Raw genomic sequence first — 52953 nt, forward strand, 5'->3', positions numbered from 1 at the left:
CTGGGCGCGGAACTTCCTCGTCGAACACAACCTGGATAACGCCAGCCAGATCCAGCAAAAGCTGTCGGATGTGGCGCTGAAAGGCGGTCAATATCTGGCGGGCAGCGCCTTCTTAATCGGCAAAGGGACGTTTGGCTTTGCGATTAGCTTTGGTGTGATGATCTATCTGCTGTTTTTCCTGCTCAAAGACGGGCCTTATCTGGTGCGCCAGATCCTCGATTCGCTGCCGCTGTCCGATTTTGTTAAACAGCATCTGTTCGCCAAATTCGCCGCCGTCTCGCGCGCCACCGTCAAAGGCACCGCCGTGGTCGCCGTGGTTCAGGGGATTCTGGGCGGGATCGCCTTTTACATTGCCGGTATCGACGGCAGCGTCCTGTGGGGCGCGCTGATGGCCTTCCTCTCCCTCATCCCAGCCGTCGGCTCGGCCATTATCTGGGTGCCCGCCGCCATCTTCCTGTTCGCCACGCAGCAGCTGTGGCAGGGGTTCTTTATCGTCGGCTTCTTTGTGATCATCGTCGGGCTGGTGGATAACATCCTGCGTCCGCTGCTGGTGGGGAAAGACACCAAAATGCCGGACTATTTAATCCTGATCTCTACCCTGGGCGGGATGGAGATTTACGGCATCAACGGATTTGTCATCGGGCCGCTGGTCGCCGCGCTGTTTATCGCCTGCTGGAATTTGCTCTCCGGGCGCGACCACGCGGGGAACGTCGACGAAATCGACGAAGCGTTCATCGAAGAAGGGAAAAACCCTCCCGATTTGTGAAAGCGTGACGATAAATAACAGACTGGCGGCCACGGGCCGCCATTTTTTTGTCACGCCAAATCAGGCGTTTCCTATAATTTCAAGAACGCTATCCCACTAACGGCTGAAAAGGATCCAACAGGTGCGAATTGCCACCATAACCAACTGGGCCTACGGCGTCACGGTGTGTCTGACTCTCGCTTCCGGCGTGGTCATGCTGCTGGCCTCAAATGCCGATAACGCCGAGCGACAGGCCGTTGAACAGCGCCAGATATTTGATCAGTTGACCGAAGAGGTCGAAACGGATGCCTGGGCGCTGTCGGATTTGGCACGCCTGTATGTCATCAATAAAGATCCCGATGCCCTGAAGGACTATCAGCAAAAAGATCAGTCCCGTAAGCCCATTGAGCACCGGCTCTCCCGACTCAAAGATAACGGCGCGACCGGCGAAGAGCTGGCGCTGCTGCATGAAGGGTTACAGGTGGTCGATGAGCTACAGGATGAGCAGCAGGCGGCGCTCGCCAGCATGGCGCGCGGCGATGAGAGACAGGCCGTGATTCTGCTCTACAGTAAGCCCTACGAGCAGGAGCTGGAGCGGGTGCAGAATCAGATCGACCATTTCCGCCTGTTGCTGGATCGCCGCGCCCACAACGCCGTGGAAGAGGCAACAAAAAAGTCCCGCATTCTACGCACCCTGTCAGAAGTGATGGTCGGCCTGACCGCCCTGCTCTTTTTGTTTGTGATGGGCTTTATTTTAAAGCGCCGCGTGCTGCGCCCGGTGGTGCGTCTGAGCGATGTCGTGCATCGCCTCGCGTCGCAGGATTACGCGGTGGAGACGCCTAACTTTAGCCAGATCGATGAGATCGGCGATATGGCCCAGGCGATCCGCATTTTCCGCGAGAACGGCCTGGTGCGGCAGCAACTGGAAAAAGAGCGCGACGCGGACTGGGCCATTCGCGAACTGCTGGCGCGTATGACGCAGCGGCTGCAGGGCTGTGAGAATTTCACCGACGTGATTAACGTCGCCCAGCTGTTTGCGCCGAATATCGCGCCGGGCATTAGCGGGCAGCTGTATATCCTCGATCGCGATCCGTGGCAGATGCGCTGTGTCGCCCAGTGGCTGACGCCTGAGGAGAAACATCCCCCCTTCCATCCCGATGATTGCTGGGCCGTGCGTCGCGGCCAGAGCCATCCGCCGGTCAACGGTGAGCCGGATATCGCCTGCTATCACCTGCCGGAATCGGCGGCGGATCGGTCGCTCTGCGTGCCGCTGATCGCTCAGGGCGAGGCCATCGGTTTGCTCTCGTTCCAGAACATCACCGCGGAAACCGCCCCGTCACGCGCCTATCTTGAGCTGATGGCCGAAGCGCTCGGGCTGGCGCTCGCCAACCAGCGTCTGCGCGACGCCCTGCTGGAAAAAGCGCTCTACGATCCCTTAACTGGCCTGCGTAACCGCCATCACCTCGAAGATAAAATGCAGACGCTGATGAGCCAGGCAATGCGCAACAACGAGCCGTTGAGCTGCCTGATGATCGACATCGATCACTTCAAAAGTATTAACGATCGCTTTGGTCACGAGGCAGGCGATCAGGTGATTAAAAGCGTGGCGGCGATTGTGCAGCGTGCGGTGCATGACAACGGCATCGCCTTCCGCTACGGCGGCGAAGAGTTTCTGGCGCTGCTGACGGACACAGGCGAAGAAGGTGCTCACGCCTGCGCCACGGAGATTTACGAAGGCGTGCGCGCCCTGGCACTGCGCTACGGTCTGGCGGAGATTGGCCCGGTCGATGTGTCGATCGGCATCGCCAGCTATCCGCAGCACGCTCAGAGCGACAACCTGCTGCGTGCGGCAGACGTGGCGCTGTATCGCGCCAAAGAGTTGGGGAGATCGCGGATTGTGAGCTTTGGGATGCTGGAGGCGGGGTGAGTCTTACCGGGCCTGGCACAGCCAGACCGAGTGCCCGCCGCACGCCGGATCCTCAAACATCACCTCAATCACCGCAAAACCGTTATCCGCCAGCCGTTGCCGGTATTCGTCGGGCGACAGGCTGGCGTGATACAGCGGCTCCCCTTCAAATTCCCCCATGGCGATCCCGTTGTCCGTACCGCTGGTGAACATCAGCACGCTGCCAGGGCGGCTATGGCGGGCAAAAATGGGGAACATCTGACGCTGATCGTCAGGCGACAGATGGAAAAAACTGTCCCAGGCGAGCAGCCCGTCGAAGGTTTCATTGAGCGCCATCTGGCGCATATCCAGATGCAGCCAGCGCTGATCGGGAAACGCCTGTTGCGCCCGCGCCAGCATGCCGGGCGCGCCATCAACGCCCGTCAGTCGATACCCCTGGCGGATAAAATGTTCCGCTATCGGCACCCCGTTGCCGCAGCCGATATCCAGAATCGCCCCCTTGCCGCCGATCAGCCGGGTAAACTTATCGAGCCAGCCTTTTTCCATCAAATGACGCGAACGTAACCGCGCAAATGCATCGGCATGGGTGTCGTAGATAGTCAGGATATGTTTAGCAGCGGCATCAGACATCGTGAGTCTCGTGTGCAGAAGTTTCTGGAACGTTTATACCTTACCCGGCGGGCTGAAAACAAAAAAACCGGCGCAGATGCGCCGGTTTGTAGGGACTCAATTCATCGCTTATCAGGCGTTGGTCACCGGTTTTGACTCTGTTTTGGTCTGCGCGTTTTCCAGCATCCGACGCACCGGCACAATCAGCACCGCCAGTACCGCAGCACAAATCAGCAATGCGATGGAGCAGCGCGCGAAGAGATCCGGCAGCATATCCAGCTGATCGGCTTTCACGTGGCCACCGATCAGGCCCGCCGCGAGGTTACCCAGGGCGCTGGCGCAGAACCACAAGCCCATCATCTGCCCGCGCATTCTTTCCGGGGCCAGCAGGGTCATGGTCGCCAGACCAATCGGGCTAAGGCACAGTTCGCCGAGGGTCAGCATCAGGATACTGCCCACCAGCCACATCGGAGAGACACCCGCGCCGCCGTTGCTGAGGACGTTCTGCGCCGCCAGCATCATCAGGCCAAAGCCCGCCGCTGCGCACAGAATACCGATAACAAACTTGGTCATGCTGCTCGGACGCACACCTTTTTGCGCCATCATCGGCCAGGCCCAGCTAAAGACCGGTGCCAGCAGGATGATAAACAGGGCGTTGATCGACTGGAACCACACGGCAGGGATTTCAAAATCGCCGATCATGCGGTTGGTGTAGTCGTTCGCAAACAGGTTGAATGAGGTCGGTTTCTGCTCAAACGCCGACCAGAAGAAGGCCGCCGAAACCAGCAGGATGAAACACACCAGCAGGCGCGCACGCTCTTTGCGGTTCAGACCGGCAAAGACAAACAGCCAGATAAAGTAGAGCGCAACCGAGATAGCAATCACGTACACCAGCATGCTGGCAACCGCGACCGGGTTGATCACAATGATGCCCTGGGCAATCAGCGTGACGATCACCGCCACACCCACCGCCAGTGCCAGCAGCCAGGCGCCGACGCCGTTTTTCTTTGACACCGGGCTGTTCCAGGTGGAGTCCAGACCGACTTCGCTGTCGTAACGTTTCATCGAAGGAACGGCAAACAGACGGAAGATCACCAGCGCTACCAGCATCCCGATACCGCCAATGCCGAAGCCCCAGTGCCAGCCGTGGGTTTTAATCAGCCAGCCGGAGATCAGCGGCGCGATAAATGAACCCATGTTGATGCCCATGTAGAACAGCGAGAAACCGCCGTCACGACGCGCATCGCCTTTCTTGTAGAGCGTCCCGACCATCACTGAGATACAGGTTTTGAACAAACCGGAACCGAGGACGATAAACATCAGGCCGATAAAGAACAGGTTGTTGCCCATGAAAGCCGAGAGCGCGATGGAGAGATGGCCGAGCGCAATCAGAATCGAGCCGTACCAGACGGCGCGCTGCTGCCCGAGCCAGTTATCCGCAAGCCAGCCACCCGGCAGCGCGGCCAGATACATGCTGCCTGCGAAGATCCCGACAATCGCCGACGCATTTTCGCGCGCCAGCCCCATCCCACCGTCATAAACGGTCGCGGCCATAAACAGGATCAGTAACGGACGAATGCCGTAGAACGAGAAGCGCTCCCACATTTCCGTAAAGAAGAGCGAGCCAAGCGGGTAAGGATGGCCGAAGAAAGTTCGGCTTTCTTTTTGATTAACAGTGGATTGCATAGTTCTCCCGAAGAGGTGTGTCGTGTTGCACGTCAACGCTGGATTGTTTGCTGGCCTTTCAGGTCCAGGGCCACTTCTTTACATCCAGCGAAATATTATTTAACCATTTGATAACCGGACGATGGTTTTGTCTAGTGCCCGGAGGGGGACTTTAAGATGAAAATTCGACAGATGTCTAGTTTTGTAGACTTTTTGTTTGATGGAAAGGGGGAAATATTGACATCGTTGCAGAAGATGCGGCCTGATTTGTGCCCTGAAATAAGCCGGAAAAACAGTGCATTTCCCCACTGATTTAGCCCGTCAATTCCTTAAGGAAAACGATCTGCATGAGTGCATCGGGAAGAGGAAGCATCGAGCCTTCATTATTGAGGGCTCAATACAAACATCCGTTGTATAAATTGAACTGGCCTCAGCGGAAAACGGTTGAACGCGACTGGCCGCTTAGCGCGAGGAACGGTCGCGCGCAATGGGGATTATTCAGCCATGCGGGGCCTTTAACAGGGTAGAAGGATCGTTTGAGAATTCACCGTTTTTGATTTCCCCGGCGATAAACGGCAGAGGTTTGCTAAACAGATAGCCTTGTGCGAAATCGCAGCCCAGCGCCTGAAGACTTTCCAGCTGTTCCTGGGTTTCAACCCCCTCGGCAATCGTTTTCATACTGAGGGATTTCGCCATGCCGGTGATGAGTTTAATGATATTAAGGGCGTCTCCCTGTGTGGATATCGAATTCACAAAGGATTTGTCTATTTTGATTTTATCAAAGGCAAGTCGGCTCAGACGGGAAAGAGAGGAGTAGCCCGTACCAAAATCGTCGATGGAGATTTTCACGCCCAGGGCTCTGAGCTTATTAAGCGTATTCAGCGGCGTATTGTTGTCGGTAAAGAGGGAGGACTCCGTCACTTCCAGCTCAAGACGGTCAGCCGCAAGCCCTGTTTCTTTCAGGATAGACATCACTATTCCTGCAAAGGTTTTGCTGCTGAGCTGCACAGGAGAAACGTTTACTGAAATTTTAACCGGAACAGCCCAGGAAGCCGCTTCCCGACAGGCCATTTCAAGCACCGATTTGCCCATCTCGCTAATCATTCCGGTTTTTTCAGCAACAGGAATAAAGGTATCTGGCGATAAAAGACCTTTTAGCGGATGCATCCAGCGAATAAGGGCTTCATAACTGTAAATTTCCCGACTGTACGAATCCACAATCGGTTGATAATAAACCACGAATTCTTTATTCACTAACGCCAGCGCCATGTCATGCTCAAGCGTTCTGCTTTCCAGCAGCTTATCTAACATGCGCTGGCGGAAGACTTTAATTTTGCCAGCGCCTTCATTTTTGGCTTCATAAAGGGCCAGGTCAGCAAATTTATAGAGATAGTCGGAACGGCGCTCAGTATCTGAGTTAACAATGCCCACACAGGTGGTTATATTTATAACAGCGCTATAAATTGTGTAGGGCTGGTTAATACAATCACATATTTTTTGCGCCATCGAAACTGCCTGGCTTTCTGCCAGATCGCTTGTGAGAAAGGCAAACTCATCGCCCCCTAAGCGATACAGCATATCCGAAGGAAGCCCCATCGAAATAAGTCGCTGAGCGATCAGACGCAATAACATATCACCGGCATCATGACCATAGGTGTCATTGACCTCTTTGAATCGGTCTAAATCAAACAACATCACGGTCACAGAGCTTTTATTAGCGTCTGCCAACTTGATGGTTTTGTTTAAATTATCCCAGAAAAACAGTCTGTTACTCAGCTCTGTGAGCGGGTCATGGTAGACGTCATACTCCAGCTTGGTATTCTGGATTTGCAGTTTTTCTTTAGATTCCTGAAGCTCTCCAGCGAGACTCTTAACCTGAATATGCGCTTTGAGAATATTTCTGTTTTGATAAAAAATCAGCACACCCAGTATCGCACTCAGTATTATCAAAAGAACTGAAATCGCTGAATAAATAGAGTACAGCGTTTGAATTTTACTGTTGGCGTTGTTAATCAGATTCAGATCTTTGTTCAACGCACCGGATGAAAGGCGGCTTAATGGTCCATCAAGCGAATACATTACCCTTAGATATTTCTGGAGTTCTGGACGGGTCATTGTCTCAAGATGCGTATCCAGATAATTAAGGGTATTGTCGAGTTTTACAGCAAGTTCATGAAGTGATTCATTGCTATTTATATACTGCCCTAAATCTCCCTGCTTTAATAAATCACTCTGGCTGAGCATAATATCGAGGTGCAGGCGCACATCGTCGAGTGTCATCGACTCATCAATAGTGTAAAGACTGAGCCATGATTCGAACCGATAATACTCTGAGACCAGCTGTCCAGCAGACCATGAACTGGCGTAGTGCGTCAGTTTCTGCAATTCCTGCTGTCTTTCGTGCACAAGAAAAGAGATATATCCTGTAGATATAAAAAGAGAGAATATTATGGCAGCCAGTATTCTGTTCATGTTGTTCTTCTGAAATCCTACTCAATGCTCATTTTGCTGACCTGCCATGCTGACCTTGAATAAAACACCTGATTATTCAGCTCAGGTTCGCTGTCATAGGGATAGACGATGAAGAGCGGACCTTTGTCGCGAACACGCATGTATTCGCCATTAATTTTTAAGGCAAGGATCACATTGTATTTTTGGAAGTCACTGAGAGGGATAACGGTGGTGTAGTCATTAAGTGCAGTAACCTTAACGATAGAACCTTTGGCGCCTACGTAATCCATGAGTTTTTTCAGCGGAATACCCGTAAAGGTTGTGCGCCCATTGTACCAGGGAGAGGCGGTCTGGAAACTGACCATACCCAGCTTTTCAAGGCTGGCGACATCAAAAACGGCTTTGCCCTCTTCATTTGTATTTTCGATATTACCGGACATGGTTAAAAGGACTTTCCCGGTAGGTTTGGGAAGCTCCCCCGCCATAGCCTGCGACGCAATCACTAAGCTGAACAACATGACAATTAACTTCATTTTATCTACCCATCCGTCAAATATAAAAGAATTATAATTTAGTTATTATGCTATTTATACATGCTGTCTGGAGAATAACAATGCATTAAGAAAATTATAATTTAATGCATAAAATCAATGTGTTATGAAATTTTAGTTGTTTAGTGATGATTAATCAAGGTTGATACTGTTATTTTAAGTGCATTAAATCTAACCACGTCTGTACAAACAATAATCTATGTGTTTGGTTAGCGCAAATAAACCCACACAAATATTAATGCTTAGTGTTTGATGCAAGCCCAGTGCCGCGTTGTGGTAAAGAGAGAGGGCTTTGATGCAAGCCTGACGTTTGTCAGTTTGTTGGATAAAATTCCACAATATTGAGAAAAAAATGTCTGGCTGACTTCTGACTCACTCGCAACAAAGCCTTCATCAACGGCAGTTCCGGCTGAACGGCAGGTGCATTCAGTCACCGGTCCCCGCAGGGGGTAGCGGACACGCCCCCTCTCCTGGCACAACGAAGGCTACTCCCAGGCGGAAATCCTGCGACATTTTTCGGGCAGGAAAGCACGACAAGATTGCGCAACCGGGTCTGGTCTTCTGACATATTTCACCTTTATTTGCTCCGGTATAAGGAGGAACAACTGTGGCAAATGCGTTTGTTCTCTAAAGGCTTTAGGGCTCATAATCATCATTCATAGACGAAAAATCTTATGCTAACATCTTATTTATAAATGCGAATCAAAGGTTAAAAGATGAAAAATACAACGCCACATTATACGTCTGTTGATTTATCTCGTTGGGCAAGGAGGGAGCATTTTGAGATATTTCAGACGTTCGCTCAGTCGACATTTAATCAGACTGTTCAATTAGACATTACGGCGTTGCTAAAACATATTAAAAAGGCTGGCTGGAAATTTTATCCGACGATGATTTCCCTCATTTCCAAAATCGTAAATCGGCATCCGGAGTTCCGTATGGCGATGAAGGATAATGAGCTTATCGTATGGGATGAAGTTCATCCAAACTATACCATTTTCCATAATGAAACAGAGACCTTTTCATCATTATGGAGTCACTACGATGGCAATATTCATCACTTCCAGAAAGTATATTCAGAAGATATGGCTCGCTACAGTAATAATACTGCTTATTGGCCTAAGGAGGAGTCACGGGAAAATATATTTTTCATATCCGGTATTCCCTGGGTAACCTTTACCAGCTTCAACGTAAATGTGGCTAATATGAAGAACTTTTTTGCCCCTATGTTCACGCTTGGAAAATACTTCGAACAAGAAGGCAAAGTATTGTTGCCTTTCGCCGTTCAGGTGCATCACTCCGTATGCGACGGTTTCCATGTGGCAAGACTGGTCAATGAGTTACAAGAACTCTGTGACGATTTGCAGCACCACCCAGACAATTCAAGTGATTGATGGTAATGATATTTACGCATTCATCTTTATCCGAGATGGGCAGCAACTTTCAGGCCTGTGTAAAGCGAGGGGACAAATGTTCACAGGGTGTGAAGGCCCGTTAACGCTATGGCAGCAAATATAAGCGCACCACCCTCGCCTGCACCCGAACGGATACTTCGGGTTGCCCTGATAAGGAAAATGATTGCAGGACCGTGACAAATGAAAAATACGATCTAAGATTTTGGGGAAGAAAGCTGATTACATGGAGTTTCTGATGACTATTATTGTGGTGACAGTTCTGTTCTCCCTGCTCATTGTGCTGGGACTAAAATACATCCTGGTGCAGTTAATGAATGCCTGGTGTGATCCTGATGGTCATTAAGCAGTAGTAAACACACTGCCCCGGCGCGAACCCGTAATACCGTCTCATCCGTGGTTCGCGCTGGGAACGCATCCTGACTCACTTCCCCCCTGCTCATCTCCCCTCCCCAGCAAATCTGGCTTGACGCACTGCGCGAACACAATTTTATGGCGTAAATAGACAGCACTTTCCGGCTTGACCTGAAGCTAACTTGAGCTTTTAAGATGCTTATCTGGAACTCAGACAGAAGGACTCGGTTTATGAAACAGGTGGACGTTGGATTTACCCACGTGGCGTTTGTCGTCAGGGATTTGGATAAGAGTATTGATTTCTATCACCGTTATGCCGGAATGGAGGTTGTTCACAGACGCGAGCCTGATGTGCCAGAGGCACGCCAAATGGCATGGCTCAGCGATCGAACGCGTCCATTTGCACTGGTCCTCGTAAAGGCAGATGTCGTGACTGATACTCCTCTTGGGAATTTTGGTCATCTTGGCGTCGCTTGCTCAAGTATCGAAGCGATCGATGAAAAAGTGGCGATGGCGCGAGCAGAGGGTGTGCTGCGAAAAGAGCCGGTTCAGGCTGGTGATCCGGTGGGGTATTTTGTCTTTTTCGCTGACCCTGACGGCAATACGTTAGAACTTTCCTATGGGCAAAGAGTTGGGCTTGAAGCTTCTGGAACGCATACTGAACCCAAAAAGTAACCTGACAGGCCAGTAATTACAGCGCTAACATCCTGGCTCCTGCATCGTTTAAACGCAAGATGACCGCTTATGGCAGAGTGGAGATGGCTATCGATGCACCTCTCTTGCCGGATTAACGAGCAAGGCGCCAGGATGAATGATTGCCTTTAAAATGAAGGATAAACAGGGCGCTCATCAATTTTAGCGCACACGGACAGTTTCTCTTCGCCCGCATATTGAAACCCAAATGAGTCACTGGATATTGAGTGGTAAAGCGTATCGCCATTCGCAAAAGGGATGATTTCGGTATCACCAGCGCGTTTATGCCCGGCCCCCGTTTCGAAGTTTCCTTTCCACCTTTCCTGCGTGTGACCGTAGACGTGAAGAATGATCTCCACCAGACCACGTTGTGGGCAATTAAGGCGTAAAAAGGTAGAGGAGAAATTTAAGGCGTTTGCAAAGCAGGAGAATGACAGAAGGCAAAACAGTAAAGCTCTTAAAAACATAATACCAATATAGGCTCGTTCAAATTTGAATAACAATTTAGCTTAAGTTGCTAATGTTGACATTGCCCTGGATAAATATCACATAATTTTCAACAAGATAGATTATTTAGCGCGAGTGAATGTCTGTTTGTCCCAGGATTTTACTTATATGCCCTGGTTAATTTTTCCTTTGCTCCAGTAAACATGTTCGCATTAGGCTTTTCCAACCCAACCGCTTAAGGGAAAGGCCACACTTACTGTAATGTATTGAAATGCCCCTGCTGAGCTTTTGTTTGTTCAGATGACGGATGCCGAATAGCAACACCGCGGGAGATTTGTCGCCGATGGGAAGATCGGCCGCAGAAGCCTGCCAACCCTTCGGCAGACTTCCTTTGGTGCCGTTCTTTCCTATCGTTTACTCATCGCCAGTTTGGCGGCGAACAGCAAAAACACCACGCCGGTGGTTCTGTCCATCCACTTCACCACGGCCGGCTTTTTCAGCACGCGAGACGCATAGCCCGTGGCGATAATCAGGGTCAATGACCAGAGCGTGCCTATCAACACATGAATGGAAACCAGCAAAAAGGTCCAGGCAAAAGGCGAATGCCCTGCCGGAATAAACTGGGGAAGGAAGGAGACATAGAAAATGCCCATCTTCGGATTGAGCACGTTACCGAGCATTCCGCGCATAAAGCCGTTACCGCTGCCCGTATTCTCCCCGGCGGTGAGCGTAAATTGCTGACGCGGACGAAGCAGCAGCTGAACCCCCAGCCAGCAAAGATAGGCCGCGCCGCACCATTTCAGCAGCGAGTAGGCCACGTCAGAAACAGCCAGTAACGCTCCCAGCCCGAACGCCACCAGCGCGCCCCAGATAAAACAGCCCGTATCAATACCCAGCGCCACGTGCACGGCTTTTTTACTGCCATCTGCCGCGGCGGTTCGCAGGATCAAGGCGGTGTCGAGACCGGGGGTTAGCGTCAAAAGCGTGGCGGCAAGGGTATAGGCCAGAAGGGCATCGGTGACTGACATTGTGCTTCTCCGAAAACGAAGATCCTACTGAAGATTTAACAATGCTGCAACACCCCAAAGTTCGGTAGGGACTGTCAGGCCCTGTGTCATCCTGATATGAGCTGTCAGTCAGTAAGGGGGAATACGCATGAGCGGTTATGAGGTTAGAGTCCATCATCATTTCGGCGCTTTAGCGTTTATAAGACCTTTTATGAGAGAAAAATTTTGTCGCTACCTTTGATGGTCATAATGATTAACAATGAACTATTAAATACAGTGATTATATTACCGGTAATTGTATTTCCTGCTGTTACGCTCTTATAATCTTTTTGAAGGGAATTTGGCGGGCAAGAGAAATCGACCTGGTCATTTTGTTTCTTAGGTAATTATATTCTCTGCAAGGATATGCAATGCGCTATACACCCATTTTAATTGTTCCTTTTTTAACGGCCTGTAGTGTCGGTTTTATTAAATTTGATAATGACCCTCTGGTGCAAGCAACCTATGCGGCTGATGCGACAAAATCTTCAGTTATTGCGGCAGGTGGAAAACCAGACAGTGAGATAAATGTTCCAGAAATCAATGGAAGTTGCATTAACTACACGCTAAAGAAAGGTGAAGAGACGATGCCTTTTTATGTGGCGTTCGATAAGAATGGAAAGCGAAAACATTATGGCTATATCTCCTGCCAACGGGCAAGAGCGAAGGGAGTATTTAGTCAGTAAATTTGCTTAGAATACCATTCCTCTTCTGTTCAAAATACAAGAAGAGGAGTGTCTTAATCACCTTGATATCAGTAGCCTGCAGCCCTGTTGGCGTCTTTGATGCGCTGATTTCTTGAATCTTTTTCGTGTTGATCGTTAGCCTGCATTATCCCACTTGCAGCATCAATCCAATCATTTGCGGTACAACCTGACAATACCATACTCAACATTAATGCAAACGCATACTTCATTTTGGCTCCATCACTCATTATTTTATAATTAGCGCCGGTTTAACACTCAATGTATTTGACGCTAATGCGGATAATTTAACAAATTATCACCTCTCGGGCAAGGTGAGGGTTTCGAACCCGTTCATAAAAAATCTACAATGATTAGCTTAAAACTTAAGGTGCAAGATAGAAAATAGCGCGGTATGTAAAAAAATATTATATTAAAAAAAAGCGGATTATTTCCCTAAACACATCGAACCGATATCGCTGATCTCAATGAGTGCCGTTGCTCCTTGAGTATCAGTGATGTTGGTGGCCTGTTACTGGCACAAAGCGGACTACCCTCCCCTCCGATTAATGAATTCATCTAATAAACCCTAGCTAATTATCCCTCTAATAGAATAAATCACTTTGCGTTATGCTTTTTCTACACAACAGCTGAAGGATAACGTCATGCAAACAGTAAAACTCAATAACGGTACTGAAATGCCCCTGCTGGGCTTTGGTGTGTTTCAGATGACAGATGCCGCCGAGTGCGAAAGAGCCGTTATTGATGCCATCGACGCGGGATATCGCCTGATCGATACTGCCGCGTCTTACCAGAATGAAACCCAGGTTGGGAACGCGCTGAAACAGACCGGCATCGCACGTAACGCACTCTTTATCACAACCAAACTGTGGCTTCAGGATACCCATTACGAAGGCGCTAAAGCACAGTTCGAACGCTCCCTGAATCGACTACAACTTGATTACGTTGACCTGTACCTGATTCACCAGCCTTACGGTGATGTCCATGGAGCCTGGCGAGCCATGGAAGAGTTGCAGCAGGCCGGCAAAATTCGCGCCATTGGTGTCAGCAATTTCCATCCTGACCGACTGGCGACCTTATCGCCTTTAACAAAGTGCCCCCGGCGGTAAACCAGATTGAAGTTAACCCCTTCAACCAGCAGCTGCATGCCGTTCCATGGATGCAAAGCCGTGGCATTCAGCCGGAAGCCTGGGCACCGTTTGCGGAGGGTAAAAATGGCCTGTTCCAGCATCCTGTGTTAACGGCAATTGGCCAGAAGTACGGTAAAAGCGTGGGCCAGGTTGTACTGCGCTGGATCTTCCAGCGGGGCATCGTTTCACTGGCGAAATCGGTGCGCAAAGAACGCATGGCAGAGAACATCAATATTCTCGATTTTGAACTCAGCGCTGAAGATATGCTGCAAGTTGCTGCCCTCGACACCGCAACCAGCGCCTTCTTCTCTCACCGCGACCCGGCGATGGTGGAATGGCTGACTGGCCGCAAACTTGATGTTTAAACGCTTTTTATGTCAGCGGTATCATTTTGATATCGCTGATTTCTAGCTTGGGCTTAAAGCTCTAAACGCCAGTCTTTTACTACTTGGGTTACGGGTGTTGTTCGTGGGCGTTAGGAGGTGTGGGGCTGGGCAGATACTTTTTCACCTGCAAACACACATAGAGCCATTAATCCTGTTTTGTTCTACTTATCTGGGATAACGACTTACATACTAACAACGTAGATCTGAATGTAGGAAAAGCCTTTGTCTACAGATTTGAAGGATATTTTACTGACGAAGAAATGCCACGAGGTTCGTCCATCCGCCAAGAGAAGTAGTTACAGAATTAGATTGAGATTTTGGAGGATGCTTGAATGGTGCCGATAATAGGAACAAATCATGCATGATAACTTATTGTAATTAATCGAAAAATAAAGAATGTCATTGTTAGATACCCCCAGAAGTACCCCCATCAGTTCTTCTCTGAGACAAGGCGGCAAAATTACAGCAAGCCCAACCAGCCTCCCCCACAACTTCAGTCCTAAAAAACCCCACAAATGAATACTTAGGTTAAAAAAATGATATCTAAGTAACAGATGGAGAGAACTGAACCCTTCATACTAAGAAATCACAATGCAGCGAACCCAGTTGTTTATCTGATAGATTTACCATGTTCAACATGAACATACGGCAGTAGTAAGAGCTGTGTTAAAATTTTCATCATAATGAACTCATTGAAAACTCATGAAAGGAACTATGAAAAACGATACTTTGGCTAGGCCTTCATCAATTTATCTTGAACGAAACCTTTCTTATGGTGACAGAACGTTCACTGAAACTGAATTACTCCAAGCTTCAAGGTACATTGTGATTTTAGCTGAACCGGGTGGCGGTAAAACAGAGCTAATGAATAATCTTGCCCGAAGATTAGAGACAGAAACTGTTAATGCCAGCGTTTTTTTTGTTCGCAGGAATTAATGAAAAAAACGCTCCATTATTGATCGACGCGGTAGATGAAGTTGCAACTATCGATCAATCAAGCATTTATAGATTATTGAGCGAAGTCAAGAAAAACACCCCTTCATTAGTAATTATGTCAAGTCGTTCAAGTGAATGGGGGCAATCATCAACTATAGCATTTGAGCAATTTTTAGGGTTCCCCCCTCTAATAGTTAGATTGAACGAATTTGATCGACAACAACAATCTGAAATATTTGAATTTCATACATCTGGCGAAGATTTTAATAGTTTCGAAAGAGAAGTTTGTCGTTTTAACTTAGAGATGCTTTTGCCAAATCCGCAATTTTTAAAAATGTTTGCAGACGCTTATATTGAAAGTAATAGACATTTTATAAATAAACGTTCAATTTTTTCATTAGCAGTTGAACGTTTAGCGAAAGAGGCTAATGCTAAAACTCCCTTGAAGCCATCACATTTAACAGTAGAACAAAAGATCGAACTTGCTTCAGAAGCATTCGCAAAATTACTTCTATCAGCATCGGAAGGTATAACAACATCAGAGGCGAATGAAAGTATAATTTATCCGTTACTAAAAACACTTCTTCCTAAAAATCAAGCATCTAGTGACATCCTTTCAACAAGGTTGTTTAGACTAGGAGAATGTGAATATCAACATCGTCCAGTACATAAGATAGTAGTTGAATACTGCGCCGCTTATCACTTAATTAAAAGAATAAATAATAGTAGTGATCCACTTACTCTGTGGAAATGCCTTCCGATTATTGCACCAAACAATGTAGCTCGCGATGAATTGAGAGGCCTGATCGGATGGATGGCAGCATTAGGAAGCAAGTCAATACAAGAGAAATTGATTGAAATTGATGCTTATGCAGTATTGGCTAACGGTGATCCCTCACAATTAGAACCATCATCAAAAAAACTACTTTTAACAAAACTGAAAGAAATTCAAGAAAAAGATCCTTATTTCCGGAGAGGTGATTTTTGGCGTAGATTCAGCGTAGCTGGTTTTTTTACAAGAGATGTTTCTGAACAAATTAGATCATTAATAGTTGGAAGTAATGACAGTCATTTAAGAGGACTCATTTTTGAATTAATCTCTGGCTCAGAAGTAGTTGAATCGCTTGCTAACGATATTTATGAAATTGCAGGAGACATTGGAGAATCTAATAATATCAGAACTTCCGCAGTTGATTGTTTGTTGCATTTAAAAGGTTATAACCTTTTTCCAACACTTCAGATATTACTTTTTGAAGCTACCAATTTGTCATTAAATATGTCCGCTAAAATAATTGAAAAAATTGGTATTGAGAATTTCTCATTAAAATTCTTGTCAAACTACTTAAAACTATGTACGCATTTATATCCCGCTGAAAGACAACCTTTAGAAAGAGTAGTTGGCACTCGATATTTCATTAAGAAGTTTGTGAGGTCACTACCTACATATCATCTCGAACCGTTACTTAATTCATTAACTTATGAGATTACTTGTACTTGTGGAAAAGAAAGCTACGAGTGTTATTGTCGACTGGGTATTAGTAAAATAGTTGGATTAATTGTTGATCGTTACTTTGAATTTGTAGCACCTCCATACTCACCAGAAAAAGTATGGGCTTGGCTGCATAATCTTAATTTTGTTCATCCTATGCAGCAACAACATAGCAAATCAGTTGAAGTAATTCAGTCAAACAATAAATTAAGACAAGGAATTATTTCTTTTGTATTTGGCCCATTGAAAGATCGAGATGAAATATTTGACCTTAAGATACATACATTTCAAAATTCATTAAATGCTCACTCTGGCCTTCAAATGCGTAACGAAGATTATAAATTTATTATCACCTATGCTTTTGAAATCGATAACCATGAGCTTTGGGCTGGTTTCTTCAGTCCTCACAGACGATTTGGTGTTAATAATCTTCGTGGAAAAGATGAATTGCGTCATTTAATGCGCCAGCACGCATGTTCCAAACCTGAGTTTATGAAAGTATGGATGCGGTTAAATAAAGTTTTTAAAGATATGGAAAAGAATGATTCTGGTTTACATCGTAAACTTGATCGCAAGAGGAAAAGATATGAAAAAAAACGACAAGAAAAAAGATTTACTAATATAGCTTATATTAATGAAAATAGAAATCTGATCGAAAGTGGGAAGCACTGGAATTGTCTTCTCCATTTTGCGCATCTTACTCTCTCTAAACCAGACCAGATAGCAATAGAAGTTGGCGACAATTCATTAGTTAGAAATGCCTTAAAAAATTGTATCGGATTTATTTCCGCTCACGTGCCAAACCTCCGAGAACTCGCTAAATTACAGTGTGAATCCAAATATTCACATTATGAAATGGTATTGTATGCAGCCTGTTTAGAAATCTTCCGAGCGGAAAAAAGCCTGGAGCGTGTACCTTCATCAATGCTAGCTTCTTTACGCACTGGAATTAATATGGGGTTTAGTGCATTAACCTCCGATGAATCCGAGTTATTGAAAGCTGAGATAGATAGAATCCTCTTCGATAATGATAAAAATTTTGCTGAGGAGTTCTTAAGAGAATATGTTGAACCCCAGCTTCAACAACCATGCGCACACCCAGAAGTATGGCTACTTGAAAATGAAACAGTTTTTAACCATCTGCGTTCAAAACTAGCTCTTGAATGGCTTGAAAAATATCCAGATATAGATAGTGACACCCTGTATACACTTTTCGAGATTGCTGTTAAAAACAGTAACAGAGACTCTTTAAAAAAATTAATTTCTCACAAGTGTTTATTATTAGAAGACGTCGAATCTTTAAAAAACTCCCCTGTTAGTTTACAAAAAACATTTTGGTATCTTCGGGATTTTTATTTTAATGATGAAGTAAATCAAACTAGGTGGCGCTATTTGTCGCTCGACAGGGAAAACATCCTTTTATTTCAAGGTGTTTCTGATAGAATTTCCTATGACAATCAGTCTACTTGGCCAGAGCTTTCAGCAATTAAAATTGAATATATTCTTAAAGCTTTTTACAATCTTTGGCCTCAAACCAATCCTTCGTCTGATTTGATCAACGACAGTTCAAATGAAGAGAAAGCATATAGATTCATGAGTGATTTAGTTTGGAAAATTAATTCAGATGACTCATTAGATGCATTAACCGTAACTAAAAGATTATTATCCGATCCAAAATTTACATTATTGAAAAATGCACTGCAAAGCATTCATACACAGCAAGTTCGAAAACAAGCTCTTCATGATTTCGTCCCTCCTACTCCAAATGAAATTGTAAAGTATTTAGATAATGGAGAAATTGTTACGGTCGAATCTTTACGTCAACTTATAATTCAAGAACTAAATGATTTTCAAGGCGCATTATATGGTGGCGAGTTTAATTCTACCGATAGATTCTATCAGAATGGACAGCATCTCAGTGAGAATGATTCAACAGCAATTATTGCCGAACGTTTAAACTTACGTTTAGAACCCCAAGGAATTTCAATTACTCCAGAGCATCAGCTAAAAAACCATAATAGAAGTGATTTTACAGCCACAAAAATATTAAATGGCAAACGTTGCTTATTAGTTACAGAGGTTAAAGGGCAGTGGCATCGAGAATTATACAATGCTGCATCCGCACAACTGTATGAACGTTACTCCATTCATCCTGATGCTGAGCAACAAGGAATTTTTCTTGTACTTTGGTTTGGAAAAGAAGTTGCGGTTGCAGGAAAAAAAACGCATCAGTTTCAATCAGCTGAAGAGCTGAAAACCAAAATTGAAGGATTTTTACCCCACGAATTAAAAAATTTAATAGATGTTTTTGTACTTGACGTCAGCAGAACTTAATTCAATAAAGGGTGTTCTAAATCTACATTGATAGGCGTAATTGTTTATCTGAAGCAACTGTAACTTAGAGCGCGTTCTGCCAAAAATCCCCACTGGCGCTGCCGGTGGGTGGCAACTTTTGACAACTCAATCTGAACTCCAGCGTCCGGGCAAACCAGAACAGCGATCTGAAAGAGGCTCGAGGATGGTTGCAAAGGGGGAGGTGCTTAACACCTCCCCTTCAAGAGTTCGTGTACCTGAAGTTTTCTAAAGCGGTAGCGGTTGACACTTTCCCCCTAGTTTTCCCTAGTAAGGCATAACAAACCATAACAGGCTAACACCTGCCCTGCTTCGCATCAGGATTAACAAAAGTTAACAGCCAAGGCTCAACAAATCTCAACGCCAGCCCTATACGCGTTGGCTGTAGCTGCTGTTCGTAGGCGTCAGGATCCGTTAGGTTGGGTTGACACTTTTCCCAGTTTCTCGCGAAAAAGTGTCAAGTTTGAGGGGCTGGGGGGTTTACAGTTTTTCGCCGTCCAGCAGGCAGAGCGCCCTTAATCTTGTTTTGCTCCAGTCATCCGGCGTATCGGGGTGCATTGTGGCAACGTAGGCCAGCTCAGAACGAAGAAACCGTAAAGCGCCCGCGGCACGGTCTTTGCCATAGAAGCTGTGGGTTTCTTCATCCGGCCGGAAGAGAATCAGCAATTGTTCATCGGGCTCGTGCTTAACATCAAAACCCAGCTCAGCGGCTGCTGCCTCTATCCGCTGGCCAGCATCAATATAAGCCGGCAGCCCTTTCCCGCCGTCATGCTTCCATACCCATGCGGCAGCCTGTGCCCACGTCATTTCAGTTTGGTGTTCGCCAGCACCAGCAGAATTTTGTTTAGCCTGCGATGCTTCGACATCCACTTTATCGCCTGAAATAACAATTTCACCGCGGGCGATCCAGCCGTAAACAGTTTGCCGGCTGACGCCCATATGCCTGGCGTAGGCTGATTTACTTAATAGCATCGTGATGTTTCCCTCCGGGCAGAAAAAAGCCGCCCTCAGGCGGCCTGCTTCTCTTGTGAATTTGTCTGCCGCTGACTGCCTTTGAGCATCGCGCTGACATGTTCGCTTAACTGATCAAGACCGGTCATAAATGGCTGTACTTCTGTTGGATCGTCGCGAGCAACAAATACCCCATAAGTCCCCCCAAACAAACGTAGATTTCAGGGAAATATTTAAAGGGCCGGTAAAGCGGAGATCATAAGGGCGTTCAGCGAACTTGAGTAGACTTTGAGAGATGCTTGAGTGGTGCCGATAATAGGAGTCGAACCTACGACCTTCGCATTACGAATGCGCTGCTCTACCAACTGAGCTATATCGGCCCTGAGAGGCCGGTTACGAGTGTAACCACGGGGCAAGAGGTTAAAACTAACGGGGTGATGCGTCAATAGCCTTGCGAATCAAAAGCCTAATTTTGCATCACCCGCGTTTATTTACGCACGAATCGTATCATCGCCGAAGCCGATCCACTTGTAGGTAGTCAGCGCTTCCAGCCCCATCGGGCCACGGGCGTGCAGTTTTTGCGTGCTCACCGCCACCTCTGCGCCCAGTCCAAACTGGCCGCCGTCGGTGAAGCGCGTTGAGGCATTCACGTAGACCGCAGAAGAATCCACTTCATTGATGAACCGATCGGCGTTGCACAGGGTGCGGGTCAGAATCGCGTCAGAGTGCTGCGTGCCGTGGGTGCGAATGTGGGCGATAGCATCGTCCAAATCGGCGACCACTTTCACATTCAGATCCAGCGACAGATATTCGTCGTCATACTGCTGTGCTTTGACCACTTCTACTTTCGCTGGGCCATCTTTCAACAACGCCAGCGCATTCTCATCTGCATGCAGCGTCACGCCGCTCTCGGCCATCTGCTTGCTCAGCGCAGGTAAGAACGTCTGCGCGATACCCTGATGCACCAGCAGCGTTTCAACGGTATTGCAGGTACTCGGGCGCTGGGTTTTGGCGTTGACGATAATCTTCAGGGCAGGCGCGATCTCTGCGCTGTCATCCACCACGATATGACACACGCCAATCCCGCCGGTGATCACCGGAATGGTCGACTGTTCGCGGCACAGCTTGTGCAGGCCCGCGCCACCGCGTGGGATCAGCATGTCGATGTATTTATCCATGCGCAGCATTTCATTCACCAGCGCACGATCCGGGCTTTCGATAGCCTGTACCGCACCGGCTGGCAGGCCGCACTCTTCCAGCGCCTGCTGGATGACGTTAACGGTGGCCGCGTTGGTTCGCCACGTCTCTTTACCCCCACGCAGAATGGCGGCGTTACCGGTTTTCAGGCACAGGGAGGCGACGTCGACGGTCACGTTCGGGCGCGCTTCATAAATCACGCCGATCACACCGAGTGGGACGCGGCGACGCTCGATGCGCAGGCCGCTGTCGAGCAGCCCGCCGTCAATCACCTGCCCCACCGGATCGGCGAGGTTGCAAACCTGGCGCACGTCATCCGCGATGCTTTTAAGACGTGCGGGCGTCAGAGCCAGGCGGTCGAGCATCGCCTCGCTCAGGCCATTGTTACGCGCGTCGGCCAAATCCTGTTCGTTGGCGAGCAGGATCTGCTGAGACTGTGCTTCCAGATAATCAGCGATTTTTTCCAGAACGCGGTTTTTCTCGCGGCTAGAAAGGAGCGCCAGTTTGTAAGAGGCGGCTTTGGCAGCGGCGCCCATTTGTTCCAGCATGATTGGCTCCTTAGCGAATGATCATATCGTCACGATGCACTGCAACCGGGCCGTATTCATAGCCCAGGATGGCGTCGATTTGCTGTGAGTGATGCCCGGCAATGCGGCGCAGCGCGTCGCTGTTGTAGCGGCTGACGCCGTGAGCAATATCGCGACCTTCAAGATTACAGATACGAATCACTTCACCACGGGAGAAGTTACCTGTCACGCTTTTAATTCCTTTTGGAAGCAATGAGCTGCCTCTTTCCAGAATCGCGGCGGTAGCCCCTTCATCGACGGTGATTTCACCGGCTGGCGGTGCGCCAAAAATCCAGCGTTTGCGGTTTTCCAGCGGAGAAGCCTGCGCGTGGAAACGGGTGCCGACGGAGATTCCTTCCATCACGTCGCCAATCACGCCCGGACGGCTGCCCGCTGCGATGATGGTATCGATACCCGCGCGACAGGCCACGTCGGCGGCCTGCAGCTTGGTGCCCATTCCGCCGGTGCCCAGTCCGGAAACGCTGTCTCCGGCAATGGCGCGCAGTGCGTCATCAATACCGTAAACGTCCTTAATAAGCTGCGCCTGCGGGTTATTGCGCGGGTCGGCGGTAAACAGCCCCTGCTGATCCGTGAGCAACAGCAGCTTGTCTGCCCCGGCCAGAATCGCCGCCAGCGCAGAGAGATTATCGTTATCGCCGACTTTGATTTCAGCGGTTGCCACCGCGTCGTTCTCGTTAATCACCGGAACGATGTTGTTATCCAGCAGCGCACGCAGCGTGTCTCGCGCGTTCAGGAAGCGTTCACGATCTTCCATGTCCGCGCGGGTCAGCAGCATCTGCCCGACGTGAATACCATAGATAGAGAACAGCTGTTCCCACAGTTGAATCAGTCGGCTTTGCCCAACCGCGGCCAGCAGCTGCTTAGAGGCGATGGTGGCGGGGAGTTCGGGGTAGCCCAGATGTTCACGCCCGGCGGCAATCGCGCCTGACGTGACAATCACAATACGATGACCTGCGGCATGAAGCTGTGCGCACTGGCGGACAAGTTCAACAATGTGGGCGCGATTAAGGCGGCGCGATCCGCCTGTTAAAACACTGGTACCGAGTTTTACCACCAGCGTCTGGCTGTCACTCATGATTCTCTGCCATTCAACAATAAGGGAAAATGATGTCAATCAGACGTTTTAACAGGACTCAGCGCCGTTGCCAACTGCTGGCGCACAAAGCTCGCGACTTTGTTGCGCGGGATCAGGAAGCGTAGCGGCAGATTTTGACAGTTTTATGACTGAAAAATTAAAACTGACTTTTTTAAACATATTCTTACTTTGTCATAAAACGTTCACCCGCAGACGATAAAACCCTTCCTGTTTTTCACGGGGTAATAAGCTGAATCTTATTGCTCAGCGAATATTAGCGCGTTTTATAAAACATCAGGATTGAAAATGAAAAAGAGCACTCTGGCATTAGTGGTAATGGGCGTTGTGGCTTCCGCATCTGTACACGCAGCTGAAGTTTATAATAAGAACGGAAATAAACTGGACGTGTACGGCAAAGTAAAAGCAATGCACTACCTGAGTGATGATGATACCAAAGACGGCGACCAGACGTATGTCCGTTTCGGCTTTAAAGGCGAAACACAAATTAACGATCAGCTGACCGGCTACGGTCGCTGGGAAGCAGAATTCTCCGGCAACAAAGCTGAGAGTGATTCCACGCAGAAAACCCGTCTGGCCTTTGCCGGTCTGAAGCTGAAAGATATCGGCTCCTTCGACTACGGTCGTAACCTTGGCGCGCTGTATGACGTGGAAGCCTGGACCGATATGTTCCCGGAATTCGGCGGCGACTCGTCGGCACAGACCGATAACTTCATGACCAAACGTGCCACCGGCCTCGCCACCTACCGCAACACCGACTTCTTCGGCGTGATTGATGGCCTGGACATGACCCTGCAGTATCAGGGCAAAAACGAAGGCCGCGATGCGAAAAAACAGAACGGCGACGGCTTCGGCACCTCGTTAACCTATGATTTCGGTGGCAGCGATTTCGCCGTCAGCGGGGCGTACACCAACTCTGACCGTACCAACGCGCAGAACCTGCTGGCACGCGGTGAAGGCGAAAAAGCCGAAGCCTGGGCAACCGGTCTGAAATATGACGCCAATGATATTTACCTGGCAGCGATGTATTCTGAAACGCGTAATATGACACCAATTTCCGGTGGTTTCGCAAATAAAGCGCAGAACTTCGAAGTCGTCGCGCAATATCAGTTCGATTTCGGTCTTCGTCCGTCCCTGGGCTATGTCCAGTCGAAAGGCAAGGATATTGAAGGCATCGGCGATGAAGATCTGGTGAAATATATCGACGTCGGCGCGACCTATTATTTCAACAAAAACATGTCTGCGTTTGTTGATTATAAAATTAACCAGATTGATGACGATAATAAACTGGGCGTGAGCAGCGATGATATCGTCGCTCTGGGTATGACCTACCAGTTCTGATATCGATGAATGAAAAAAAACCCGGCGCGAGAGCAGCCGGGTTTTTATTGTCTGTCGCTTTTTTGCGGGAAAGGCGTTAAGCGGAGAGTTTGACCTGCTGGTTAGTAAAATTATCAGCCGGTTCGAGCTTTAAATCTAAGGTCGCCAGCAGATCGCGCGCTCGGTCGTGGAATCCACGCAGCGTTAGCTCCAGGCGGTCGATCACTTCCTGGTCCTTGATAGTTGTCGCTTCCCAGTGGCCATCTTTGTTAAACAGGCCAAAGTGATAGCTATACGTAAAACGCTTCTCTTCCGCGTTCATTTCCATCCACCAGCCCCAGAACTCCCGTTTTTCGGGTGCAGGCTTCACGTTGACGCAAACAGCCAGGCAGTCGAAAAAAAAGCGATTCTCTTCACACTGCTCTTCTCGAATATACGGGCCAAGAGCCATGAACTTCTTAATCAGTCTACTTTTCGGGTGTCCACTCGGTAACGTCATTGCGATCTCCTTTTGTGAAGCCACTGTTTTACCAAACCGTCAAAATTTAGCAATCTCTTAACACAATCTCTTGGTGATCCAGCGTGTAATCTCGTTCAATGCTTTGTCAAAATTCTGATACACCGGACTGAAGGGTATCTCGAGCAGCTTGCCATCGGAAGATGACGAGGTGATTAAACGCGACTCTTCTTCCGGGCTGAAAGGATCGTTTTTCCAGAAACCTGACAGCATTGGCGTCGGACAGCGGCGTCCGAGCAGGCCCTGGGTCTTTAATGAATAACGGTTCAGTTCCACACGCAGCGCTTCGTCTGATGCATCATGCATGCCAAGGCGGCTCGCCAGCACGTCTAAATACATCTCCGGCACGCTCCCCTGACGGGTGGGATCGCTGAGCAGCGCATGAACCACCGGCCCAAGACAGGCCACCGCTTTCAGGCGCGACGATTCCAGATAGGCCAGGCGTACCGCGACGTTGGCGCCAAACCGGAAGCCAAATGCCGCCACGCGGGTGTGGTCCACCCAGGGAATATTTTCGAGCGATTTTAACGCATGCTGGTGCAATAAGCTGGAGTCCTGCGTCAGCTTCCACTTCGAGGAAAACCCGATCGACGGCATATCGAGCGTCAGCATCGCGATCCCTTTTGGTGCAAAGTAGCGCTCAAACAGGCTGAAATAATCAATCTGCAGGGAGTCCAGCCCGCCGCACATCATTACCGTCGGGAACGGGCCGTCGCCAGGCGGCATGTGTAAAAAGCCGGTGACCGGCGCACCGCCAGGAATGGTGAACTCCAGTTCACGCACGTTGCACGGCAAACGCTGGGCCGCTTCTTCATACGCACGGTTTGCCAGCGCCTGCGCCTGTTCCGCCAGATCGTCGCCCTTCAGATGCGGATAGGCCGCGATACTGTAAAGATTGGCGGCGTGGAGCCAGTGCTTTCCGCTGAGGGTCTGGTCCTGCTCCTGGTTGGCCTTCTGCTGCCAGAGCATCGCCTGCGTCGCCCATTCGTAAATCCAGTTACCACCGCGATAGCCGACGACCGTATCGTAGAGATCGCTGTCGGTGCGGTCGGCCTCGCTCATGACGATGCGCGCCTGGACGTCGAGAATTTCACGGGCATCAATGCCGCGCCAGATCCACATCAGACGGTTAATCATGCGATACCAGTGCGGCACGTTTTTGCCGTCCAGAGCGGACTGCACAGCAGGCTGAGTGCCAGGGTTGAAGCGACGAACAAGAGTCGACGTTTCTGGGTGTTTGAAACGAGGTTTGAACAGGGTTTCGCTAAGATTCGCCTGGGTCATTGCGCGCTGCCTCCATGATTACGTCACATAGAGGCATTGTAACGCGCTGGAGGCTAAAAAAAACAACGCCCGGCATCACCGGGCGTTAAAAATAATTTCGTTCTGTAATTAACGGCCAGAAATCGGCGGTACGAAAACCACGCCCATATCCCACGGCTGTTCAATCCAGGTATCCTGCGGGATGTCGATAACATAGTCGTTGACCAGCGGACGACCAGCTGGTTTGGCGAAGATAGTGACGAAATGCGCTTTTGGATACATTTCACGGATCGCAACGGCAGTGCCGCCGGTATCGACCAGATCGTCGATGACGATAAAGCCTTCGCCGTCGCCTTCAGCGCGTTTCAGCACGGTCAGCTCGCGCTGGTTATCGTGGTCATAGCTGGAGATGCAGACGGTATCGACATGGCGAATACCCAGTTCACGAGCCAGCAATGCGCCCGGTACCAGACCGCCACGGCTCACGGCAATAATGCCTTTCCACTGTTCAGAAGGCATCAGGCGTGCAGCCAGTTTGCGCGCGTGAATCTGCAACATGTCCCAGGTGACGACGTATTTTTCGCTCATGTGAAGTGTCCCAGCCTGTTTATATACGGCTTAAAAAGTGTTCGAGGGGGAAATAGGTTGCGCGAGATTATAGAGATCTGACGCACTAAAAACCAGTGTTTAGCGGCTCGGGGCGGAGTTTTTACGTGCTTAATGCTAGCAGCGAACGGAGAAAGTGGTATTCTCAACCTCATCTCGCAAGCCCGACTTGTGCTGACTATCACTCTGCTAACCCTGTGACCTGCAAGCTTGTTTGCAGCGCCACGACAAGGAGACTTATCGTGTCTGAACTGTCTCAATTATCGCCACAGCCGCTGTGGGATATTTTTGCCAAAATCTGTTCCATTCCTCACCCTTCCTATCACGAAGAACAGCTTGCCGAACATATTATGGGCTGGGCGAAGGAAAAAGGCCTGCACGCAGAGCGTGACCAGGTTGGCAATATTCTGATTCGTAAAGCGGCCACCGCAGGTATGGAAAACCGCAAACCGGTTGTGCTGCAGGCGCACCTGGATATGGTACCGCAGAAAAACAACGATACCGATCACGACTTCACGAAAGATCCGATTCAGCCGTACATCGACGGCGAATGGGTTAAAGCACGCGGCACCACGCTGGGCGCCGATAACGGCATCGGTATGGCCTCCGCGCTGGCGGTGCTGGCTGACGATCGCGTTCAGCACGGCCCGCTGGAAGTGCTGCTGACCATGACCGAAGAAGCGGGTATGGACGGTGCTTTTGGTCTGCAGGCCAACTGGCTGCAGGCAGATATCCTGATCAACACCGACTCTGAAGAAGAGGGTGAGATCTACATGGGTTGCGCGGGGGGGATTGATTTCATCTCTACCCTGCCTCTGACCCGTGAAGCGGTTCCGGCTGGCTTCCAGACCTTCAAGCTGACGCTGAAGGGCCTGAAAGGCGGTCACTCAGGCGGCGATATCCATTTAGGTTTGGGCAATGCCAACAAACTGCTGGCGCGCTTCCTGGCCGGTCACGCGGCTGAGCTGGATCTGCGTCTGGTGGATTTCAACGGCGGTACCCTGCGTAACGCGATTCCTCGCGAAGCCTTTGCCACCGTTGCCGTTGCCGCTAACAAAGCCGACGAGCTGAAAAACCTGGCGAACGTCTACCTGGATATCCTGAAAAACGAACTGTCAGTGAAAGAGAAAAACCTGACCGTGGTTCTGGAAGCCGTATCCAGCGATAAAGCCGCGCTGACGACCGAGTCACGCGACCGCTTTGTGCAGCTGCTGAACGCCACACCAAACGGCGTGATCCGCAACTCTGACGTGGCGAAAGGCGTGGTTGAAACCTCCCTGAACGTCGGCGTTGTCACCATGAGCGACGACAGCGCGGAAATCATCTGCCTGATCCGTTCTCTTATCGACAGCGGTAAAGAGTATGTCGTGAGCATGCTGGAATCACTGGGCAAACTCTCTGGTGCGAAAACCTCCGCCAAGGGCAGCTACCCAGGCTGGCAGCCAGACGCGACCTCTCCGGTCATGGCGCTGGTGCGTGAAACCTATCAGCGTCTGTTCAACAGCACGCCGAACATTCAGGTGATCCACGCGGGTCTGGAGTGCGGTCTGTTCAAGAAACCGTATCCGGATATGGATATGGTCTCCATTGGGCCGACCATTACCGGGCCACACTCTCCGGACGAGCAGGTGCATATCGAAAGCGTGGGCCACTACTGGACGCTGCTGACAGAACTGCTGAAAGCGATTCCGGCTAAGTAAGACGCTGTACGTGCCCGGCGGCAGTGCGTTGTCGGGCCAGCAGAATCAGTGCCATAGCGATATGTAGAAGTAGGCCCGGTAAGCGAAGCGCTACCGGGCTTTTTTATACGTTTTATAACCCCAGCACCAGCTGTCGCTCCAGCTGCGGGTCCAGCAGCGTGACGTGTAAACCCACCAGCCTCACTCCCCTTCCCCCACGGCGTTCCTGCCAGGCTTTCTTCGCCGTTGCGATCAGGTCGTCTTTATTGAGTCGCGGCCAGACATGCTCCTGGGTTGTTTGCTGGAAGTCGTTAAACTTGAGTTTCACCCCCTGCCGGGCAATCAGCAGATCGGGTTTCACCTTTGCCAGACGCCGCTCCAGCTCGGGGTAGAGCTGCTCGTTAATAATGGTTTCGCAGTCACTCCACTCGTGGATATCTTCCGCCAGCGTGCGCTCGACCCCCACCGATTTACGCAGGCGCTCGCTGTTAATGCTGCGCTCATCAATCCCCTGACTGCGCTCCCACAGCATCCGGCCAAATTTGCCAAAGCGTTTAAGCAGCATCGCCAGATCGCTGTTCTGCACGTCTTCGCAGGTGCGCAGACCCAGCGTTTCCAGCTTTGCGGCCGAGACTTTGCCGACGCCGGGGATTTTACCCAGCGGCAGAGTTTTCAAAAAGGCAGGGACCTCATCAGGCGTGATGACATATTGCCCGTCCGGTTTATTCAGATCCGAGGCGATTTTGGCGAGGAATTTGACCGGCGCAATCCCGGCGGAGGCCGTTAAATTCAGCTCTTTAAAAATGGTCTGGCGGATCTCCTGCGCCATCAGCGTAGCGGAGCCGTGGCAGTGCAGACTGTCCGTGACGTCGAGATAAGCTTCGTCGAGAGAAAGGGGTTCGATGAGCGACGTGTAGCGGGAGAAGATTTCCCGGATATGGGCCGAGGCCTCTTTGTAAGCATCAAAGCGGCCGGGCAACAGAATGAGATGAGGACAGAGTTTAAGTGCCATCGCCGTGGGCATGGCGCTGCGCACGCCAAATTTGCGCGCCGGATAGTTGGCAGTGCTGATCACACCACGCTTAACGCGGCTGCCGCCAATGGCGATGGGGACATCCCGCAGCGCCGGATTATCACGCATCTCCACGGCGGCAAAAAAGCAGTCCATATCGACATGGATTATTTTGCGCATACTTAACCCTCACCCTTTCACTGGATAAGTATACAGTTAAAAATTCAGAATTGAAAAGTATCAGCGTCTTCACATCCTCCACAATTACGCAAAGTTCCTGGTTTCAAACGCGGCCTGATAAGCTATAAATGCCAACTAATTTGTAAACTCATTAGTTCACTCTTGCGAAAAAATGCAGCGATGCTAATGTGAGCGCTCCTAATCCAGAAAATTCTGATTTCGGGTCTCTTTTGCCGTCCTGGCAAGTTGGTTTGGCTTTATCAAGGAACTTGTAGTATGCGTAAAATCGCATTGTTCATTGCGATGCTTCTGATCCCGTGTGTCTCGTTCGCAGGGCTGCTTGGCAGCAACAGTTCAACCACACCGGTCAGCAAAGAATATAAACAACAATTAATGGGATCACCGGTTTATATTCAGATCTTCAAGGAAGAACGCACGCTCGATCTATTTGTCAAAATGGGCGAGACATATCAACTGCTTGATAGCTACAAAATCTGTAACTATTCCGGCGGATTAGGTCCGAAACAACGTCAGGGTGATTTCAAAAGTCCTGAAGGGTTTTATACCGTTCAGCGCAATCAGCTCAAACCTGACAGCCGCTTCTATAAAGCCATCAATATCGGCTTCCCGAACGCCTACGATCGTGCCCATGGTTACGAAGGTAAATACCTGATGATTCACGGTGCCTGCGTGTCTATCGGCTGCTACGCCATGACGGACAGCGGTATTGATGAGATTTTCCAGTTTGTGACCGGCGCGTTAGTCTTCGGCCAGGCGGGCGTGCAGGTGAGCATCTATCCGTTCCGCATGACCGATGCCAACATGCAGCGCCACAAGTATTCGACCTACGCGGATTTCTGGAAACAGTTAAAACCGGGTTACGACTACTTCCAGCAGACGCATAAGCCACCGACCGTCTCGGTCGCGGATGGTCGATACATTGTCAGCAAACCGCTGAGTCATGAAGTCGTCCACCCGCAGCTGGCGTCAAACTACACGGTTCCCGAGACAAAATAGTGCCCACTCGCCTGGCATAATCTTTTGCCAGGTTTCATTGCCCGTCAGGGGCTGAGTGGCGATTACCGTGACCACATCGTTGGGTGTGGTCTCGGTTTGAAAATCAATTTCCACATCCTGATCCAGCAGTTTTGCCACGCCAAAGGGCGCACGACGCGTGATCCAGAAAAGATTGGTCGAGCAGAACGCCATCACATAGCGCCCATCTGACAGCAGCATGTTAAACACACCCTTCTCACGCAGCTCACAGGCCAGCGTGCCGATGTATTTAAACACCGCTTCCATATTTCCCGGCGTGCGCGGATAGCGCTCTGTCAGCTTGTGCAGTAACCAGCAAAACGCTTTCTCACTGTCGGTTTCACCCACCGGACGGAAATTGCCCGTCTCCAGCGATTTATAGCCGGTCAGTTGCCCGTTATGGGCATAAGTCCAGTTGCGGCCCCACAGTTCACGGGTAAATGGATGGGTATTTTCCAGCGCCACTTCGCCCCGATTCGCCTGACGAATATGGGCAATGACCGAGCAGGATTTTATCGGGTAATCCTGGACCAGTCGGGCAATAGGAGAGTTGAAGCTGGGTTGCGGATCTTTGAACGTGCGACAGCCTTTGCCTTCGTAGAAGGTAATGCCCCAGCCGTCTTTATGCGGCCCGGTTCCTCCACCGCGCTGCACCAGCCCGGTGAAACTAAAGCAGATATCGGTTGGCACATTGGCGCTCATCCCGAGCAATTCGCACATACATCACCTCCACAACAGCGGGGGCAAGAGTGCCCCCAGCGAAGTCTTACTTAACCATCTCTTTTTCGATCAGCTGGATCAGGATATGAATCACTTTGATGTGAATTTCCTGAATACGGTCAGCATAACCAAAATGCGGCACGCGGATTTCGATATCCGACGAGCCTGCCATTTTACCGCCATCTTTGCCGGTCAGAGTGATGACTTTCATCCCCTTCTCACGCGCAGCGTCAATGGCTTTGATGACGTTGCCGGAATTACCCGACGTGGAGATCCCCAGCAGCACATCGCCTTCACGCCCTACCGCTTCAACGTAGCGCGAGAAAATATGATCGTAACCGAAGTCGTTACCCACGCAAGAGATGTGGCTAACGTCAGAAATCGCGATCGCCGGGTAACCCGGACGGTTTTCACGGTAGCGACCGGTCAGCTCTTCAGCGAAGTGCATCGCATCGCAATGTGAACCGCCGTTACCGCAGGAGAGCACTTTGCCGCCGGCTTTGAAACTGTCTGCCAGCAGAACCGCCGCGCGCTGAATCGCGTGAATATTGGCTTCATCTTTCAGAAAGTTGGCCAGCGTTTCCGCCGCTTCGTTCAGTTCGTTACGAATAAGATCCTGGTACATGAGGATAATCCTTCAGTATTGATGAAATAACACAGGGAGTGTACCGGATCGCGAGAAAAGCGAGAAGCTATACCCGTCATACTTGACGTGGTCTTTGCGCTGGCAGTGCCTGCTCTCACCCTCTCACTGACTTAAGTCTGCTCCTGGTCATGGCGATGCAGATCCCTCGGCGTTTTGATTATTCGTGCCTGTCAAAACCTGAACAATGTGAACCAGGTTGTAATTATTTTGTGAATGCATTGCTAAAAGAAATAACATCCACTACAACCATATCATCACAAGTGGTCAGACCTCCTACAAGCAAGGGAGCTTTTCTTTATGATGATTTTGAGCATTATCGCAACCGTTGTTCTGCTCGGTGTGTTGTTCTATCACCGCGTCAGTTTATTACTGAGTAGCCTGATTCTGTTGGCCTGGACGGCTGCGCTTGGCCTGTCTGGTCTGTGGAATATCTGGGTTGTGCTGCCGCTGGCAATTATCCTGCTGCCGCTCAACGTGCCTACGATGCGTAAGTCGATGATTTCCGCCCCGGTGTTCCGCGGCTTCCGTAAAGTGATGCCACCGATGTCACGCACGGAAAAAGAAGCCATCGACGCGGGCACCACCTGGTGGGAAGGCGATCTGTTCCAGGGCAACCCGGACTGGAAAAAGCTGCACAACTACCCGCAGCCACGGCTGACAGCTGAAGAACAAGCCTTTATTGATGGTCCGGTAGAAGAAGCGTGCCGCATGGCGAACGACTTCCAGATCACCCATGAAATGGCCGATCTGCCTCCGGAAATGTGGGCCTATCTGAAAGAGCATCGCTTCTTCGCGATGATCATTAAGAAAGAGTACGGCGGCCTGGAGTTCTCCGCTTACGCTCAGGCTCGCGTGCTGCAAAAACTGGCTGGTGTGTCAGGGATCCTGGCGATCACCGTTGGCGTACCAAACTCTTTAGGCCCAGGCGAACTGCTGCAGCATTACGGCACCGAAGAGCAAAAAGATCACTATCTGCCGCGTCTGGCGCGTGGTCAGGAAATCCCTTGCTTCGCGCTGACCAGCCCGGAAGCTGGCTCTGATGCGGGTGCTATCCCGGATACCGGCGTAGTCTGCATGGGCGAGTGGCAGGGCCAGCAGGTGCTGGGTATGCGCCTGACCTGGAACAAGCGTTACATTACGCTGGCACCGATTGCCACCGTACTGGGCCTGGCATTCAAACTCTCTGACCCGGACAGACTGCTGGGCGACGAGGAAGATCTGGGCATTACCTGTGCGCTGATCCCAACCTCTACGCCTGGCGTCGAAATTGGTCGTCGTCACTTCCCGCTGAACGTACCGTTCCAGAACGGTCCGACCCGTGGCGAAGATATCTTTGTACCGATTGATTACATCATCGGCGGTCCGAAAATGGCCGGACAGGGCTGGCGTATGCTGGTGGAATGTCTGTCGGTCGGTCGCGGTATCACCCTGCCGTCGAACTCTACCGGTGGCCTGAAATCCGTCGCGATGGGGATTGGTGCTTACGCCCACATCCGCCGTCAGTTCAAAATTTCTATCGGTAAGATGGAAGGTATCGAAGAGCCACTGGCGCGCATCGCGGGCAACGCTTACGTGATGGATGCGGCGGCGTCGCTGATCACCTACGGCATCATGCTGGGCGAAAAACCGGCTGTGCTGTCAGCTATCGTCAAGTATCACTGTACCCATCGTGCGCAGCAGTCAATTATTGATGCGATGGATATTGCTGGCGGTAAAGGCATTATGCTCGGCGAAGGCAACTTCCTGGCGCGTGGCTATCAGGGCGCACCGATTGCCATCACCGTGGAAGGCGCCAACATCCTCACCCGCAGCATGATGATCTTTGGTCAGGGCGCGATTCGCTGCCATCCGTATGTACTGGAAGAGATGGCTGCGGCGCAAAACAACGACGTGAATGCGTTCGACAAGCTGCTGTTCAAACACATCGGCCATGTCGGCAGCAACAAAATGCGCAGCTTCTGGCTGGGCCTGACGCGCGGTCTCACCAGTGCCACACCAACGGGTGATGCGACCAAACGTTACTACCAGCATCTCAACCGCCTGAGCGCGAACCTGGCGCTGCTGTCAGACGTGTCGATGGCAGTCCTCGGCGGCAGTCTGAAGCGTCGCGAGCGTATCTCTGCGCGTCTGGGCGATGTCCTGAGCCAGGTATTCCTTGCCTCTGCGGTTCTGAAACGTTACGACGATGAAGGCCGTCATGAAGCGGATCTGCCGTTAGTCCACTGGGGCGTGCAGGATGCGCTCTATCAGGCAGAGCAGGCGATTGACGATCTGCTGGCGAACTTCCCGAACCGCTTTGTGGCAGGCGCACTGCGCGTGGTGATCTTCCCAACCGGTCGTCATCATCTGGCACCGTCCGATATCCTGGATCACAAAGTGGCGAAGATCCTGCAGGTGCCAAGTGCAACCCGCTCCCGTATCGGTCGCGGTCAGTACCTGAAGCCTACCGAGCATAACCCGGTTGGTCTGCTGGAAGAGGCGCTGCTGGATGTGATGGCAGCCGATCCTGTTCACCAGAAAATCTGTAAACAGCTGGGCAAAAACCTGCCGTTTACTCGCCTGGATGAACTGGCCAAACAGGCGCTGGCGGGTGGGATCATCGATCAGAATGAAGCTGCGGTACTAGTGAAAGCGGAAGAGAGCCGTCTGCGCAGCATTAACGTGGATGATTTCGAGCACGACGAGCTGGCGACCCGGCCGGTAAAGCTGCCGGAGAAGGTCCGCAAACCTGAAGCGGCCTGACCCGCATCGCTTCCACAAACCCCGCCGCGTGCGGGGTTTTTTATTGCCACATTTTCTCTTTTTCCCGTGCTACAGTGTCAAAAAGCCGTCTTTCGAGGAGTCATGATTGTGCCTGGTTTGAAGATTACCCTTTTACAACAGCCCCTGGTGTGGATGGACGGTCCCGCCAACCTGCGCCATTTTGATCGTCAGCTCGAAGAGATCACCGGACGCGATGTGATTGTGCTGCCGGAGATGTTCACTACCGGGTTCGCCATGGAGGCAGCAAAGCAGTCTCTGGCGCAGGATGACGTCGTCGCGTGGATGCACAGCAAGGCCCGGCAGACGAACGCTCTCGTCGCGGGGAGCGCCGCGCTGCAGACCGAGCGTGGGCCGGTGAACCGCTTCCTGCTCGTCGAGCCAGACGGCACGCTGCATTTTTACGATAAACGCCACCTGTTCCGCATGGCCGATGAGCATCATCACTACGAGGCGGGTAACGAGCGGGTGGTGTTTGAGTGGCGCGGCTGGCGCATTCTGCCGCTGGTCTGTTACGACCTGCGCTTCCCGGTCTGGTCACGCAACCGTAATGATTACGATCTGGCGCTGTACGTCGCCAACTGGCCTGCGCCGCGCTCGCTGCACTGGCAAGCGCTGTTGGTGGCGCGCGCCATTGAGAATCAGGCGTATGTGGTGGGCTGTAACCGCGTAGGCACCGATGGCAATGGGCATCACTACCGCGGCGATAGCCGGGTGGTGAATCCGCAGGGGGAAATTATTGCCACCGCCGAACCGCATCAGGCGACGCGTATAGACGCCGAGCTTTCGCTAACGGCACTGAAAGAGTACCGGGAGAAGTTTCCGGCATGGCAGGACGCGGATCCGTTTAGTATTGGATGAAAAAAAGCCGGGTGCGGCAGCGCCTCACCCGGCTTAGATGCTGATAGCGGTTTGTTAACTCACTAACGCCTGCCCGTCTTTGCGGCTTTCGGTTGCGGCGACGTAGTGCCCTTCCGGCATGCGGTAAATCACCTGCGCGCCGCCAAAGTTATAATCCTGCAGCGGATCTTCCACCGTAATCTGATGCCCGCGTTCGCGCAGCGCCGCAATGGTATTGCGGTCGAAGCTCGATTCAACGATCACTTCCCGGCCCTTCACCACGCGCCAGCGCGGCGCATCGATCGCCGCCTGGGGGTTTTGCCCGTGCAGCATAATACGCAGCGCCATCTGCATGTGACCCTGCGCCTGCATTGGCCCGCCCATCACGCCAAACGACATCAGCGGTTTGCCCTGCCCGTCCATCGCGAAGCCCGGAATAATGGTATGGAACGGACGCTTACTGCCCGCCAGGGCGTTAGGATGTTTAGGATCCAGCACAAAGCCACAGCCGCGATTTTGCAGGCTAATGCCCGTGTCCGGCACCACGACGCCTGAGCCAAAGCCCATAAAGTTGGACTGGATAAAGGAGATCATCATCCCGCTGGAATCGGCGGCAGAGAGGTAAACCGTACCGCTTTGTGTCGGCGCGCCGTAGGTGAAATCAGACGCGTTATCCTGATCGATCAGCGCCGCGCGCGATTTCAGATAGTGGTCGCTTAACAGCTCTTTCGCGGCAAACTCCATGTGCTCTTCGTCGGCCACGTAGCGATCGAGATCCGCCAGCGCCAGCTTCATCGCCTCGATCGACAGATGCAGAGATTGCACAGAGTCCGGATGATGTTTTTCGATCCCGCACTGCTCCAGAATCCCCAGCGCAATAAGCGTGGCGATCCCCTGACCGTTTGGCGGCAGCTCCTGCACCGATCCACCGGCGAAATCGCGCGACAGCAGCTCCACCCAGTCGACGCGATGATTCGCCAGATCGTCTGCCGTCAGATGCGCGCCGTGCTCTTTGGCGAAAGCAGCGATTTTCTGCGCCAGCTCACCGCGATAGAAGGCTTCGCCGTTAGTTTTGGCGATCAGCTCCAGAGAGTTGGCCTGCGCCGGATTACGGAAAATCTCACCGATGCGCGGCGCGCGGCCCTCTGGCGCAAAGCAGGCGCTAAAGCCCGGCTGATCTTTCAGTTTGTTAAAGCCGCGCTGCCACAGGTGACCAATCAGCGGCGACACCGGGAAACCATTACGCGCGTACTCAATGGCCGGTTGCGCCAGGGTCGTCAGCGGCAGCGTGCCAAAACGCTCGGCCAGTGCTACCCAGCCGGAGACGGCGCCCGGCACCGTCACCGCGTCCCAGCCAAGCTCTGGCACGTCGGTTTTGCCCGCGTACAGATCCGCATGCCAGCTGGCAGGCGAACGGCCTGATGCGTTCAGACCGTGCAGCTTTTCGCCGTCCCAGACGATGGCAAAGGCGTCGCTGCCAATGCCGCAGCCCGTCGGTTCAACCACCGTCAGGGCCATGGCCGTGGCTATGGCGGCATCAACGGCGTTACCGCCGAGCTGTAACATCCGCATCCCGGCCTGCGCCGCCAACGGCTGCGAAGTGGCGACCGCGTTGTGCCCCATCATTGGCGGGCGTCGTGAATCGTAACCGGTCGTAAAATCAAGCGCTTTGGTCATCATGACTCCTTAGTCGTGGCGCGGATCGAGCGCATCGCGCAGCCCGTCACCGAGTAAATTAAAGCCCTGTACCGCAAGGAAAATGGCGATACCAGGGAAAACAGACATCCATGGCGCCTGTTCCAGAAAACCTTTTGCCGTGTTGAGCATTGAGCCCCATGACGGATTCGGCGGCTGCTGACCAAGGCCGAGAAACGACAGGCTGGCCTCGGCGATAATGGCGGAGGCAATCGCCAGCGTGGCCTGCACCAGAATTGGTGACATCACATTGGGCAGCACATATTTCACGATGATCCAGCGATCCGGCAGGCCAATCGCCTTCGCGCCATCGATGTACTCTTCGTTGCGAATGGCGATCACCTGGCCGCGCGTCAGACGAGCAAAAATCGGCATGGCCGACAGCCCGATGGCGATCATCGCGTTAGTCAGGCTGGGGCCTAAAAACGCCCCCAGTGCGATCGCCATGATCAGGAACGGGCATGCCAGCAGCGCTTCGATAAAGCGTGAGATCACGCCGTCCCAGATCCCCTGGAAGTACCCCGCCACCAGCCCGAGCGGTACCCCGATCGCTACGGCAATGACCACCGACATACAGCCCGCCATCAGGGACGTTCGCGCGCCCCAGACGATGCGCGAGAGAATGTCGCGGCCCAGCTCGTCGGTGCCAAACCAATACAGCTCTGACGGCGGCTTACGCACCGCCAGGAAGTTAGCTTTGACCGGATCAAAGGGCGCAAGCCAGGGGGCAATCAGGGCGATGAGCACAAAGATGCCGACAATCACCGCGCCAATCACCGCGCTTTTATTGGCGAGAAATTTCTTCAGCACCCGATTCTGCGCGCGTGGCAACGCAGGTACTACGGTTTGAGTCGTCAGTTCAGCCACGATTAACCTCGCATTTTCGGGTTGATGAGGACGTAGAGCACGTCAGCCAGCAGGTTCAGCATCAGGAAGCCAATCGCCACGATCAGCACCACGCCCTGCACCACCGCATAATCACGGTTAAAAACCGAATCGACGATCATTTTGCCAAAGCCTGGAATTGTGAAGACCTGCTCGGTCAGTACCGCGCCGCCCAGCAGTTCACCAAACAGCAGCGTGGTAAGCGTGATCACCGGCACCAGCGCGTTGCGAAACGCGTGCTTGAGAATCACCGCTTTCGGCAGCAGCCCCTTTGCCCGCGCGGTACGGATGTAATCGGCTTTCAGCACGGCGATCATTGAGGCGCGCGTGTGGCGCATCAGCGTCGCCGCCAGGCCGGTACCGAGCACCGACGCAGGCAGCAGCAGCGTGCGCAGGTTTTGCAGCGGATCTTCGCTGAACGGCACATAGCCGGAGGCGGGCAGCCACTGCAAATTGACCGAGAAGACCAGAATTAACAGGATCCCCAGCCAAAAGTGCGGTATCGAGATCCCCGAGATCGCCACAAAGTTGGCACCGTGATCGATCCAGCTGTTTTTGTTAACCGCCGCGAGGATCCCCATGCTGATGCCGAACACCAGCGCAATGATCATCGCCAGCAGCGACAGCTCCATCGTGACCGGCAATTTGCTGGCAATCAGCGACGTCACGGGCTCGTGAGTGCGTAAAGAGACCCCCAGATCGCCCTGCAGCGCACGCGTCAGCCAGTCAAAATATTGCACCGGCAGCGGCGCATCGAGATTCAGTTCTGCGCGCAGCTGAGCAATCACCGCCGGATCGCGCTCTTCGCCCGCCATCGCAATCAGCGGATCGCCGGGCAGCAGTTTTTGCAGCCCGAAGACCATCATGCTCACCAGCAGTAAGGTCGGGATCGCCAGTAGCAGGCGTTTGCAAATCAGTTCCAGCATGGTTTCTCCTCAAGCCCTCAGTTACTTAGCAAGCGACAAGCCCGCCAGACGCACGATGCCGTCCGGGTACGGTTTGAAGCCCTGCACGCTCTTGTTCAGGCCAAAAATGCGCGGCTCAAAGTAGAGATAGGCAATCGGCATGTCCGTTTGCAGCTGTTTTACGACCTTGTCGTACAGCGGCTGGCGGGCGGCGGGATCGGTGCTCAGACGCGCCTGGGTCAGCCACTCGTCGACCTGCGCATTGCTGTAACGGCCGTCGTTGAGGTTGCCTTTGCTGTTGATGAAACCAAAGATGCTGCCGTCTGGATCCGGACGACCGGACCAGCCGGAGAAGCTCAGCTGATAGTCACCGCTCTGCTGACGATCGAGCAGCGTGGCGAATTCCGTCATTTGCAGATTCAGGTTAAAGCCCGCTTCCGCCGTCATCGCCTGCAGAACCTGGCCCACCTGCTGTGACGTTGGGTTGTTCGGCACCAGCAGATTGACGTTCAGCGGCCCGTTAATGCCCGCCGCTTTTAGCAGGGCTTTTGCTTTTTCCACATCGCGGGCCGGAACCGGCACCTTGACGTGGTAAGGGCTGACCGGCGAAAACGCCTGGTTTGCCGGGGTGTACAACCCTTCAAACACCACCTGGTTCAGCGCATCGCGGTCGATGGCCAGTGAGAACGCTTCGCGCACACGCGCATCTTTGAACGGATCGTTGGCCGGAACTTTGCCGTTATTGATGTTGAAAGTGATCCCCTGATAACCGAGACCGGTCACCTTCGCCAACGCCAGTTTGCTGTCGGCTTCGACGGTTTTCACGTCGCTGGCGGCGATACCTTCTGTCAGATCGAGGTCACCCGCGCGCAGGTTTGCCAGACGCACCGAGGCATCCGGGATCGGCAGATAGATGATTTTGTCGAAGTGATAGGCGTCTTTGTTCCAGTAGTTGTCGAAACGGCTCAGAACGATGCGGTCCTGAGAGACGCGGCTGTCAAATTTGTACGGGCCAGAGCAGACAGGATGGGCGGCAAAATCCGGCTTTTTGGCCGCTTCCGGCGCCATCATCGCCCCTGCGCGGTCGGTCAACTGCATCAGCAGCGCGGCATCCGGCGTTTTCAGGTGAATGGCAATTTGGGTCGGGCTTTTCACTTCCACCGATTCGACAGAAGAGATTTCACTTTTACGCAGCGAGCCTTTTAAGGACAGGGCGCGTTCGAGGTTATATTTCGCCGCTTCAGCGTCAAATTTTTCGCCGTCGTGGAAGGTCACCCCCTCACGCAAATTCATGGTCAGGGTTTTGTTGTCATCGCTCCAGGACCAGTCTTTTGCCAGGCCCGGCACGACCTTCAGATTTTCATCCACATCAACCAGCCTGTCGCACAGAGAGGCGAAGACGAAGCGGCCATAGTAGGTGCGCGCCAGATGAGGATCGAGCATATCCGGGTCTGCGCCCAGACCAATTCGCAGAACGCTTTCCGAGTGCGCAGGGAGTGCTGCGCCCAACAACATAACACTTCCCAGTACGGTCAAAAGAGAATTACGCATTGTCATTATCATGAGTTCCTTGCTGGAAGAGACGAGAGTGATGCCGCATGTTCAAACAGCGCGCGGCGGCGCAAAAAGGCAGCGGATGGCGGTGCTATCTGGATAACACTGCGATCGCGGTTAATTTCCTGCCAGCGATGGCAGGCCACCTGGCGTCCGCCCTCCAGAACCTGTGCGATCGGTTCGACCTGGCGGCATTCATCCGTGACATACGGGCAGCGGGTGTGGAACCGACACCCGGAAGGGGGATTCGCCGGATTCGGTAAGTCGCCCTGCAACAGCGGCGCGTCGCGCTCTATGCCCGGCTGCATCTGGGGCGCAGAAGCAATCAGCGCCTGCGTGTACGGGTGCAGCGGCGCGTCAAAGATTTCATCGACGGTAGCCAGCTCAACAATCTGGCCGAGATACATCACCGCCACGCGATCGCTCATGTGGCGAATGACCGCCAGGCCGTGAGCGACAATCACCATTGTCAGCCCCAGCTGATGTTTCAGGCTTTCGAGCAGGTTCACTACCTGCGCCTGCACGGAGACATCCAGCGCGGAAACCGGCTCATCGCCGAGCAGCAGTTTTGGCCCGGAGGCTAGCGCGCGCGCAATGCCGATACGTTGACGCTGTCCGCCGGAAAACTCGTGCGGATAGCGTCCGGCCCAGGCGGCAGGCAGCCCGACGGTTTTCAGCAGTTCCGCGACGCGATACTGGCGGTCGGCTTTTTTCATATTCTGGTGCAGCCACAGGGGTTCACCGACGATCTGCTCCACCGTCATGCGCGGATTGAGCGAGGCAAACGGGTCCTGAAAGATGATTTGCAGTTCACGACGAAGCTGGTTCAGCCGCGAACCTGACGCGTGGGTAATCTCTTCGCCCTGATAGAACACGCGCCCTTCGCTGGCCGCCAGCAGGCGAAGCAGCAGTCGACCGAGGGTGGATTTCCCGGAACCGGACTCACCGACAATGGCCAGCGTTTCGCCCGGCATCACGGCGAGTGAAACCCGGTCGACGGCGGTGACAAAACGGGCCGGCGCAAAGAGTTTTTTCGGGCCGGGGAAGAGTTTGCTCAGATCGCGAGCTTCGAGGATCGGGGTAGTCATGCGATTTCTCCCAGCGCAATGTGTTGCTCAAGGGGCACACGGAAACAGGCCACCTGATGGCCCGCTCCAAGGGTGTGAAGCTGCGGTTTTTCATCGTGGCAGCGCGTCTGGGCGAACGGACAACGGGTGGCGAAACGGCAGCCCTTCGGCATCGATTCGGGCAACGGCACGCTGCCCGGAATGGTCGAAAGCTGGCCTTTACGCGCACCGAGGGACGGAATCGACCCCATCAGACCGATGGTGTAGGGGTGCTGCGGATCGGCAAAAATACTCTCGACGCTGCCCTGCTCCACGACCTGTCCGGCATACATCACCGCCACCTGCTGCGCGACTTCCGCCACCACACCCAGATCGTGGGTGATCATCAGCACGGCGGTGCCGGTTTCGGCTTTTAAGGTATTCAGCAACGTCAGGATTTGCGCCTGGATTGTCACGTCCAGCGCGGTGGTTGGTTCGTCGGCAATCAGCAGACGCGGGTGGTTAATGAGCGCCATCGCAATCATCACACGCTGGCGCATCCCGCCGGAAAGCTGATGGGGATAAGATTTAAGACGCATCTCCGGCGCCGGGATCTGCACCTTTTCCAGAATTTGCAGCGCCACTTTCATGGCGTCGGATTTCGACATTTTCTGGTGGCGGATCACCGCTTCACTAAGCTGATCGCCGAGAGTAAAAGCCGGGTTGAGGGAGGTCATCGGCTCCTGAAAGATCATCGCCAGTTCACTGCCGCGCAGATCGGCGTATTCACGCGGGGAGAGCTTGCGCAGATCGTGGCGACGGAACTGCATTTCACCGCTGACAATCTGCGCACTGGCAGGCAGCAGCCCCATCAGCGCCAGCGACGTGATACTTTTTCCGCAGCCGGACTCCCCCACCAGCGCCAGCGTTTCACCTGATTTCACGCTCAGGGAGATGCCGTCGAGCACGCTGACCGGCGATCCAGCGAATTTCACATTGAGATTGTGCAGGCGAAGGACCGGCGCTGCCTCCTTAAAAGGGATCGTCGTCATAACAGGGAATCATCCTCAAGGTTGATGGCCTGAATCAGGGCAGTTTGCAGGGTGAGCAGGTGTTCGCGCATCGCGGCGGCTGCTTCATTGGGCTGGCGGTGGATAATCGCCGTCATGATTTTGTGGTGGTGATCGTTGTAGCTGTCGACGCGCTCTGGGGTACGCGCCAGCTCACGCAGGTGCTGCCAGCTAGGTTCGCGCCTGACTGCATCAATAGCATCGAACAACCCCAGCATCAGGCGATTACCCGCAGCCTCAGCAATGGCGCGGTGAAAGGCGCTGTCCCACAGTTCGTTAAGATCGCGGTCATCCGGGCTGACCTTGTCGATGCGTTCCAGCATGCGCTGCATCAGCGCGAGGTTTTCCCTGGTGGCACGCAGTGCCGCAAGACGGGCTAAGCCGGGTTCGAGCTGCAGGCGGGCTTCCATCACTTCCAGCAGATTGGTTTGCTGCACCAGCCCCTGAAGCGCAAGAGGTTCAACCGGTGCGGCAGGGCCAATGAAAGTGCCTTTGCCCTGCTTGCGCCAGATGCGTCCCTCTTCTTCCAGCACGTCCAGCGCACGACGAACTTCGCGTCGCCCTACGCCGAGTGTTTCCGACAGCTCACGTTCGGTGGGCAGCGGAATGCCTGGTGTTGACTCGTGCTGGTTGATCAGACCGCGCAACTGCTCAAGTGCGGTGCTGGAATTTGCCAGAAACCGTGACGATTTTTCCATATTGGTTCGCCTGCTCTCATCATTGCTTTATTTTTATTAACAATAAGTTATTGATATAGATAACGTCTCATTGCACATAGAGTTAAGCAATTAATGAACCAATAAATCATTGGTTCAGGAACTTTCTGGAAAACCGTAAGTAAGCTAATGATTATTTGAGATTTATTTTTACAAGATTGTTACAAGAGGAAACGTTTGGAGCGAAGGGATGAGACGGAATTGCACACTAAAAGTGCAACCATCGCACCAATATCGAACAATTGTTAATAAATTGCACTGCGAATATTAACTTTTTGTTAACTAACATCAGAGGGGAGATAAGAGAGGTAAGGCGCTGAAATGACGAAAACCTGAATCATTTCTGATTCAGGCTTTCTAATGTGGCGGAACGGACGGGACTCGAACCCGCGACCCCCTGCGTGACAGGCAGGTATTCTAACCGACTGAACTACCGCTCCGCATTGTTCCCTTGGGAACGAGGCGAATATTACGGTTTGGTTCCGATCCCGTCAACGCTTTTTCTCAACTTTTGAATCAGTTGCTGCAAAATTCGCCCACACGGTGCTTTTTACAGCATAACGGCATCTGTTATGCGCGCCAGAGGCAGCTGCCGCCCTTCTTTTGCACGATATCGAGACGCGATTCATGGGCGGCGATCTCTTCGTCACTGGCTAAAATCACCCGCAGACGGCTCGCCTGACGCACCACGCGCTGAATTCCGGTGTCACCCGCCTGACGGGAGTCGTTTTCGGTGCTAAACGCCATCGAAGTCTGGCCGCCCGTCATGGTCAGATAGACATCCGCCAGAATCTGGGCATCGAGCAGTGCGCCGTGAAGCGTACGCTTGGTGTTATCTATTTCGTAGCGCGAGCAGAGAGCATCGAGGCTGTTACGCTTGCCCGGAAACATCTTCCTCGCCAGCGCCAGGCTGTCAGTGACTTTGCAGAAGGTATTGGTTTTCGGGATATTGCGGTTGAGCTTACTGAACTCATAGTCCATAAAGCCGATATCGAACGAAGCGTTATGGATGACGAGTTCAGCCCCGCGGATATAGTCCATAAACTCATCGGCAACGTCGGCGAAGGTCGGTTTATCCAGCAGGAACTCATCGGCAATTCCGTGAACGCCGAACGCTTCCGGGTCCACCAGACGGTCGGGCTTCAGGTAAACGTGGAAGTTGTTGCCGGTGAGACGACGGTTCACCACTTCGACGGCACCGATCTCAATGATCTTATGGCCTTCGTAATGTGCGCCAATCTGGTTCATACCGGTGGTTTCGGTATCGAGGACGATCTGTCGTGTAATTGCAGTGCTCATATCGGTCATTTATGTCAGACTCGTCGTTTTACTGATCGTTTCAAATACAGGAAGTCTACCAGAGATGATTAAGCAGGTAGAAATTTTCACCGATGGATCTTGCCTCGGGAATCCAGGGCCGGGCGGCTACGGCGCCATTTTGCGTTACCGTGAGCATGAGAAGACCTTTAATGAAGGTTTTCGTCTGACCACCAATAACCGCATGGAGTTGATGGCCGCGATCGTCGCGCTGGAAGCATTAAAAGAAGATTGCGATGTGGTTATCAGTACCGACAGCCAGTATGTGCGCCAGGGGATTACCCAGTGGATCCATAACTGGAAAAAGCGTGGCTGGAAAACGGCCGACAAGAAACCGGTCAAGAATGTCGATCTCTGGAAGCGTCTGGACGCGGCACTGAGCCATCACACCATTAAGTGGGAATGGGTCAAAGGGCATGCGGGGCATCCGGAAAACGAACGTTGCGACGTTCTTGCGCGCGAAGCGGCGATGAATCCGATCCACGATGACGTGGGCTATCAGCCGGAATCCTGATCAGGGTTTTCGGTACTGTCGCGTCGCCCCGACCGTCTGTCGGATTTGTGCTTTTGATTTGCTCTGCTTCATCGGGTTCAGCGTAAGTGGAACCGTTCGCTTACGCGCCACGATAAGCTGCATGCACCCAAGTGCTGGCAGATGGGTTGTCAGCATTTTACCGCCCTTCCCCGCCCAGGGTAAAACCTGGAAGCCGCTGTAGTACATCACTTCAAAATTCAGTAATGACAGCCAGTCGAGCTGACGTGTAAACGTAAACATGCGGCTGTTATAGGGCGGCGTGCGGCGCAAAACGGGCACCAGCTTGCGCAATCCCATCAGGCTCATCGGATTGAAACCGCTGAGGACCAGCCAGCCGTCATCGATTAGCACGCGGTCGGCTTCGCGCAGTAAACGGTGCGGGTCGCTGCACCAGGGAAGCGTGTGGGCCATCAGGCAGGCGTCGACGGATTTCTCGGCGAATGGCAAATGAAGCGGATCGGCTTTAACCTGAAGGGGGTGACCGTTAAGAGAGACATTCACCTGATGGGAGATGGCGCAGCTTTCGGAGTTGATTTCCGCGCTCAAATTGCCAATCTTAAGCAGATGAAAACCATACATTTTTGCAAACCAGGGATTGAGCTGACTCTCAAGCGCCTCGCGATAGTATTCACCCCACCGCAACTGGGACCAGTGCTCTGGTGCTGAGACAATCTGAGGTATCCTTGCCGGCTTCATCAACACACCCGTTACGTAATGAGAGGTAATTTATGAATCTTATCAGCATTCCCGCGTTTCAGGACAACTACATCTGGGTTTTAGTCGGCGATGATAAGCGTTGCATTGTTGTCGATCCAGGCGATGCGGCACCGGTATTGCAGGCTATCGAGGAAAACGGCTGGCAGCCAGAGGCCATTTTGCTGACTCACCATCATCACGATCATGTCGGCGGTGTCCCTGCTTTACGGGCGAAATTTCCCCATTTAGTGGTTTATGGTCCACAGGAGACACAAGATAAGGGCACGACTCGGGTAGTCGAAGATGGCGAAAAAATCCTCATACTGGGATACGATTTTTCTGTATTTGCTACACCCGGTCACACTTCCGGACACATTTCTTTCTTCAGTTTCCCTTATCTTTTCTGCGGTGACACGATGTTCTCCGGCGGGTGCGGAAGATTGTTCGAAGGGACGCCAACCCAGATGTATCAATCCTTCCAGAGGATTAACGCTCTCCCGGAGGATACCCTCGTTTGCTGCGCCCACGAATATACATTAGCAAATATGAAGTTTGCATTGAGCATCTTGCCTGACGATCCTGCGATTCAGGATTATTACCACAAAGTGAATGAGTTACGGGTAAAAAAACAAAATACACTGCCCGTAATTCTGAAAAATGAGCGCAAAATAAATTTATTTTTGAGAACCGATGATATTGATTTAATTAACAAAATTAACCAAGAAACAAATTTGCAACAACCTGAAGAGCGTTTTGCATGGTTACGGTCAAAGAAAGATGACTTCTGACAATTGCGGGTTGCCTTTTGAAAGTTTCGCCGTTATTATCGCTCGTCTTTTAAGCAACTATTGACACACACATGAAGGCAAAAGCGATATTACTCGCCTCTGTCCTGCTTGCTGGGTGCCAGAACACTGGCAACATACAGCAGCACGCACAGAGCCTTTCTGCAGCTGGTCAAGGGGAAGCAGGGAAGTTTACAAGTCAGGCGCGTTGGATGGACGATGGGACATCATTCGCGCAGGAACAGGACTTGTGGGCCTCTATTAGCGACGAGCTGAAGATGGGGATTCCGGAAAACAACCGGATTCGCGATCAGAAACAGAAGTATTTAAGTAATAAGAGCTATCTCCACGATGTAACTTTACGGGCAGAGCCGTATATGTACTGGATAGCAGGGCAAGTTAAGAAACGTAACATGCCTATGGAACTGGTACTACTACCCATAGTGGAGAGCGCTTTTGACCCGCACGCGACGTCTGGTGCCAATGCCGCAGGCATTTGGCAGATCATTCCGAGCACAGGGCGCAATTATGGTTTGAAACAGACTCGCGGCTACGATGCGCGTCGGGATGTGGTCGCTTCTACGACTGCCGCTCTCGACATGATGCAACGTCTGAATAAGATGTTTGACGGTGACTGGTTGTTAACAGTCGCAGCGTATAACAGCGGTGAAGGTCGGGTAATGAAGGCAATGAAAGCGAACAAGGCGCGTGGTAAACCCACCGATTTTTGGTCTCTCTCATTGCCACAGGAAACCAAGCTTTACGTACCGAAGATGCTGGCTTTGAGCGATATTCTCAAAAACAGTAAACGTTATGGTGTAAATCTGCCAACGTCTGACGAAAGTCGCGCGCTGGCCAGAGTGAGCCTCAGCAGCCCGGTTGATATGAAACAGGTTGCTGATATGACGGGAATGTCGGTGACAAAGCTGAAGACCTTTAACGCAGGCGTGAAAGGCTCAACGCTGGGTGCCAATGGGCCTCAGTACGTGCTGGTGCCGCAGAAGCATGCAGCGCAGTTACGTGAGTCTCTCGCATCAGGTGAAATTGCTGCCGTTCAGTCAACGCTGATTGCAGATGTTTCATCCGTCAGCAGCCGTAGCTATAAGGTTCGTTCCGGCGATACCATTTCAGGCATTGCATCACGTCTTGGCGTGAGCACGAAGGATCTGCAGCAGTGGAACAATCTGCGCGGTTCAAACCTGAAAGTTGGCCAGAACCTGACGGTTGGCGCTGGCAGCAGCGCACAGCGTCTCGCCCGCAACAGCGATAGCATTACTTATCGTGTACGCAAAGGCGATTCACTGTCCAGTATCGCGAAAACGCACGGCGTGAACATCAAAGATGTGATGCGCTGGAATGACGATACGGCCAATCTGCAGCCAGGCGATCAGCTGACACTGTTTGTTAAAAACAGCGCGACGCCAGACTCCTGACAGCCAGACCCATAGAAAAAGGCACCGATTCCCCCGGTGCCTTTTTTGTTTTTTCTTATCCGGCTTTTTGCGCTTCCGCCAGGATCGTATCGCTGGTAAACGACCCCTCTTCCTGCAAGTCAAAGTACGCTTTCACTTCCGCCGAGGCACTCTCTTGGTACAAACGAATCGCCTGGCTTAACGTGTCGGGTGTGCGCATACGCGCAATCCATGAGGAGAACTCCAGCGGCAGGCGGTCCGTCACCAGAGAGCGGGAAACTAAACCGGCTTCGGTGATCATCGCGAACCATTCACCGCTGGAATAATTGCGAACGTGCGAGGTATCACGCAGGGCTTCAACGGTCTGCAGCCAGATATCGCGAACCGGGTTTCCGGGTGACATGATATCCATAATGATAAAAATCCCGCCCGGCTTCAGCACGCGTTTGATTTCGCGCAGTGCCTGGCCGACATCGTGCCAATGATGGGCGGAGTAGCGGCTGATCACCACGTCATAGGTTTCGTCGTCAAAAGGGAGTGATTCAGCGTAGCCCTGGCGGGTCGAAATATTATTCAGCCCTTTGTCTTTCGCTGCGTGGGTGACAACATCGAGCATCTGGCCAGACAGATCGTAAGCGGTAACGTGCGCGACATGCTGTGCAGCGACAAAGCTGGCATGCCCTGCTCCACAGCCTAAATCAAGAACCTGCGCCTGCGGAAATGCAGACAGGCGCTCGCCGAGACGCACCAGGTCGCGGCCAGAGGCGTGTACCGCACTGGCCAGATAGGCGCTTGCCTGGGAACCGAACTGTTTTTCTACGTTGTCATGATGGGATTGTGTTGTCATCGTACTGTCCTTTGGTTGTGAGAAAAATAAAGGGCAGTACCTGCGCAGGCCTGCCCGACGGCAGACCTGACGCACCATTACTTCTCAGGTTTGCCGGGACTGAATTCAACAAGTAGTGGATTGTGATCGGAGGCGCGCGTCACCAGTACAGAGGCTTCGTGCACATTCAGACCACGATAGAAGACAAAATCAAGCGGACGACCAAACGCTTTGCGCCGCTGATCGTCGGTGAAACGCACTTCGCGCAAGGACATTTCGCGCGCAAAGCGATACAACGCATTCATGCGCGGGCGACTCCAGGCATTGAAATCCCCCGCCATAATAATCGGCCCACTGTGATGCGCGATCTGATCGCCAATGGGAAGTAACTGCTTACTATACACATCGACACCCAGGCTAAAATTCACTGCGTGAATGTTTACCACCATCAGCAGGCGGGTATCGGGCAGAGGATAGACGGTGACTAATGCCGATTTTGCCAGACGCAGAATAGGCTCGCGCTCACGCAGCGGGCAGCAGTAAACCGGGTGCGCAGCAGAGAGCGTCATAACGCCCGAGGGGTGTTGGGGCAAGACAAAAGCGGGAACCTGGTCTGCGGCGAGGTAGTTGGTAGTTGCAAACCGAACCAGTTCAGGCGTAGTTTGCGCCTCCTGCAACAGCACCAGATGCGCATCCTTACCGAAATTCTTCAGCACGGATAACCACTCAGCACGCTGCTGTTTGAAGATATTCCACACCAGTACGCGAATTTTGTCATCGCTGCTTAAGGGGGCGCCAGCGGGCAATGCCTGGCCAAGACTCGCAAACGACCCCGGAGGCAAAATTCTCTCCGCAGGTTGTCCGGCAATATAGCGCATGGCATAGGTATTTTTTCGCACTTTTCGAAACGACCTCTATAGCATTGAACCAGCCCGGAAAACGGACTGGTTCTACTGTTATAGGGATTTTAGGTCACACTTTCAACGCAATTACTCATAAACCTCTGTCTGGTTTTGTAAGCAAGCGCTTACTGATACTTATCCCAGTGCTACACGAGCCGTTTTATCGAGGCGACCACTCAGGCCAATCAGCAGGAAAGCAGCGAGGACGATCACGGCACCAATCCACGGCGTCTGCGCTAAACCAAAGTGCTCAACCGTTTGCCCGCCGATGATTGAACCCAGCGCGATCCCTACGTTGAATGCGGCGATGTTAAGGCCTGAGGCGACATCTACGGCGTTAGGTGTATACAGTTCGGCCTTCTGAACTACATAGACCTGCAGGCCGGGTACGTTGCCGAAGGCGAAGATCCCCATCACCAGAATCGTGCCCAGCGCCGCGTACTGCATGGAGGCGGTAAACTGGAACACCATCAGCAGCACAACCAGAGCCGCGAAGATGAATTTCAGCGCCGGTACAGCACCGTGTTTATCGGCAAGTTTGCCGCCCCATATATTACCGATTGCGACAGAAACCCCGTATCCCAGCAAGATCCAGCTCACTGCACTCGGCGAGAAGCCGGCCAGATCCTGCATCATCGGAGCCAGGAAGGTGAACGCCGTAAAGACACCGCCGTAACCCAGAGCCGTGATGGCATAGATAATCAGCAATCGAGGGTGCGTCAGCACTTTCACCTGATCGCAGAGACTGGCACTCGCACGACCGGGGATATTTGACGGTACAAGGATCAGGCTTGCAATCAGCGCAATGACCCCCAGCAGTGAGACGGCCAGGAAAGTTTCACGCCAGCCAAAATGCTGTCCGATAAAGGTGCCCAGTGGCACGCCCGTCACCAGTGCAACCGTCAAACCGCCGAACATAATGGCGATGGCAGATGCCGCTTTCTCTTTGGGTACCAGGCTGGTCGCGATGGTTGAGCCAATCGAGAAGAACACGCCATGCGCGAGGCCAGTCAGAAGGCGGGCAATCACCAGCGTGGTGTAGTCCGGTGCCTGCCAGGCGAGGATGTTCCCTGCGGTAAAGAGCACCATTAGCGCCATCAACAGCTGTTTACGTGGAAAACGTCCGGTTAACGCAGTCAGAACAGGTGCGCCAATCGCAACGCCCAGCGCGTAGATGGAGACCAGCAAACCGGCAGAAGGTAGAGAGATAGAAAGTTGATCGGCAATCGTAGGAACCAGGCCTACGATAACAAATTCGGTCGTGCCAATTGCGAAGGCACTGATCGTCAGGGCAAGAAGCGCCAGTGGCATAAAATACTCCGTATCATCAGGATTAAGATGACACGAAGTATGCGCCAGTGTTTAAATAACAAAAATGGTCAAAATATCAATAGAATTTTGCGGGTGGTGCAATAATGAAAGCAACCTCAGAAGAGCTGGCAATCTTCGTGGCTGTCGTGGAAAGCGGGAGTTTTAGCCGGGCTGCGGAGCAGCTGGGACAGGCAAATTCGGCGATTAGCCGTTCCGTCAAAAAGCTGGAAATGAAGCTTGGGGTGAGTTTGCTGAATCGGACGACGCGGCAGCTGAGCCTGACCGAAGAAGGTGAGCGCTATTTTCGCCGGGTGCAGTCGATTTTGCAGGAGATGGCCGCAGCAGAAACAGAGATCATGGAAACGCGGAGTACACCGCGCGGGCTTTTGCGCATTGATGCGGCCACTCCCGTCGTGCTGCATTTTCTGATGCCACTGGTGAAACCCTTTCGCGAACGCTATCCAGAGATGACCTTGTCGCTTGTATCCTCTGAGACGTTCATCAACCTGATTGAGCGCAAAGTGGATGTGGCTATTCGCGCCGGAACGCTGACGGACTCGAGTCTGCGCGCCCGTCCGCTGTTTACCAGCTATCGCAAAATCATCGCCTCACCCGACTATATTGCGCAATATGGTAAACCTGAGACGGTAGAGGAGTTAAAAAACCATCTCTGTCTGGGATTCACAGAGCCGTTATCGCTGAATACCTGGCCGATTGCCTGCAGCGACGGTCAGCTTCATGAGATTACCAGCGGGCTGTCCTCAAATAGTGGGGAGACATTGAAACAGCTCTGCCTTAGCGGGAATGGGATAGCCTGTCTGTCTGACTATATGATTAATAAAGAGATAGCCCGGGGTGAGCTGGTTGAGTTGATGGAAGACAAACGTCTGCCGGTGGAGATGCCCTTCAGTGCAGTTTATTACAGCGACCGCGCAGTCAGTACCCGTATCCGGGCATTTATCGACTTTCTGAGTGAGCATATAAAACAGCTCCCGAAGGAGCTGTGAGAGGGTTTGAGGCTACAGAGGGTGAGTTAAATTAATCCCAGTTTGGGGCCAGACCTTCCGGGCTGACCAGGCGGTCGTTGCAATCAAGCGCAGCGATCGCTTTTTGATCTTCAGCGTCCAGCTTGAGATCCCGCGCAAGAAGGTTGCTCGCCAGATTCTCACGTTTCGTTGAAGAAGGGATCACGGCATAACCTTCGCCCATCGCCCACGCCAGGATAACCTGCGCCGCCGTTGCATTGTGCTTATCAGCAATACGCGCAATGACTTCATCTTTCAACGCTTTACCATACGCCAGCGTCATGTACGACGTGATGTGAATGCCTTTATCTTTGGCCCAGTTCACCACTTTACGGTTTTGCAGGTACGGGGAAAGCTCAATCTGATTGGTGGCAATATTCTCTGCACCAACGGCCGCAATCGCCTTTTCCATCAATGGAATAGTGAAATTCGAGATCCCGATGTTGCGAGTCAAACCTAACTTTTTAGCTTCCAGAAGTGCCAGCATAGTTTCTTCAACAGAAACAGCATCACCTGGTGAAGGCCAGTGGATGAGCGTCAGATCGACATAATCGGTACGCAGCTTTTCCAAGCTCTCTTTAAGGCTTGGGATCAGCTTGTCTTTGCTGAGGTTTTCCGTCCAGATCTTCGTCGTGATGAATAATTCTTCACGTGGTACGCGGCTTTCTTCAATGGCCTGGCCTACAGCTGTTTCGTTGCCATAAATTTGTGCCGTATCGACGGTACGATAACCTAATTCGAGAGCGGTTTTAACAGATGCGATGACGACGTCGTCTTTCAGGCGGAAGGTGCCAAGACCGAATGCAGGGATAGTCATGTAAATCCTCTTTAATCATTATGTTCGTTAACTGAGGATGATTATCGCGTGGTATAGGTATGTTGAAAAAGAGTAAAATATGCAGAGGATTTTTGCGTTTATAGCAATAATTAAATTTCAGACAAGAAAAAGCCCTGAGCTTTAACTCAGGGCTTTTAATAAGTGGCGGAACGG

44 protein-coding genes, 2 tRNA genes and 2 pseudogenes (1 of these 48 running past the window's edge) are annotated in these 52953 nt (G+C 52.0%); 17 read left to right on the plus strand and 31 right to left on the minus strand.

Annotation, left to right across the window (positions count from 1 at the left end; all coding sequences use genetic code 11):
* Positions 1–766 carry the 3' portion of an AI-2E family transporter gene (locus tag ETG88_RS12470; protein WP_100777491.1) on the plus strand. The gene continues 344 nt to the left of window position 1, outside the view, so the window shows 766 of its 1110 coding nt (coding positions 345–1110); the start codon falls outside the window, past its left edge; it ends in the stop codon at positions 764–766.
* A gap of 121 nt (positions 767–887) precedes the next feature.
* On the plus strand, positions 888–2672 hold the full coding sequence (locus ETG88_RS12475) for a diguanylate cyclase (protein WP_129035503.1): 1785 nt from the start codon (positions 888–890) through the stop codon (positions 2670–2672).
* A 3-nt stretch (positions 2673–2675) separates the two neighbouring features.
* On the opposite strand, the gene ETG88_RS12480 is transcribed toward ETG88_RS12475, so the two are convergent.
* From ETG88_RS12480 to ETG88_RS12495, 4 genes are all read right to left on the minus strand, one after another.
* Positions 2676–3281 (minus strand): class I SAM-dependent DNA methyltransferase, encoded by a 606-nt coding sequence (locus tag ETG88_RS12480; RefSeq protein ID WP_129035504.1) that lies wholly within the window; start codon positions 3279–3281, stop codon positions 2676–2678.
* A 111-nt stretch (positions 3282–3392) separates the two neighbouring features.
* Entirely contained in the window at positions 3393–4946 is a 1554-nt protein-coding gene (locus ETG88_RS12485) for a peptide MFS transporter (RefSeq protein ID WP_107704186.1), read from the minus strand.
* A 477-nt stretch (positions 4947–5423) separates the two neighbouring features.
* A complete protein-coding gene (locus ETG88_RS12490; protein ID WP_100777495.1) occupies positions 5424–7397 on the minus strand; it encodes a putative bifunctional diguanylate cyclase/phosphodiesterase in 1974 nt (657 codons plus the stop codon).
* A 17-nt stretch (positions 7398–7414) separates the two neighbouring features.
* Positions 7415–7909 (minus strand): putative pterin-binding protein, encoded by a 495-nt coding sequence (locus tag ETG88_RS12495; RefSeq protein WP_100777496.1) that lies wholly within the window; start codon positions 7907–7909, stop codon positions 7415–7417.
* Positions 7910–8643: 734 nt separating this feature from the next.
* Between ETG88_RS12495 and catA the strand changes: the two genes are divergently transcribed.
* Together catA and ETG88_RS12505 are read left to right on the plus strand one after the other, a co-directional pair.
* Positions 8644–9321, plus strand: a complete 678-nt coding sequence (catA, locus tag ETG88_RS12500) for a type A chloramphenicol O-acetyltransferase (RefSeq protein ID WP_129035505.1) — start codon at positions 8644–8646, stop codon at positions 9319–9321.
* 603 nt (positions 9322–9924) lie between these two features.
* Positions 9925–10368: a VOC family protein gene (locus tag ETG88_RS12505; RefSeq protein WP_129035506.1), complete on the plus strand. Its 444-nt coding sequence runs from the start codon at positions 9925–9927 to the stop codon at positions 10366–10368.
* Between the two features lie 146 nt (positions 10369–10514).
* Here the strand turns inward: ETG88_RS12505 and ETG88_RS12510 are convergent, their stop codons facing one another.
* Entirely contained in the window at positions 10515–10745 is a 231-nt protein-coding gene (locus tag ETG88_RS12510) for a hypothetical protein (protein ID WP_252152566.1), read from the minus strand.
* 495 nt (positions 10746–11240) lie between these two features.
* Entirely contained in the window at positions 11241–11861 is a 621-nt protein-coding gene (locus ETG88_RS12515; protein ID WP_100777501.1) for a LysE family translocator, read from the minus strand.
* Positions 11862–12250: 389 nt separating this feature from the next.
* Here ETG88_RS12515 and ETG88_RS12520 point away from each other — a divergent pair, with 389 nt between their 5' ends.
* Positions 12251–12565 carry a hypothetical protein gene (locus tag ETG88_RS12520; RefSeq protein WP_129035507.1) on the plus strand — a complete coding sequence of 105 codons (315 nt, stop codon included), beginning with the start codon at positions 12251–12253 and terminating at the stop codon, positions 12563–12565.
* Between the two features lie 68 nt (positions 12566–12633).
* Here ETG88_RS12520 and ETG88_RS22300 read toward each other — a convergent pair whose 3' ends face one another.
* Positions 12634–12795 (minus strand): hypothetical protein, encoded by a 162-nt coding sequence (locus tag ETG88_RS22300; RefSeq protein WP_164971797.1) that lies wholly within the window; start codon positions 12793–12795, stop codon positions 12634–12636.
* A gap of 432 nt (positions 12796–13227) precedes the next feature.
* Here ETG88_RS22300 and ETG88_RS12525 point away from each other — a divergent pair.
* The 3 genes and pseudogenes from ETG88_RS12525 (at position 13228) to eruA (ending at position 18858) form a co-directional block, all read left to right on the plus strand.
* Positions 13228–14078: pseudogene (locus tag ETG88_RS12525) on the plus strand (aldo/keto reductase).
* A 735-nt stretch (positions 14079–14813) separates the two neighbouring features.
* A complete protein-coding gene (locus ETG88_RS22455; RefSeq protein WP_252152567.1) occupies positions 14814–15035 on the plus strand; it encodes an ATP-binding protein in 222 nt (73 codons plus the stop codon).
* The gene (gene eruA, locus ETG88_RS12530) at positions 15004–18858 is read left to right on the plus strand and encodes an NACHT domain-containing antiphage protein EruA (protein ID WP_252152568.1); all 3855 of its coding nucleotides are present in this window, start codon (positions 15004–15006) and stop codon (positions 18856–18858) included. Before ETG88_RS22455 ends, eruA begins: the two co-directional genes overlap by 32 nt.
* 498 nt (positions 18859–19356) lie before the next feature.
* Here eruA and ETG88_RS12535 read toward each other — a convergent pair whose 3' ends face one another.
* From ETG88_RS12535 to proB, 4 genes are all read right to left on the minus strand, one after another.
* Positions 19357–19848 carry a DNA-binding protein gene (locus ETG88_RS12535; protein ID WP_233446109.1) on the minus strand — a complete coding sequence of 164 codons (492 nt, stop codon included), beginning with the start codon at positions 19846–19848 and terminating at the stop codon, positions 19357–19359.
* Between the two features lie 283 nt (positions 19849–20131).
* Positions 20132–20207 (minus strand) — tRNA-Thr (locus tag ETG88_RS12540).
* Between the two features lie 111 nt (positions 20208–20318).
* Positions 20319–21572 carry a glutamate-5-semialdehyde dehydrogenase gene (gene proA, locus ETG88_RS12545; RefSeq protein ID WP_129035508.1) on the minus strand — a complete coding sequence of 418 codons (1254 nt, stop codon included), beginning with the start codon at positions 21570–21572 and terminating at the stop codon, positions 20319–20321.
* A gap of 10 nt (positions 21573–21582) precedes the next feature.
* Positions 21583–22686 carry a glutamate 5-kinase gene (gene proB / locus ETG88_RS12550; RefSeq protein ID WP_100777506.1) on the minus strand — a complete coding sequence of 368 codons (1104 nt, stop codon included), beginning with the start codon at positions 22684–22686 and terminating at the stop codon, positions 21583–21585.
* Positions 22687–22992: 306 nt separating this feature from the next.
* On the opposite strand from proB, the gene phoE reads away from it, so the two are divergent.
* The gene (gene phoE, locus ETG88_RS12555; RefSeq protein WP_100777507.1) at positions 22993–24045 is read left to right on the plus strand and encodes a phosphoporin PhoE; all 1053 of its coding nucleotides are present in this window, start codon (positions 22993–22995) and stop codon (positions 24043–24045) included.
* 76 nt (positions 24046–24121) lie between these two features.
* Here the strand turns inward: phoE and crl are convergent, their stop codons facing one another.
* The 3 genes from crl to gpt all read right to left on the minus strand — a co-directional run bounded on the left by crl (position 24122) and on the right by gpt (position 26392).
* Positions 24122–24523: a sigma factor-binding protein Crl gene (gene crl / locus ETG88_RS12560; RefSeq protein WP_100777508.1), complete on the minus strand. Its 402-nt coding sequence runs from the start codon at positions 24521–24523 to the stop codon at positions 24122–24124.
* 57 nt (positions 24524–24580) lie between these two features.
* Complete coding sequence (gene frsA, locus ETG88_RS12565) at positions 24581–25825, minus strand: esterase FrsA (RefSeq protein WP_123430010.1); 1245 nt, start codon at positions 25823–25825, stop codon at positions 24581–24583.
* A 108-nt stretch (positions 25826–25933) separates the two neighbouring features.
* Positions 25934–26392, minus strand: a complete 459-nt coding sequence (gene gpt, locus ETG88_RS12570) for a xanthine phosphoribosyltransferase (protein ID WP_047174674.1) — start codon at positions 26390–26392, stop codon at positions 25934–25936.
* A gap of 260 nt (positions 26393–26652) precedes the next feature.
* On the opposite strand from gpt, the gene pepD reads away from it, so the two are divergent.
* Positions 26653–28110, plus strand: coding sequence for a cytosol nonspecific dipeptidase (gene pepD / locus ETG88_RS12575; RefSeq protein ID WP_129035509.1), 1458 nt, complete (start codon positions 26653–26655; stop codon positions 28108–28110).
* Between the two features lie 112 nt (positions 28111–28222).
* Here pepD and dinB read toward each other — a convergent pair whose 3' ends face one another.
* Positions 28223–29281: a DNA polymerase IV gene (gene dinB / locus ETG88_RS12580; protein ID WP_129035510.1), complete on the minus strand. Its 1059-nt coding sequence runs from the start codon at positions 29279–29281 to the stop codon at positions 28223–28225.
* Positions 29282–29557: 276 nt separating this feature from the next.
* On the opposite strand from dinB, the gene dpaA reads away from it, so the two are divergent.
* Complete coding sequence (gene dpaA / locus ETG88_RS12585) at positions 29558–30298, plus strand: peptidoglycan meso-diaminopimelic acid protein amidase (RefSeq protein ID WP_100777512.1); 741 nt, start codon at positions 29558–29560, stop codon at positions 30296–30298.
* On the opposite strand, the gene ETG88_RS12590 is transcribed toward dpaA, so the two are convergent.
* Together ETG88_RS12590 and lpcA are read right to left on the minus strand one after the other, a co-directional pair.
* Positions 30269–31036, minus strand: coding sequence for a class II glutamine amidotransferase (locus ETG88_RS12590; RefSeq protein ID WP_100777513.1), 768 nt, complete (start codon positions 31034–31036; stop codon positions 30269–30271). The genes dpaA and ETG88_RS12590 overlap by 30 nt on opposite strands.
* Positions 31037–31082: 46 nt before the next feature.
* Positions 31083–31661, minus strand: a complete 579-nt coding sequence (lpcA, locus tag ETG88_RS12595) for a D-sedoheptulose 7-phosphate isomerase (RefSeq protein WP_100777514.1) — start codon at positions 31659–31661, stop codon at positions 31083–31085.
* A 318-nt stretch (positions 31662–31979) separates the two neighbouring features.
* Here lpcA and fadE point away from each other — a divergent pair, with 318 nt between their 5' ends.
* Both fadE and ETG88_RS12605 read left to right on the plus strand, forming a co-directional pair.
* Positions 31980–34424, plus strand: coding sequence for an acyl-CoA dehydrogenase FadE (gene fadE, locus ETG88_RS12600; RefSeq protein ID WP_129035511.1), 2445 nt, complete (start codon positions 31980–31982; stop codon positions 34422–34424).
* Between the two features lie 108 nt (positions 34425–34532).
* Positions 34533–35303 carry an amidohydrolase gene (locus ETG88_RS12605; protein WP_107704208.1) on the plus strand — a complete coding sequence of 257 codons (771 nt, stop codon included), beginning with the start codon at positions 34533–34535 and terminating at the stop codon, positions 35301–35303.
* A gap of 54 nt (positions 35304–35357) precedes the next feature.
* Here ETG88_RS12605 and ETG88_RS12610 read toward each other — a convergent pair whose 3' ends face one another.
* The 9 genes from ETG88_RS12610 to dnaQ form a co-directional block, all read right to left on the minus strand.
* Complete coding sequence (locus ETG88_RS12610; protein ID WP_100777516.1) at positions 35358–36959, minus strand: gamma-glutamyltransferase family protein; 1602 nt, start codon at positions 36957–36959, stop codon at positions 35358–35360.
* Between the two features lie 9 nt (positions 36960–36968).
* Positions 36969–37844, minus strand: a complete 876-nt coding sequence (locus tag ETG88_RS12615; RefSeq protein ID WP_129035512.1) for an ABC transporter permease — start codon at positions 37842–37844, stop codon at positions 36969–36971.
* Between the two features lie 2 nt (positions 37845–37846).
* On the minus strand, positions 37847–38788 hold the full coding sequence (locus ETG88_RS12620; protein WP_102104393.1) for an ABC transporter permease: 942 nt from the start codon (positions 38786–38788) through the stop codon (positions 37847–37849).
* A gap of 21 nt (positions 38789–38809) precedes the next feature.
* On the minus strand, positions 38810–40324 hold the full coding sequence (locus ETG88_RS12625; protein WP_187469892.1) for an ABC transporter substrate-binding protein: 1515 nt from the start codon (positions 40322–40324) through the stop codon (positions 38810–38812).
* A 2-nt stretch (positions 40325–40326) separates the two neighbouring features.
* On the minus strand, positions 40327–41409 hold the full coding sequence (locus ETG88_RS12630; protein ID WP_129035513.1) for an ABC transporter ATP-binding protein: 1083 nt from the start codon (positions 41407–41409) through the stop codon (positions 40327–40329).
* Positions 41406–42419 (minus strand): ABC transporter ATP-binding protein, encoded by a 1014-nt coding sequence (locus tag ETG88_RS12635; protein ID WP_129035514.1) that lies wholly within the window; start codon positions 42417–42419, stop codon positions 41406–41408. Before ETG88_RS12635 ends, ETG88_RS12630 begins: the two co-directional genes overlap by 4 nt.
* Complete coding sequence (locus ETG88_RS12640; protein ID WP_100777521.1) at positions 42416–43135, minus strand: FadR/GntR family transcriptional regulator; 720 nt, start codon at positions 43133–43135, stop codon at positions 42416–42418. The genes ETG88_RS12635 and ETG88_RS12640 overlap by 4 nt, the downstream gene beginning before the upstream one ends.
* Before the next feature lie 381 nt (positions 43136–43516).
* Positions 43517–43593 (minus strand) — tRNA-Asp (locus ETG88_RS12645).
* A gap of 130 nt (positions 43594–43723) precedes the next feature.
* Positions 43724–44452 (minus strand): DNA polymerase III subunit epsilon, encoded by a 729-nt coding sequence (gene dnaQ, locus ETG88_RS12650; protein ID WP_164971798.1) that lies wholly within the window; start codon positions 44450–44452, stop codon positions 43724–43726.
* Between dnaQ and rnhA the strand changes: the two genes are divergently transcribed.
* Entirely contained in the window at positions 44406–44984 is a 579-nt protein-coding gene (gene rnhA, locus ETG88_RS12655) for a ribonuclease HI (protein WP_164971799.1), read from the plus strand. The two genes, dnaQ and rnhA, sit on opposite strands and share 47 nt — an antisense overlap.
* On the opposite strand, the gene ETG88_RS12660 is transcribed toward rnhA, so the two are convergent.
* On the minus strand, positions 44985–45701 hold the full coding sequence (locus ETG88_RS12660; protein WP_129035515.1) for a class I SAM-dependent methyltransferase: 717 nt from the start codon (positions 45699–45701) through the stop codon (positions 44985–44987).
* A 32-nt stretch (positions 45702–45733) separates the two neighbouring features.
* On the opposite strand from ETG88_RS12660, the gene gloB reads away from it, so the two are divergent.
* Both gloB and mltD read left to right on the plus strand, forming a co-directional pair.
* The gene (gene gloB, locus ETG88_RS12665) at positions 45734–46489 is read left to right on the plus strand and encodes a hydroxyacylglutathione hydrolase (protein WP_129035516.1); all 756 of its coding nucleotides are present in this window, start codon (positions 45734–45736) and stop codon (positions 46487–46489) included.
* A 71-nt stretch (positions 46490–46560) separates the two neighbouring features.
* Positions 46561–47919, plus strand: coding sequence for a murein transglycosylase D (gene mltD / locus ETG88_RS12670; RefSeq protein WP_100777527.1), 1359 nt, complete (start codon positions 46561–46563; stop codon positions 47917–47919).
* Between the two features lie 55 nt (positions 47920–47974).
* Here mltD and ETG88_RS12675 read toward each other — a convergent pair whose 3' ends face one another.
* From ETG88_RS12675 to ETG88_RS12685, 3 genes are all read right to left on the minus strand, one after another.
* Complete coding sequence (locus tag ETG88_RS12675) at positions 47975–48745, minus strand: class I SAM-dependent methyltransferase (RefSeq protein WP_129035517.1); 771 nt, start codon at positions 48743–48745, stop codon at positions 47975–47977.
* A 77-nt stretch (positions 48746–48822) separates the two neighbouring features.
* Positions 48823–49623, minus strand: a complete 801-nt coding sequence (locus tag ETG88_RS12680; protein WP_100777529.1) for an endonuclease/exonuclease/phosphatase family protein — start codon at positions 49621–49623, stop codon at positions 48823–48825.
* Between the two features lie 138 nt (positions 49624–49761).
* A complete protein-coding gene (locus ETG88_RS12685) occupies positions 49762–50937 on the minus strand; it encodes an MFS transporter (RefSeq protein ID WP_129035518.1) in 1176 nt (391 codons plus the stop codon).
* Between the two features lie 104 nt (positions 50938–51041).
* Here ETG88_RS12685 and yafC point away from each other — a divergent pair.
* Positions 51042–51979, plus strand: a pseudogene (yafC, locus tag ETG88_RS12690) (DNA-binding transcriptional regulator YafC).
* Here yafC and dkgB read toward each other — a convergent pair.
* On the minus strand, positions 51976–52779 hold the full coding sequence (gene dkgB / locus ETG88_RS12695; RefSeq protein WP_129035519.1) for a 2,5-didehydrogluconate reductase DkgB: 804 nt from the start codon (positions 52777–52779) through the stop codon (positions 51976–51978). The pseudogene yafC and the gene dkgB sit on opposite strands and share 4 nt — an antisense overlap.
* Positions 52780–52953 lie beyond the last annotated feature (174 nt).

Origin of the sequence: Lelliottia nimipressuralis (assembly GCF_004115925.1) — a bacterium.
In the GTDB taxonomy this organism is placed as follows: Bacteria; Pseudomonadota; Gammaproteobacteria; order Enterobacterales; family Enterobacteriaceae; genus Enterobacter; species Enterobacter nimipressuralis.

Coding starts and splice junctions, on each gene's coding strand:
- ETG88_RS12480 (WP_129035504.1), bottom strand. CDS start 3,281: ATGTCTGATGCCGCTGCTAAACATATCCTGACTATCTACGACACCCAT.
- ETG88_RS12485 (WP_107704186.1), bottom strand. CDS start 4,946: ATGCAATCCACTGTTAATCAAAAAGAAAGCCGAACTTTCTTCGGCCAT.
- ETG88_RS12490 (WP_100777495.1), bottom strand. CDS start 7,397: ATGAACAGAATACTGGCTGCCATAATATTCTCTCTTTTTATATCTACA.
- ETG88_RS12495 (WP_100777496.1), bottom strand. CDS start 7,909: ATGAAGTTAATTGTCATGTTGTTCAGCTTAGTGATTGCGTCGCAGGCT.
- catA (WP_129035505.1), top strand. CDS start 8,644: ATGAAAAATACAACGCCACATTATACGTCTGTTGATTTATCTCGTTGG.
- ETG88_RS12505 (WP_129035506.1), top strand. CDS start 9,925: ATGAAACAGGTGGACGTTGGATTTACCCACGTGGCGTTTGTCGTCAGG.
- ETG88_RS12515 (WP_100777501.1), bottom strand. CDS start 11,861: ATGTCAGTCACCGATGCCCTTCTGGCCTATACCCTTGCCGCCACGCTT.
- ETG88_RS12520 (WP_129035507.1), top strand. CDS start 12,251: ATGCGCTATACACCCATTTTAATTGTTCCTTTTTTAACGGCCTGTAGT.
- ETG88_RS22300 (WP_164971797.1), bottom strand. CDS start 12,795: ATGAAGTATGCGTTTGCATTAATGTTGAGTATGGTATTGTCAGGTTGT.
- ETG88_RS22455 (WP_252152567.1), top strand. CDS start 14,814: ATGAAAAACGATACTTTGGCTAGGCCTTCATCAATTTATCTTGAACGA.
- eruA (WP_252152568.1), top strand. CDS start 15,004: ATGCCAGCGTTTTTTTTGTTCGCAGGAATTAATGAAAAAAACGCTCCA.
- ETG88_RS12535 (WP_233446109.1), bottom strand. CDS start 19,848: ATGCTATTAAGTAAATCAGCCTACGCCAGGCATATGGGCGTCAGCCGG.
- proA (WP_129035508.1), bottom strand. CDS start 21,572: ATGCTGGAACAAATGGGCGCCGCTGCCAAAGCCGCCTCTTACAAACTG.
- proB (WP_100777506.1), bottom strand. CDS start 22,686: ATGAGTGACAGCCAGACGCTGGTGGTAAAACTCGGTACCAGTGTTTTA.
- phoE (WP_100777507.1), top strand. CDS start 22,993: ATGAAAAAGAGCACTCTGGCATTAGTGGTAATGGGCGTTGTGGCTTCC.
- crl (WP_100777508.1), bottom strand. CDS start 24,523: ATGACGTTACCGAGTGGACACCCGAAAAGTAGACTGATTAAGAAGTTC.
- frsA (WP_123430010.1), bottom strand. CDS start 25,825: ATGACCCAGGCGAATCTTAGCGAAACCCTGTTCAAACCTCGTTTCAAA.
- gpt (WP_047174674.1), bottom strand. CDS start 26,392: ATGAGCGAAAAATACGTCGTCACCTGGGACATGTTGCAGATTCACGCG.
- dinB (WP_129035510.1), bottom strand. CDS start 29,281: ATGCGCAAAATAATCCATGTCGATATGGACTGCTTTTTTGCCGCCGTG.
- dpaA (WP_100777512.1), top strand. CDS start 29,558: ATGCGTAAAATCGCATTGTTCATTGCGATGCTTCTGATCCCGTGTGTC.
- ETG88_RS12590 (WP_100777513.1), bottom strand. CDS start 31,036: ATGTGCGAATTGCTCGGGATGAGCGCCAATGTGCCAACCGATATCTGC.
- lpcA (WP_100777514.1), bottom strand. CDS start 31,661: ATGTACCAGGATCTTATTCGTAACGAACTGAACGAAGCGGCGGAAACG.
- fadE (WP_129035511.1), top strand. CDS start 31,980: ATGATGATTTTGAGCATTATCGCAACCGTTGTTCTGCTCGGTGTGTTG.
- ETG88_RS12610 (WP_100777516.1), bottom strand. CDS start 36,959: ATGACCAAAGCGCTTGATTTTACGACCGGTTACGATTCACGACGCCCG.
- ETG88_RS12620 (WP_102104393.1), bottom strand. CDS start 38,788: ATGCTGGAACTGATTTGCAAACGCCTGCTACTGGCGATCCCGACCTTA.
- ETG88_RS12625 (WP_187469892.1), bottom strand. CDS start 40,324: ATGACAATGCGTAATTCTCTTTTGACCGTACTGGGAAGTGTTATGTTG.
- ETG88_RS12630 (WP_129035513.1), bottom strand. CDS start 41,409: ATGACTACCCCGATCCTCGAAGCTCGCGATCTGAGCAAACTCTTCCCC.
- ETG88_RS12635 (WP_129035514.1), bottom strand. CDS start 42,419: ATGACGACGATCCCTTTTAAGGAGGCAGCGCCGGTCCTTCGCCTGCAC.
- ETG88_RS12640 (WP_100777521.1), bottom strand. CDS start 43,135: ATGGAAAAATCGTCACGGTTTCTGGCAAATTCCAGCACCGCACTTGAG.
- dnaQ (WP_164971798.1), bottom strand. CDS start 44,452: ATGAGCACTGCAATTACACGACAGATCGTCCTCGATACCGAAACCACC.
- ETG88_RS12660 (WP_129035515.1), bottom strand. CDS start 45,701: ATGAAGCCGGCAAGGATACCTCAGATTGTCTCAGCACCAGAGCACTGG.
- gloB (WP_129035516.1), top strand. CDS start 45,734: ATGAATCTTATCAGCATTCCCGCGTTTCAGGACAACTACATCTGGGTT.
- mltD (WP_100777527.1), top strand. CDS start 46,561: ATGAAGGCAAAAGCGATATTACTCGCCTCTGTCCTGCTTGCTGGGTGC.
- ETG88_RS12675 (WP_129035517.1), bottom strand. CDS start 48,745: ATGACAACACAATCCCATCATGACAACGTAGAAAAACAGTTCGGTTCC.
- ETG88_RS12685 (WP_129035518.1), bottom strand. CDS start 50,937: ATGCCACTGGCGCTTCTTGCCCTGACGATCAGTGCCTTCGCAATTGGC.
- dkgB (WP_129035519.1), bottom strand. CDS start 52,779: ATGACTATCCCTGCATTCGGTCTTGGCACCTTCCGCCTGAAAGACGAC.